This window comes from Micromonospora purpureochromogenes (assembly GCF_900091515.1).
In the GTDB taxonomy this organism is placed as follows: Bacteria; Actinomycetota; Actinomycetes; order Mycobacteriales; family Micromonosporaceae; genus Micromonospora; species Micromonospora purpureochromogenes.
In genome coordinates this window covers 2,765,375-2,823,045 of the sequence record NZ_LT607410.1, presented here as the reverse complement: position 1 = coordinate 2,823,045, position 57,671 = coordinate 2,765,375, and the positions used below count along the sequence as shown (strand labels likewise).

Below are 57,671 nucleotides of genomic sequence, written 5' to 3'. Positions count from 1 at the left end.
TGAGCGTGATCGCGAAGAGGAAGTCGTTCCAGCAGAAGATGAAGACCAGGATCGCCGTAGTGAACAGGCCGGGCGCGGCCAGCGGGGCGATCACCCGCCGGAACGCCTGGCCCTGGGTGGCGCCGTCCATCTTGGCCGCCTTCTCCAGGTCCCACGGGATCTGCTTGAAGAACGCCGACAGCGTGTAGATCGCCAGCGGCAGCGCGAAGGTGATGTACGGCAGGATCAGGCCCGGCCAGGTGTCGAAGAGGCCGAGCTGCCGCTCGATCTCGAACAGCGGCGACACCAGCGACACCTGCGGGAACATCGCGATCAGCAGGGAGACGCCGACCAGCAGCTTCTTGCCGGGGAAGTCCAGCCGCGAGATCGCGTACGCGGCCATCGCCCCGAGCACCACCGCGATCAGCGTGGCGATCAGCGCGATGCCGATCGAGTTCACCAGTGCCCGGACGAACTGGTCGGTGTCGAAGATCGTCCGGTAGTTGTCCAGCGTCCACTCGCGGGGGATGAACCTCCCGTCGGTGAGGGTGGCCGGGGTCTTGAACGACAGCGAGGCGATCCAGAGCACCGGGATCAGCGCGAAGACGACGACGATGACGTCCAGCAGACCCCAGCGCAGCTTCGCCCGGGTGGTGGTTTCGGCCATGTCAGCGCCTCTCCCCGTCGTCGCTGCCCGGAGCAGCGGTACCGAACAGCTTCACGAAGACGAAGGCGGTGATCGCCACGGTGAGGAAGATCAGCACCGACATCGTCGAACCGATGCCGAGGTTGAGGCCCCGGATCAGGTTGTTGTAGGCGAGCATCGACACCGAGGAGGTCTCGTTGCCGCCCGCCGTCAGCACGAAGATGTTGTCGAAGACCCGGAACGCGTCCAGGGTGCGGAACAGCAGCGCGACCAGGATCGCCGGCTTCATCACCGGCAGCATCACCTTGGTGAACCGCTGCCAGGCGGTCGCCCCGTCGGTGGAGGCGGCCTTGAGCAGGTCCTCCGGGACCAGCGCCAGCCCGGCCATCAGCAGCAGGGCCATGAACGGGGTGGTCTTCCAGATCTCGGCCAGCATGATGATCGCCAGCGAGCTGGCCCGCTCGGTCAGCGGCGCGCTGCCGTCGAAGAGGTTGGCCAGGTAGCCGGTGCCGGGCGTCCAGGCGTACCGCCAGGAGAAGGCGGCCACCACCGTGACTATGCCGTACGGGATCAGCGCGGCGGTGCGGACGATGCCCCGGCCGACCAGCGTCCGGTGCATGATCAGCGCCAGCCCCATGCCGAGCACCAGCTCGATCGCGACGGTGACCACCGTGATCAGCATGGTGACACCGAACGCGGTCCACCAGAACTCGTTGGTCAGCACGGTGCCGTAGTTCTCCAGCCCGATGAACTCGCGCTGGTCGGGGAAGCGCAGGTCGAAGCGCTGCAGCGACAGCCAGACCGAGTAGATGATCGGGTAGGCGGTCACCAGCAGCATGACCAGCGCGGCCGGGGCGCAGAGCAGCCAGCCCAGCCGGCGCTCGGCCTTCTTGTTCTCGCTCAACGGGGTCTTCGCCCGGCGGCCGGCCCGCTGGGCGGGCACCGCCGCGTGCCGGCCGGTGGGCCGCTCGGCCTCGGCCGCGACCTCCGCCCCGGTGGGAGTGGCGTTGATGCTCATGCCGTCACCTCCGGACGGTTGCCGCCACCGGTCGGCCGGCGGCGCTGGGTTCGGTTCGTCACGGCAGGACCCCCTTGGACTGGAGGGCGTCGGAGATCGCGTCGCGCAACTCGTCGGCCGTCCGGTCCGGCTGGATCCCCGACGGCGGCGACAGGATCGCCGACATCACCGTGGAGATGCTCTGGTACGCCGGGGTCAGCGGTCGGACCGCCGGCTCCTTGAGCTCGTCGAGGATGGTCTCCTTCATCGGGTACGCCTTGGCCATCTCCGGGTCGTCGTAGACCTTCTCAATGGTCGGCGGCACGCCGTCGTTGATGGCGGAGAACTTCTGGTTCTTCTCGTTGCGGATGCACCTGGCCGCCTCGAAGGACTCCGTCGGGTGCTTCGAGTAGGAACTGACCGCCATGTTCACCCCGCCGATGGTGACCTTGCTCGGGGTGTTCGCGTCGATGCCCGGCACCCGGGCCCACTTGACCTTCTTGGCCAGCTCCGGGTCCGCCTCCTGCAACGCCGGGTAGACGAAGGGCCAGTTGACCTGGAAGGCGCCGCCGCCGGCCTGGAACTCCAGCCGTACCGGGTCCTCGGTGGCGTTGGTGAACGACGGGGAGGCCACGCCCGACGTGGCGAAGCGCTTGAGCTGGTCCAGCGCCTTGACCGTCCCGGCGTCCATCACGGCCTGCTTGCCGTCGTCGCTGAGGATCTTCCCGCCGGCGCTCTCGGCCATGGTGTTGTAGAGGACGACCAGTCCCTCGTACTGGGCGCCCATGGTGAGCACCTGGTACGGCTTGCCCTGTCCCTTGAGGTCCTGGGCTGCCTTGATCATGTCGTCCCAGCTGGTCGGGGCCTGCGGCACCAGGTCACTGCGGTACCAGAGCAGCTGCACGTTGGTGTTCTTCGGGGCGGCGTAGAGCTTGCCCTCGTACCGGGCGGTCTCCAGCGGGCCGGTCAGCGTGCCCTGCTCCACCTCGGCCTTGTCCTGGCCGGTCCACTCGCGGATCCAGTCGGCGCTGGCGAACTCCTGGGTCCAGGTGACGTCGAGGCCGAGCACGTCCATCCCGGTGTCCTGCGCGGCCAGCCGACGGACCAGCTGCACCCGCTGGTCGTCGGCCTGCCGCGGCAGCACCCGGTAGGCGATCCGGTAACGCCCCTGTGCCTGGGCGTTGCAGTCGTCGACCACCTTCTGGAGGTTCTGCTCCGGCGGGTAGTACAGGTTGATCGTGGGCGTACCGCCGCCTGCGCCATCGGAGCCGCACGCCGCCAGTGGCGCGACCAGCGCCAGCGCGGCGGCCGCCGCCCCGAGCCGAACGCCCGGACGGCGCCGATGTCGGATCGCTTCGGGGTCTGTCGTCATCGCCCTCCCCCTTTCTTCGGCGAGAGACCGGGGGAAGGCCCGTGCCCCGGCGCACGGCGAGACGGCCCGGACAGTGGGCGGCGGAATCGCGCCAGGTCCGGGCGTTTCGTGCGCCCACAGTGCCCGACCCGCGACGCCCCGAAACCTCAGCGTGACGATGCGCATGTCCGGGCCGTGGGTGTGCGGGAGATCACCGCGGTGCGGGTCGGTCGGCCCCGCCGTAGGCTCGGCCGATGGATGCGACCTTCTTCTTCGACCCCGCCTGCCCGTGGACCTGGCGCACCTCGCGCTGGCTGGTGCGGGTCGCCGAGGCCCGCGGGCTCAGCGTCGGGTGGCGGGCGTTCAGCCTGGCGATCCTCAACGAGGGCAACGTCCCGCCGCAGTTCGCCGACGCGATGACCGCGTCGAGCCGGGCGTTGAGGCTGGTGGAGGCGCTGCGCGCCCAGGGCCGCCCCGAGGACGTCGCCCGCTTCTACACCGAGCTGGGCGCACGCAGTCACGACGCCGGCAACCCGCTCGCCGCGTCGATCGTGACCGCCGCCGTCGACGCGGCCGGGCTGGGCGAGGCGGCGCCGGCCCTCGACGACGAGCGCTGGGACGAGGCGGTACGCGAGTCGCACGCCGTGGCGTGCGCCTCGGCGGGCCCGGACGTCGGCTCGCCGGTGCTGATGGTGCCCGGCGCGGAGCGCGGCATCCACGGGCCGATCCTGAGCGAGGTGCCCGAGCTCGACGACGCGCTGACCATCTGGGACTCGCTGCTGCCACTGCTGCGGATGCCGGCCTTCCACGAGGTCAAGCGCGGCCGCCGCTGACCCTCCCCCGGCCCGCGGCGGGGCGGCGTGGTGTCGGGTGGGCGGGCATGATGACCCGATGATCGCGCGCTTCAAGGATCTCTGCATGGACGCCGCCGACCCCCGTTCGCTGGCCGGGTTCTGGGCCCGGATCCTCGGTGGCGAGGTGGTCGACACCGGTGACGGCGACTTCCGGGTCGACCCGCGGCCGGGCGGGGCCGGGCCGGAGTCGATCTGGGTCAACCGGGTGCCCGAGCCGCGTACCGGCAAGACCCGGGTGCACCTGGACCTGCGACTGGCCGACGCCGACCCGGCGGCGCTGCTGGCCGCGGGCGCCCGGCTGGTGCGGGAGCCCGACGCCGAGATCAGCTGGTGGGTGCTCGCCGACCCGGAGGGCAACCAGTTCTGCGCGTTCGCGGCGCGCGAGGGCAGGCGGCCCGGGCCGTTCGAGATGGTGGTGGACAGCGCCGACCCGACGGCCCAGGCCACCTGGTGGGCGGGCGTGGTGGGCGGTCGGGTGAAGACCTCGGCGGAGGGCCACGTCTCGGTGGTCGGCGCGGCCAACTTCCCCTGGGACTACTGGCTCTTCGACCCCGTGCCGGAGCGCAAGCGGGTCAAGAACCGGGTGCACTGGGACGTCGACCTGGCCGGCCCGGACGCCACCGCCCTGATCGCCGCCGGGGCGACCCTGCTGCGCGAGCCTGACGAAACGATCGGCTGGTGGGTGCTCGCCGACCCGGAGGGCAACGAGTTCTGCGCCTTCGCCCCGCGCCGGCCGGCCTGACCGGCGGTCGTTCCCAGCAGGTGGGCGCGGTGGGGCTACCCCGCGCCCGCCGGGTCGACTAGCGTCAGGTGAGCTTCACCAGCCAGCGCGTCGCCGTCGAAGTCGATACGCCTCCGGCCGACCCCAGCCCGCCCGATCGGTTGGTTCTCGCGCGAACTTCCCTCCGCCGGTCCACCGGTTGGGCAGGATCGTCCCCACGAGGAGGTGCCGTCGTGCAGGACACCCGCGCTCTCGCCCTGACGTTCGAGGTGAGCGGCCTGCCACCGGTCAAGACCGAGGCGCTGTCCATCTTCGCCGCCGGACACCGGCAGGCGACGAGGGTCCGCGCCCTGCTCCAGGCGGCCTGCGCCGCGGCCCAGCGCACCGGCTGGACGCCGCTGCCCGGGCCCGTCGAGGTCGACCTGATCCTGCGCTGCCCGCCGGGGCACCGCACCTCGGACGCCAGCACCCTGCTCGGCGGGGTGTGCGCGGTGCTCCAGGACAAGAAGCGGGTCGCCAACATCGGGCTGGCCCATCTCGGCGTCCTGGTCGACGTCGCGCTCTACGACGACGACCGGCAGATCCGGCGGCTGTCGTACGCGGAGGAGCCCGCAGAGGACTTCTCGTACCAGGTCCGGGTGGCCGCCGTACCGGCCGAGGTTTGACCGACGACCGCGGTGGGGTACCGCGGACGCCGACGAAGGGAGCGCCGATGTCGGAGCCACATGTCACGCTCGATCCGAGCGCGCTGGACCCTGTGCAGGAGAAGCTGCGCGGCGCGCTGGAGGATCAGCTGACCTCGGCCCTGCAGGCGGCCACCGAACGGGTCCGGGCCAGCTACGCGGGCGAGCCGGTCGAGCAGGTCTGCCAGCGGCTGCTGGACGAGACCCGCGCCGGCCTGCACCCCGACATCGCGGCCGGCTTCAACCCGGACATGGACGAGTTCTGCCGGGTGGCGGTGGCCATCGTGCGCGGCGGAGCCTCCTGAGGCCCCGTCACGCCGCCATCGGGCTCATCCGGCCGCCCGCCGTCAACGGTGTCGCCGCGAGTTCGGCCACGTAGTCGTCGACCAGTGCGGGCAGCCGGTACCCGGCCCGCTCGTCCCGGGACACGAGGTGCGCGTCCACCAGGTCCTCGAGCGCACGCCACACGCGCTCGGCCGAGACGCCGAGCCGCGCCGCCGTACGGTCGGGGGCGGCTGCCGCATCGGGCGTTTCCCCCAGCAGGGCGAGGATCCGGCCGGCCACCTCGTCCCCGGAGCGGACCGCGGCGACGCCAGCCGCCAGGCTCGCCCGCACCGACTGGTCGCCGAACGCCAGCAGGTCCAGCCGGGCCTGCGCGTCACGCGCCTGCCCGATCAGGACGCCGATCGCCAGCTTCGGGTGGCTCGCCAACCGCAACGCGGTGATTCGCAGGGCCAGCACCGAGCCGGCGCAGAGCCGGATCAGCCCGGCGGTGGCGGCGGGCTCCGCGTCCAGCCGGTCGGCCCCGACGTGCGCGGCGAGCAGCGCCCACGCGCCGGTGGCGGACAGCGGACGCAGCCCGACCGGAGTGACGCCGTCGAGCCCGTGCAGCCGCCGCTGGCCGACGACGATCAGAGCCGGGCCGGGCCCGGCCGGAATGAGCGGTCGCACCTGTTCGGCCCCGGTCACCCCGTCGACCACCAGCAGCATGCGCCGGCCGGCGACCCGGGAGCGGTACCACCCGGCCCTCTCGTCCACGTCTCCCGGCACCTCGGCGGCGGGCACCCCGAGTGCGCGCAGCACCCGGCCCAGTACCTCGCCGGCCGTCATCGACGGTCGGCGCCCGAGGTCGACGAAGACCTGACCGTCCGGGAACTCGGTGGCCACCGCGTGCGCCGCGCGTACCGCAAGCGCCGTCTTCCCACTGCCTGCCGGCCCACTCACGACCACGGCGGCCGGCGTCCTGCCACGCACGGCCGCGACCACGTCGGCCAACTCCTGGGTACGCCCGACGAAGGTGGTCAGGTTGGCCGGCAGTTCCCTGGGTACGAGGGGTGTGTTGCCGCGCCCCTCGCTCTCCGGCCCGGCCGAGGTGCCTGCGGTGTGCGTCGTTTCGAGGGAGCGGTCAAGCACAGCCCGGTGCAGCGCCGCGAGCTCCTCCCCCGGTTCGACGCCCAGGTGTTCGTCGAGCGCCGCGCGAGCCTCCCGATACGCGGTCAGACACGCCGGCACGTCCCCGCACAGGTAGAGGGCGAGCATCAACTGACCCCAGGCACGTTCGCGCAGCGGGTGCGCGGCGAGATGGCGGCGCAGGTCGCCGAGCAGGTCGCCATGGTCCCCGACGGCCAGACGCGCCTGCGCCCACTCCTCGAACACCTGGAGGCGCTGCTCCTCCAGGCTGGCCCAGTGACCGTCCAGAAGCGGCCCCGGCGGCAGACCGTCCCCGGCCGGTCCACGCCAAAGATCGAGTGCAGCGGTCAGCGTCGCGACCGCCGCACGGTGTTTCCCGGCCGCCAGGTCGGCCCGGCCCTTGCTGGCCAGCCGCTGGAACCGGTCGACGTCCAATTCCTCGCCGGCCAGGCACAGCTCGTAGGCGTTGGATCGGGCGAGCAACCGGTCACCCAGCACCCGGCGCAGCCCCATCGCGTGCGACCGCAGGTTGGCCACCGCGGACGGCGGGGGCACGTCGCCCCAGGCCACCTTGGACAGACGGTTCAGCGACACCGGCCGGTTGGCACCGAGCGCCAGGGCGGTGAGGACGGCCCGCCGCTTCGCCGCCCCCGGCGTGACGTCGGCACCCTCGACGAACAGTTGCATCCTGCCGAGTAGCCTGAGCTCCACCTGCATGTTGCCGCTCCCCCGTTGAGCCTTTGAGCGCGCTCAGGCTAAGTGCCTGTTGTGGACAGCAGCAAGACACATCGAGGGATGAAAATGGTGACGAGTCTCAATGCGTCACAACGGCGTGTCGATGTAACAAAGTTTCTGACTGGAGCGCTCCGCCGACCGGATTCGTTGAACGCCTCGCTCCCGAATTGAAAACTTACTACTTGTGAAGGAAGTGGCCGAGCCGAGCGCGCAGGTTCCGGCCAGGTGATCTCGCCATACTTCTGTTGAGCAGTGGCCGCCGAGGCGGAAACTCACCTCGGCGGCCACCCTTGACCCCGATGTCCGTCAGCGCCGGCTGAACAAACTCCGGCGGCCCGTCGAACCCGACACCCGATTGCTCGTCACGTCAGCATCATCGCCAACCTCGGATTCGATGCCGCTGATGCACGTGCATCAGTCCCACCACCACCAATCAAACAAGCGGCCCCCAATGGTCCCGGATTTACCCTCGGTATAGCCGCCCCCGACCCCGATGCCAACCCCACCGCTGACCGTATTTACTGGTTGGTTCCAAGCCCCGGGGCCAGCTGAATACTGGACATTCCCAACTTTCCCCAGGCTGCCCTGCCAGTAGTCAGATGAGCCAATTTGGTCGTGGATAGCTCCATCGGAAGCCACGCCGCTAATACCCACGCCGAAACCAGCATTAGGGCCAACATCCCCTTGCAGTGAGTAGGTCCAACCCACACCCTGGCCGTCACCCACGATGCAGGCCTGTTCCCCGGCGCCGAGAAAGCCCGCGACACTACCATTGACGCAGAGACCATACATACGGATGCCAGCGATGTCCGGATGTGGCTGCAGCGTCCAGGTCTCTCCCGGCGGCGTGTAGCCCGGGTTGTTTCGATCGGCTTCCAGCGCCATCAGGCAGCGGTCCGGCGGCATGTTCTTACAGAGGTTCCGCTTGTCCTGCTCATGCTGCTGCAACGTGACCAGGCACGAGTCGAGGCTCGCGTTTCCGCACATCTCCTTGGGGGACGGACCGTCATCTGGCAGCTCGTCCTCGTCGGGGATCTGTGACGCAGAACGAAGATCGACCACCTGCCCTGCTTCGTTCTCGTACAGCCGGCACGCATCGTCACCGCACGGACGGTGGCCGTCAACTTCGATCATGCTGATCGGGTTTCCGCCGCCGAAGGCGTAGCGGTTGCCGGTCCACGGGCTAAGGCCGAGGCTGAACTCGGCCATGGCACCGTTGTAGTTGTCCCGGGTGAGGAAGCGGTTGAGGCTGGGACTGTAGTCGCGGAAACCCATGTCGTACGAGTCGGAGGCCTGGTCCCACCGCTTCGCGTTGAACCGGTAGGCGTTGTACGGCTCCTTGGTCGGGTCCGCGGCGTCCGGCTTGTCGATACCGGTGAACTCGGCCTCGTTGTCCTTGCCGTACGCGGTGTAGCCGTACGTGGCCTTCGTGTTGCCGGTCTCGTCGGTCAGCTGCTCGACGTCGGTGTGCGGGTTGTACCCGTAGTACGCCTCCTCCTCGGTCCCATCGTCCTTGTGGGTGACCTGCGACAGCCGCTGGCCCCAGGGCGAGTACTGGTACGACTTGGTGAGCTCGTCGGCCACCTCCTCGTCCAGCACCTCTGACGACAGGCCCAGGTAGTTGAAGGTGGTCGTCTTCTCCTTCGTCCCGCCGGCGTCGGTCGTCTTCGTCGTCGTCCGGTCCAGCGGGTCGTAGGTGTACTCGGTGACGGTCGTGCCGGTGCCGCTCTTCTTGCGGTTCTCGAGGATGTGGTCGAAGCCGTCGTAGACGTTGCGCTCGATCACCTCGCCTGCGGCGGTCACCGTGTCCTGCCGACCGAACGGGTCGTAGTTGTACGAGGCCGTCGCCCCACCCGTCGTCGCGGTCAGCAGCCGGTTGCGGTCGTAGTTGAAGGTGGTCGTGGCATCCTTGATCGTCTGGCTGATGACGTTGTTGTTGGCGTCGTGCACATAGGTTTCCGTGTCGGCGCCGTCACCCGTCCTGACCAGCTGAGCGAGGCGGTCCCGAGGGTCGTAGGTGTAGTCGCTGGTGGTGTTGAGATACGCCGCGTTGTTGTCGGCGTTCATCTTTTTCGCCGCGTCCCGTGTGCGGTTGCCGTTCAGGTCGTAGGTGAAGGTGTGCTCGGACACCAACGTCCCGTTCGACTTCTTCTCAACCTGGTTCTTCAGCAGTCCGTCGAGGTAGTACGTGTAGTCGACGGTGTTGCCGTTGCCCTTGACCTCCTTCAGCTTTTCGGCCCGGTCGGTGTAGGTGAAGGTGGTGGTCTTCTTGTCCGGATCGTCGGCGGACTTGCCGTTGATCACCGTCGACACCAGGTCACGCTCGTCGTAGTCGTAGCTGGCGTACTGCCGCTCGTGGCTGGTGGTCCGCGGGGCGCTGTTCTCGTTGTAGGTGAAGGTGGTGGTGTTCGTCGGCGTCTCCGACTTGCTCTCGGTGACCGTCTGCACCTGGTTCAGTTCGGTGTAGTCGACCGAGTACGTGTCGACCCGGGCGTTGGGCGACGAGTCGGTGATCCTCTTGAGGTTGCCGTTCGGGTCGTAGCGGTAGGTGTAGTTGACCCTCTCGTCGTCGACCTCGCCGGTGTTGTCCCGGACCAGCTTCACCGCGTCGGCGACGACGGTGCCGTTGGCCTGGTCGGACAGCGACACCTTGTGGGTGTTGCCCTCGGTGAAGCTGTACGAGCCGAGGCTCACCCAGGTGCCGGTGTTGGTGGTCTGGTTGACCGTCTTCTCCGTGTCGCCGCCGCCGTGACTGACCGTGTACTTCGCGTTGGTCGCGGCACCGGAGACCTGCGGGTAGCGGGCGAACACCTCGTACGTGCCGGCCTGCGGCACGTTCAGCTTCCAGGTGAAGGTGTTCGTGCCGGTCCCCGCCGGCCGGGTGGCGTAGTTGGGGCCGACCTTCCCCGTCGCCGAGGTCGCGGCCGTCCAGGTCCCGGCAGTCGTGACGTTGTTGAAGTCGGAGTTGTCGACCAGCACCACGTGCCGTCCGACCGGCACCCCGCTGTCGGAGCGGGACGCCAGCTTGCCGTCGGGGAAGTACGACCACGTCATCGTCCGGTTGGACGACCCCCCGTCGGGATCCTCGCCGGCCGGGGTGAGCGTCCGCTCGGTCTGGGCGCCCAGCTTGTTGTAGTCGTAGGTGGTCAGGATGTCCCACGGGTCGCGGCTGGTCTTCGTCCAGCCGTTGTCGAAGTAGGTGTAGTGGGTGTCGTTGCGGACCGACTCGCCCGCCGACGGCGGCGAGCTGAGGATCTTCAGCCGGCCCACGTCGTCGTACTCGTAGGTCGTGACGTCCGCGGTCTTGTAACGGGCGTCCTGCTCGTCGTAGGCGGTGCGGGTCTCCTCTACCCGGTTCAGCTCGTCGTAGACGGTCACCGTGGCGAAGTCGTCCGGGTCGTCGGGCGTGTTCACGCCCCGCGGGCTGGTCACCTTGGTGCGGTTGCCGACCTCGTCGTACTGGTACTGCGTGATGCGGTAGGTGATGGTGCCGTTGTCGTTCTTGTGCGGCACCTTGACCTGCTCCGGCATGCCCCGCGGGTCGGGGATGGTCTCGGTGGTGTTGCCGAGCTGGTCGGTCGTGGTTCTCACGACACCATCGCGGTCGTACGTGGTGCTGGTGAACTTGCCCAGGGCGTCGGTGACCTTCTTGACCCGGTGGGCCTTGTCGTGCTCGTAGACGGTGGTGTAGTCGTCGGTCGCGCTGGTGGCGTTCTTGCGCGGGTCGACGACCTTCCGCACGTTGCCGACGTTGTCGTACTCGTACGAGATCGTTTGGCTCTTGGCGTTGACGACGCTGGTGAGCTGGTAGATCTCGTCGTAGTGGTTGGTGGTGACATAGTCCCCGGGCACCTCGGGCGTCAGGTTGCCCCACGGCTCGGTGACGGTCTTCAGGTTGCCGACCTTGTCGTAGGTGAACGAGGTCTTCCGCTGCGGGTCGCCCTCCTCGTCAACCGGTGCCAGCGTGAACTCCACCTGGTCGGCCGCGTCGTAGTGGGCTTCGGTGAAGGCGCCGTTCGGGGCGAAGGACTTCAGGACGTTGTCGTTGGCGTCGTACGTCGGTGCCGGGGTGACGATGAACTCGCCGGCGTTCTGGTCCTTCGGGACCCGGTTCTCCCGCGGACGTCCGAACGTGTCGTACGTCTGCGTGGTTTCCTTGCCGTACGCGTCGGTGACCTTGGTGACCTGGCCGCGCAGGTCGTAGACGAACGTCGTCTCCTTCGTCTTCGCGTCGATGATCTTCTGCGGGTAGCCGTTCGCGTCGAAGAGGTCGTTCCTGGTGGTGTTGCCGTTGGCGTCGGTCGCCGTCAGCATCTGCCCGAACGCGTCGTACGTGTAAGAGGTCTTGTAGTCCTCCGGGTCGGACGTGGTGTTGCCCTTCGGGTCGACCACCCAGGAGAGGTCACCGTCGTTCTCGTAGCCGAAGGTCCACTTCCGCCGTTCCGGGCTGAGTTTCTCGACCAGGTCGGCGACGTACCCGTTCAGCTGGAACTGGTACTTCAGCTCTGTACCCGGAGTGCCGTTGGCGACCGCCTCGGCGTCCTTGATCAGCGTCGGGTAGCCGGTCTTGGCGTCGTAGACCCAGGTCGATGTGGCGCCGTTGTCCTCGATGAGCGTGGTGACGTTGTGGTCGTCATCCCACCCCAGCGTGGTTTTCTGCTGCTTGGCGTTGGTCGTCTCGATCGGCCGGCCGAAGACGTCCATCAGGTACTTGGTTTCGCGGAGTTCGGCGTCCCTGACCGTGGTCAGGATGTTGTCCGTCGCGTCCGGGTCGGCGTACGTGAACGTGGTGAGGCGTTCGTCGGTGTGCCGGTCGTCGTAGGACTTCGTCCTCCAGTGCCACTTCGGGTCGTCGCCCGTCTGGGGGTAGTAGTACGCCAGCTTGGTGGAGTGATTCCGTGGGTCGGTGACCTGCACCAGCTTGACGTTCTTGTTCCCCTGCGTGGCGTCGTAGCGGAACTGGAACTTCTTCTCCAGGCCCAACTCGCCGCTGGAGCCGACGCCGTCGATGAGCTGGGCGAGCAGCCCCTTGTCGGTGTAGGCGAAGGTCAACTTCCGCCCGGAGATGTCAGTGATCTGTGAGACGTGGTCGATGATGTGCGGGTTGGTGAGGTTAGTCCCGGACCTCGGCAGCCAGTCCGTGTCGTCGATGTACGTGTAGTCCTGGCCCTTGGCGTAGTAGTCGATGGTCAGGGTGATCCGCCCGGCCGGGTCGGTGATGTACCGGAGGAACTTGGTCGGCTTGTTGTTCGACCGGCGCTCCTCGTAGGTGAACACCATCTCGTTCTCGTTGTTGTCCACCACGCTGGTGAGGAAACCCTCGCAGTCGTAGTAGAACTGCGTCCGGTCCGGCTTGGTCAGCCGCCAGGCCTTCGGCTCCTCGGTGTTGGGCTTGCAGTCGAGGCTGGTGACCTTCTCCAGGTAGAGGTGCACACCCTTCGGGCTGATCCACTCCCCCGTCGCGTCATTCAGCATGAACCGGTGGCTGGTGCCGTCACCGTCGGTGAAGGTGACCTTCCTCGGGTTCGGGTTGGGGTGGAAGTCCAGCGGCGTGCCCAGGCGCATCATCGACGACGCCTGCAGCGACCAGCCGTAGCCGGCCACCGAGTCGCTGGTGTCCAGCGAGTTGTACGCCAGCCGGACGAAGGTCGACAGGCCCCGCGACGGGTTGTTGAACGCGTTGTACGACCAGACGGTGTTGCCGGCGAACAGGTTGTTCATCAGCGTGCCGCCCGCGCCGGTGTTCTTGCCCGCGTAGGAGTAGTACTTCTCCAGGCCGAGCTGGTCGGAGGTGGGCTCTTCGACCGCGATGTCCTGGGGCAGCGGGGCGATCCCGGTCAGCTTGGTGCCGTCGGTCTTCTTGAGTTCCCAGTTGAGGGTGTAGTTGTTGCGCCGGTTGCCGTCGGCGCTAGTCGCCGGGGCCTTGACCTGGGCGGTGACGTCCACGCTGCTGATGCCGGTGGGCGAGCCGATCGGCGCGACGTCCACGGGCAGTGCCGTCTTCAGGGGCGTGCCGGCCGTGGGGACCGGGTCGCCGTTGGGCAGGGTCCAGCTGTACGTCAGCGCCCACTCGCTTTTGAGCCAGGGGGTGGCGGTCGGGTTGGCGAGGGTGACCGGGATGCTGTACGTGCCGTCGGAGGTCATCACCGACGGGGTGGACGGCGCGTAGTAGGTTTGCACCGCGTCCGGCTGGGTGTAGACGACCTGCAGCTGCGGGCGCAGCGCCTCGGTGCCCTCACTGGACGCGAAGAGGCTGTGCCCCTTGAGCCGGCCTGCCTCGTCGGTGTACTTGACCAGGAAGCCCTTGTTGGCGGTCGGGTTGGTGACCCAGTTCTGGACGGAGTCCTTGACCGCCCAGCGCCGCCACTGCGGCGCGTCGTCCACACCGAAGTTGGCCAGCGAGCTGGCGGCCGTGGCCGAGTAGTCACCGCCGGCGGTGGTCCAGTTGGTGGTGCTGTTGGCCTTCACCCAGGTCGCGGCCGTCGGGTCGAACGCCTTGTTGAGGGTGTGCACCGAGTAGGTCGACTGCTGCGAGGTGCCGATGACGGTGCTGAAGCCCCAGAGGTTCAGCGATCCGGACAGCACCTTCGCATTCGCCGGGATGGACGAGGTGTCGAAGCGCAGCAGCGACCGTGCGGAGTTGTAATCGACGGAGTTGTTGCCCGCCATCAGCTGCGTCTTGCCATCCAAGGTGTTGAGGTTGGTGGTCTGCTTGTCGGGGTGGGAGGAGAGGGTCACGTCGGCGGCGGCCTGGATGGTCTGCACCACCTGGCCGGATTTCGGCAGCTTGGCCGTCACCGCGGTGGACGGGACGACAGTTCCGCCGTTGGTCTTGACCGCCACCTGGTAGTAGTAGGTCTGCCCGTACGGGTCGGTGGAGCTGGCCCCGGTGGGGGTGGCGGTGGAGTCGGTGAACGACGTGACCGCCTTACTCACCGGGGCGACCAGGGTGGCCGCGGTCGGGGTGAAGTTCGGGGTGGTCGACCGGTGCACCTGGTACTCGGTGATGTCCGCGCCGCCGTACGCCGACCAGCGCAGCGCGGCGCCCGTCGGGTAGAGAGTGCGCGGGGTGTCGACGACCAGGCCGGGGTTGCCGTAGTTGATAATCAGCTTCGGGGCGTTCTCGGTCTCGCCGCCGTAGACGTTTTCCGCCGCCTGGTAGCGGGGGCCGCCGTGGCCGAGCCGGGCCTCGTCGACCGCCTTGACCATGAAGCCGTTGTTGCCGCCTGAGTTGACCCACTTTTGCACCAAGTTGGTCGCCGCGAAGGAGTGCCAGAGGTTGGCCTCCTTGGCCCGCATCAGGCCGCCGGACTTGGTCAGCCGCACCGCGTCGACGATGACCGAAGTGGTGCTGTTGGTGTTGGCGTCACTGAGCATGACCCGGCCGGTGGTGCCGGCCCTGAACGGGTACTGGCCGAGGCTGGCCCAATCGGCGTTGGCCGGCAGCTTCTGGTTGACCGGCTTGGGGGTGGTGACACCGCCGTCGTGGGTGACGGTGTACTGCGCCTTGTCGGTCCGGTCGTTGGCCGGAAGGTAGTGGGCCTCCACCGTGTACGTGCCGTCCTCCGGCACGGCCGGCACCCAGGTGTAGGTGTCCCCCGCAATGTCGTCCCTGTTGTACAGGTAAGTCTGCTTGACGGCGTCCTTGTTCAGGGTGCTGTTGGTCGATAGCGGCCAGACGCCCTTCGCCGCGACCTTGGCGGTGTCGGTGTCGTCGACCATCTCCACGGTCGCCGCGCCGGAGCCCATGGCGTCCTTGACCTGGGTCCAGTTGACCGTGGACTCGTCCCAGGCCGTGATGACCTCGCGGACTTCGATCGGCACGTCGTACGCGTTGGTGGTGTGCGTGGTGTCGTAGTACATCTGCAGCGAGGCGGAGTCGATCGTGGTGTTCGCCGGGATCGAGCTCAGGTTGAACTTGACCAGGCTGCGCGCCGCCGCCAGGTCGGTGGTGCCAACCGACAGGTTCCAGCCGGTGCCGTAGTTGGAGCTCGGACCGTCGGAGACGACCATCGCGTCCTGCCCAGCCTGGCTGTCCGGCTGGACCTTGATGGTCGGGTCGACGGTCACCGGGTAGACCCGCTTGGGGTCGCCCAGCCAGCCCTTGTCGGCCGCCACGTCGATCGCCCACCGGCCGCCGTCGGCCCGCAGGGTCTGCGTCACCTTGGTGCTGTAGGCGAAGCCGTACGGCGAGGACTTGTCGGCCTTGGCGTCGTACATGAACGGCGCCGGCATCACCAGCAGCACCCGGTTGTCCACCGGCGACCGGAACTCGATCGAACCGCCCTTGCCCTGCGCGACCTTCAGCTTGCCCGCGTCGAGCGTGAACGTCATCGCCGCCGCGGCGGACGGGGCGCGCAGCACCAGCCGCTCCTTCAGCGAGGTGGCGGTTACGTCGTACGCCAGGTCCACGCCCTCGGCGATGCCGGGGTAGGTGACGGTGTGGCCGTTCAGCACCGGCTTGAGCGCCCGCGGCGCGCCGGCCAGGCCGAGGGTGACCTGCTGACCGTCCAACTCGAACCGGGTCAGCGCCGTGGTCGAATCACCGAACCGGCTGGTGAAGGTGTTCGTGGTGTTCGCCGCCGCGAACCCGCCGGCCTTCGACGGCGAGACCGTCGAGTCGATCGGCTGCCAGGTGCCCTTGGCGTCCTGGTAGAACTGCGGCGTCGCCGACACCTCCGCCTGCAGGCTGCCGTCCGACATCTTGTACACCCGGGTGGTCGCCGACCGACGACCGGTCAACTCCTTCACCCGCTTCGCGGGCTTCTTCCGCACACCGGCCGGGAGCTTCTGCTCCACGTACAGGCCGGCACGGACCGCCTCCGCCGGGGCCTTCGCGGCCCCGCCGCCGACCAGGCCGCGGGCGGCCTTGCCGAGCCGGGTCAGGATGTCGTCGTCACCGGCCGAGGCAGTGGCCGCCGGGTCCGGTTGGTACTGGCGGAGCGTTTCCATCCCGCCCAGCGTGGCCACCAGGGCCAGCACCAAGGCCACGATCAGTGGCCCTCGTAGTCTCTGTCTCACCCGTAACCCTCCGAGGTCAGGTATTCACATGTGGGCAACAAGCTAGGGATGCGGCGTACATCGGCCGCTATCGTTGGGATACATCGCCGGCTGCGGCCGGCGGGCGCGGTGGGCGTCGGTTTCGACGTACTCGGGCAGGCCAAAGGAAGCGGTGGCGACCGGATCACCGGACGCCACCGAGACTTCGTTGGATCAGGACCTCAGCTCAGGCCGTGGTCTGACGGATCCAGTCGGCGAGCCAGTCGACCCGCTCGGTGGTCTCCTCACGGGAGTGCGGGCAGGCCGGGCCGTCGGACTCGACGGACACCAGCGTCTGGCTGCCGTCCACGTTCTCAGTGAAGTACGGCGCGCCGGAGTCCCACAGGCAGGCGCTGGTGGTGGTGCTCGGTGCATAGCCGACCACCATCACGGAGGCACCGGAGACCCGGTTGATCTTGAACTGGCCGGTCTGCAGCAGCGGGCTCGGGGCCGGGTTCACCGAACCGGTGGCACCCCAGCCGGTCATCCGCACAATGGTGCCGGTCTTCGGTGCCACGGCGCTCACCGGCAGTGGAGCGATGTCGGTGATGGGGGTGGCGAGCTTCGCGAGCGCCACGTCCTGGCGGCCCGCTTGGCGCACCTCGGTGACGTCGATGACGTACCCGGTGGTAGCGGCCAGGTCCGCGCGCCCGACGGTGGCGGTGGTCGCGTACGGAACCGCGCCGCTGACCCGGTTGCCGGACGTGTCGTGAAAGCAGTGTCCCGCCGTGATGATCCACTGCGGAGCGACGAGCGCGCCCGAGCAGGCACTGTCGTAGACGGTCCCGTCCGAACGCGGAATGTTGGTCATGGTGAGCTTGGTGGAGAAGGTGTACTGACCCTCGGCGACCGTAGTGCCGTTCGCGACGGCCTGGGCCGCGCCCGGAGTGCTCAGCAGAGTGGAGGCGCCGAGCACGGCGACCGCCGCGCCGAGCCGGGCGAGCCGGGAGAGACCTGACAAACGAATCATGCGGCCGAGGCTAGGAAGAGCGGATACCTCGGTTGCTATCGCCTAGCTACATCGCGGGTTTGAATGGCGGCTGGTCCCTTTCGGCGCAACACGACTCCGACCATGGCGGGAACCGGCAAGACGGGCTGGCGTGGCCGACGTGGCCGAGCTGCGGAAGGAGCCGGTGTGTCCGGACGCGGAACGGGTCAGGACCGAGTCCACAACTCTCCGGTCCTGACCCCCGTTGTCCGGCGGTGGTAGCGGAATTTCGCCGTCGAGAGCCCGCCCGGCGGGACACGCCGCACACGCCGGGCATCAGCGCGGCACACCTCGCCAGAGGTCTCGCCGTTCTCAGGCCGCCACGCCGTCAACAACGCTCATGGTCACCACAGCTAGTACCGGCCGAGGTTCTGCACCGGGCTGATGACGATGCGCGGCGAGCGGGCCGGGTCGAGCCAGGTCAGCACCGAGACCAGGTTGGCGTGGGACATGCTCACGCAGCCGGCGGTGGCGTTGCCGCCGGAGGTGCTGTACTCGTGCAGGAAGATCCCGCTGCCGGCGCCGGGGACGGGCGTGGCCACGTTCGGCGGCATGTTGTACGTGATCACCGCGAAGTGGGTGTACGCCGGCGTCTCGGTCCACAGCGCCTCGCTGTAGCCGCCCGGGTTGGTGGCGGTGTGCTGGAACGTGTTGTACGCCGGCGAGTTCGGGTTCTCGTTCCACCAGTCGTCCTGCACGACCTGGTGGTAGGGGTAGCGCACGCCGGGGTTGGCGCCGATGCCGTACATGGTCGGGCCGAACGAGTAGACCCCGGTGGGGGTGGTGGCGACGCCCTCCAGGTGGTTGTCGCTGAAGCCCTTGGCACCGATCCGGGCGGGCAGCGGCGCCGAGACCGCCACCCAGTGGCCGCCGACCTTGTGAAAGGTCTCCAGGGTGGCGTAGGTGGTGCTGTAGCTGTCACCGGTCACGACGACGACCTGGGTGGTCGCGGCGGGCAGGGTGGTCAACCGGGAGGCCCGGTTGGGCGGCGGGATCGGCTTCGCGCGGCCCGTCGTCGTCCCGACGGGGCCACCGGCGACTGGTGTCGTCTCCATTCGCCAGATGATCGCATCCCGGCCGACTTTCCGGGGTCCCGGAAATGGTGACGGATCTCGTCCGGCAATTTCGGCGGGTCCGTGTAACGCGCAGGACGCGGCCGGCGCTTTCATTTTCCGGTGGAGAAGAGGGAGCGGCGGGGTAAACAGTTCTGGTGGCGGGTCAGGACCGGGTCCGCAACTCCCCGGCCCTGACCACCAGCCGTCCGGTGTGGTAGCGGAATCGCCGATGCGAGCACGGCGGGCGGGGCACGCCGCCCACGCCGGGCCCAGCACGGCGAGCCGGCCCGCCTGCACTCAGCTCCACGGTGCCCAACTACCGGACTTCGGTGCGTTCCCGACTCACCCCGAAGAGCCGTGAACGCGCGCTCAGGTTAGGCATCCGGCCACCGTTCGGACAAGCATTCCGCGGCTCCGCCGAATGTGATTGGTACCAATCATGAAATGCGGCATGTCCGCGTAACGCGACTACCCGGGTTGACGCTGTTTTTCCTCGAAGCGACCCGTCCGGCCGGGGGGCGTGCGGCCGACCGGAAGCGCTCCCGCCGCGCCGGCGCCGGCGATGAGCGCGAGGGCCGCCAGGTGCAGCAGTCGGACCCCGGCGGGAGCGGGCACGGTGGCGGCCGGCAGCAGCGGCAGCACCGTCGCCCCGGCGGCGGTGACCGGCAGGGCCACTCCCCAGAAGACGGCGGGCCGCGCCGGCGGCGGAGGCGGTCGGACCCCCTGGAAGATCTCACCCCGGCGGGCCGCTCGCAACGCCAGGGCGACCACCACGACGCCGCCGACCGCGGTGCTGACCAGGTCCGAGAAGAACCACCAGTACATGCCGGTGTGCGCGTGGAAGTCCTCGATGCCGACCAGGCGCAGCCAGCGCTCGGTGTGCGTGGCCCGGTCCCAGAGCACGTGACTGGCCGCGCCGATCAGCGCCGAGCAGACCGTGACCTGCCAGGGGTGCCGGACCACGCCGAGGGCGGCGTGGTCCCGCCAGGCGAAGAGCCGGTCGCCGGGCAGGTGCACCGCGATCCCGGCCACCGTGCGGCGGACGATCCAGGCGTAGGCCAGCGCGACGGGCAGGCCCCACCAGAGCACCCCGCCCGCGGTGTGGGTGTGCACGCCCAGCTCGAGCCCGGTGCCGGTGAACAGGTAGGCGACGTCCGGCGACACCGCGCCGGTGGCCAGCGCGACCCCGTCGAACCAGCGCGGTCGCCACAGCTTGAGCGGCAGCACCGGCGCCAGGTGCGAGGGGAACGTCAGGGGCACCTACCGGACGTTACCGGCCGCGCGCGCTCAGAAGTACCGAAGCAGGTCGGTGAACTCCGTCAGGCGCAGCACGCCCTCGTCGGCCGGGTCCAGCTCGTCGTGCTCCAGTACCCAGGTGTTGTCGTTCGGGATGAACACCGCGTTCATGCCTGCGGCCCGGGCCGGCAGGATGTCGGACTTCGGGGAGTTGCCGATCATCCAGGCGCGGGCCGGGTCGAAGCCGTGCTCGCGGGCCAGCCAGCGGTACGTCTCGACGTCCTTCTCCAGCACGATGTGCGCGGCGTCGAAGTGGTGCAGCAGCCCGCAGGCGTCGAGCTTGCGCTGCTGCTCCTCGCGGTCGCCCTTGGTCAGCAGCAGCAGCTCGTACCGGCCGGCGAGGGCGTCCAGCGTGTCGGCGACGCCGGGCATCAGCTCCACCTGGTGGGCGACGAGCGCGGCGGCCAGCTCGTCGATCTCCCGGCGCTCCCGCTCGGTGGCGGGCCGCTCGCGCAGCCGCTCCAGGCACTCGCCGAGGCTGCGCAGGAAGACCTTGCTGCCGTACCCGTGGACCACCGCGTTGGCGCGTTCGATGTCGTCCAGCACCGCCCGGATCTGCGCCCGGTCCAGCGTCGGGTGCTCCAGCCAGTCCAGGAAGTCGTCGATCACCCGCTCGAAGACGACGTTGTTCTCCCAGAGCGTGTCGTCGGCGTCGAAGACGAGCACCGCCGCGTCCCGGCGCTGTTCCATCGGTTGCCCTCCCGGTCTGGCGTCCGGGACACGCTACTGCGCGCCGCCGCCGCAGGTCATCCGGGTTACGCCGCCGCGTGGCGCCCGACACGAAATCGACCCCGCCCGGTCAGGGCGCGGCGAACAGCCCGGCCGCGATCAACTCCTCCCGCTGCTCCTGCGTCTCCGGTCGCAGCCGGCCGCCCCGGGTCAGCATGACCGTGCCGTGCAGCAGGGCCCAGCCGATCTCGGCGAGCGTGTCGGGGTCGCGGCCGGCAGCCAGCGGCGCCAGCGCGGCGCGCAGTTCGGCGAAGGCGGCGCGGGGCGCGCCGGGCACCGGATCGCGGCCGAGGGTGAGGTCCGGGGTGTGGGCGAGCATGGCGTCGTACACCTCCGGGTTGGCGTACGCGAAGTCCAGGTACGTCGTCACCACCGCCGGCCAGGCGCCGTCGTCGCCGGCCGCTGCACGGGCGGCGGCGAGGGCGTCGGTCAGGTCGGCGAAGCCGCGCAGCGCCACGGCGGCCACCAGCGCGGCCGGATCGGGGAAGCGGCGGTACAGCGTCTCGATGTCGATCCCGGTCCGCTCGGCCAGCCGGCGGCGGGTCACCGCCGCCCACCCCTCGGCCTCGGCCAGCCGCCGGGCGGCCGCCACGACCCGGGCCGGCTCGGCCGGCTCGGCCGGCTCGTTCGACTCGGTCGGCTCGGCGTCCGGGCCGTCGGTGGGCGACACCCGGTCGATGCTAGCGACGGTCACCCGAGGTCACCGGCCGGTGACGGATTGGCGACTCTCCCCTGGTCGGTCAGCGCCGCAGGGTGAGGATGAGGTCCGCGACCAGCGCGGTCCACCCGGTCTGGTGCCAAGCCCCCAGGCCGGCGCCGTTGTCGCCGTGGAAGTACTCCGGGAAGCAGATCAGGTCCCGCCAGTCGGGGTGGGTCTGGAAGAGCTGGGCGGCGCCGTAGATCGGCCGCCGCCCCCAGTCGTCCCGGGTGAACAGCGAGATGAGCCGCGCCGACAGGTCGTCGGCGATCTCGTCGAGGGTGCACTTGCGCCCGGAGCGGGTCGGGTACTCCACCTGGAGGTCGTCGCCGAAGAACGCGGCGTAGTCACGCAGCGCGCTGATCAGCAGGAAGTTGGTCGGCATCCAGATCGGGCCCCGCCAGTTGGAGTTGCCGCCGAACAGGCCGCTGGTCGACTCGGCCGGCTCGTACCCGACGGCGAACTCCTGCCCGCCGAGGGTCACCGAGAAGGGCTTGTCCAGGTGGGCGCGGCTCAGCGTGCGCAGGCCGTAGTCGGAGAGGAACTCGTCGGGGTCCAGCATCCGGGCGAGCAGCCGGACCACCTGCTCCGGGCCGACCATGGAGAGCAGCCGCTGCTGGCGGCCGTCCGGGCCGAGCCGGCGGGCGCCGATCACGTCGGCGTACTCGGGGCGGTGGGTGAGGAACCAGCGCAGCCGGGCGCCCAGCTCGGGTAGGCGTTGCAGGGTGCGCGCGGTGAGCCGGGTGGTGGCGGCCAGCGGCAGCAGCCCGACCACCGAACGCACCCGCAGCGGCACCTGGCTGCCGTCGGCCAGCCGGAGCACGTCGTAGAAGAAGGCGTCCTCGTCGTCCCAGAGCCCCTGCGAGTACGCGGCCGCCGCGATGTACGCGAAGTGCTCGAAGAACTTGGTGGCGGTGTCGACGTAGGCGTGGTCGTGCTCGGCGAGCACGATGGCCATGTCCAGCAGGTTGAGCGCGTACATCGCCATCCAGCCGGTGCCGTCGGACTGCTCCAGCACCCCGGCCACCGGCAGCGCGGCGGACCGGTCGAACGGGCCGACGTTGTCCAGCCCGAGGAAGCCGCCCTCGAAGACGTTGTTGCCGCCGGTGTCCTTGCGGTTGACCCACCAGGTGAAGTTCAGCAGCAGCTTGTGCATCACCCGGGCCAGGAACTCGTGGTCGCGCCCGCCGTCGATCTCGAACACCTTCAGCGCCGCCCAGGCGTGCACCGGCGGGTTGACGTCGCCGAACGCCCACTCGTACGCCGGGATCTGCCCGTTGGGGTGCAGGTACCATTCGCGGAGCAGGAGCAGCAGCTGGTCCTTGGCGAAGCCCGGGTCGACCCGGGCGATGCTGACGCAGTGGAAGGCCAGGTCCCAGGCGGCGTACCAGGGGTACTCCCAGGGGTCGGGCATCGAGAACACGTCGAAGCTGTTCATGTGCCACCAGGCGCTGTTGCGCCCGTGCCGGCGACCGGCCGGCGGCGGCGCGGAGCCGGGATCGCCCTCCAGCCACCGCTTGACGTCGAAGTGGTAGAACTGCTTGCCCCACATCAGCCCGGCGATGGCCTGCCGGGCGACCAGGGTCTCGTCGGCGCTGGCCGCCGCCGGGATGACCCCGGCGAAGAACCGGTTGGCCTCGGCCCGACGGGCCCACAGCACCGCGTCGAAGCCGTCGCGCAGGTCCGCCGGGGGCGGCGGGGCGGTGCCGGGCGGCGGGGCGGTACGGGTCAGCCGCAGCCGGATCTGCCGCTGGCCGCCGGCGGGCACGTCGAGGACGTAGTGCAGCGCCCCCTTGGTCCCCTCCCGCGCCGGGTTGACCGTGGCGGCGCCGGTCACGACGTGGTCGTTGATGCCGTCCTTCGGGTACGGCGACCGCCCCGGCAGCCCCCAGAGCCGCTCGGCGTTGGTGTCGTTGTCGCAGAGCAGCGGGGTCGGCGCGCCGTCGCCCTCCAGCAGGACCTGGCCCAGCACCCAGTGCTCACCGACCAGCCGGGAGCCCTCGCCGACCAGCCGGGGCACCCGGTCGGCGCCGGGCAGCCCCCAGGCCCAGGTGTTGCGGAAGAACAGGTGCGGCAGCACGTGCAGGGTGGCCGCCGCGTCGCCCCGGTTGGCGACCGTGACGAGGATGCACATGTCGGTCGGGGACGCCTTGGCGTAGTCGACGGTCACCGCCCAGTACCGGTCGTCGTCGAAGATCCCGGTGTCGACCAGCTCGTACTCGGTCTCGTCCCGCGCGCGCAGCGCGTTGACCGCGACCAGCTCGTCGTACGGGAAGGCGGCCTGCGGGTAGTGGTAGCGCCAGCGCATCCAGGAGTGGGTGGGCGTGGAGTCCTCGTACCACCAGTACTCCTTGACGTCCTCGCCGTGGTTGCCGCCGTCGCCGCCGAGGCCGAACATCCGCTCCTTGAGGATCGGGTCGACGCCGTTCCAGAGCGCGAGGGAGAAGCAGAAGGTCTGCCGGTCGTCGCAGACGCCCGCCATGCCGTCCTCGTTCCACCGGTAGGCTCTGGACCGCGCGTGGTCGTGGGGGAAGTAGTCCCACGCCGTACCGTGTTCGCTGTAGTCCTCCCGTACCGTCCCCCACGCCCGCTCGGACAGATAGGGACCCCATGCGCGCCAGTCCTGCTCCCCGGCGTCGGCCTGGGCCAGCCGGAGCCGCTCAGGGTCGGGGGACGGTGCGTCGGAGGGCGAGGAGTCGGTGAACACGTGCACATCTTCGACGCCGCCCGGGTACTTCACCACAAGGGCCATTGTCGTCGTGGCGCGTCACACCTCGCGGCCGCAGGAGGAAAGTAGTTGATCGAGATCGGTTTCGGTCCGCAGGTCTGCGGCGAACTGGCCGGCGGGACGACCCGGGAGTGGCTGGTCGCCGACGGCCTGGGCGGGTACGCGATGGGCACGGTGAGCGGGCTGCGCACCCGGCGCTACCACGGCCTGCTGGTGGTGGCCGGCGAAACGCCGGCCTCCCGCCGGGTGGGACTGGTGAGCCTGGATCCGGCGGTGACCCTGCCCTCCGGGGCGCGGGTGCGACTCGGGGCGCACGAGTGGTCCTCGGGCGTGGTCGACCCGCGCGGCTTCGAGCTGCTGGAGCGCTTCGAGCTGGTCGACGGGCTGCCGCGCTGGCGCTGGCGGATCGGCGACGTGGTGATCGAGCGGGAGCTGGCGATGACCCACGGCCGCCCCGGCGTGGCGGTGGTGCACCGGCTGGTCGCCGGCGGCCCGGTCCGGCTGGAGCTCGCGGCGGCCTGCACCTGGCGGGACGCGCACGGCGAGCGCCGCGCGGACGGCCCGGCGCCCCGGATGGAGCCGGCCGACGGCGGCGCGGTGGTGGAGGGCTCGGTCCGGCTGGCCGGGCCGGACTGGACGCCGGAGGGGCAGTGGTGGCTCGGCGTGCACCACCGCGAGGAGGCCGCGCGCGGGCTGCACCCGGAGGAGGACCTCTGGTACGCGGGCCGCTTCGCCGGCGCGCTGGACCGCCCCGGGGACACGGTGTCGGTGCTGGCCTGGTCCGGCGACCTCGCCGACGAGCCGCCGCCGGCGACCGAGGTGGTCGCGGCGGCCCGGCGGCGGCACCGGGCGGTGGTGGCGGCAGCGAAGCCGGCCGACCCGGTCGAGGCCACCCTCGCCCTGGCCGCGGACGCGTTCGTGGTGCGCACGTCCGCCGGGCCCGACGTGGTGGCCGGCTACCCCTGGTTCGGGGCCTGGTCGCGGGACACGATGACCTCGTACGAGGGGCTGTTCCTGTGCACCGGGCGGGCCGAGGAGGGGCGGGCGCTGCTGCGGTCGTACGCGGCCACGCTGTCGGAGGGGATGCTGGCGAACACCGCCGACACCGGCCGGGTGGAGTACAACACCGTCGACGCGACGCTGTGGTTCCTGCACGCGGTGAGCCGGCACGTCACGCTCACCGGCGACACCGACCTGGGCGACGAGCTGCTGCCGGCGCTGCACGGGGTGGTCGAGGCGCACCTGGCCGGCACCCGGTACGGCATCGCGGTCGACCCGGCCGACGGCCTGCTCACCCAGGGCGGCATCCCGGGCACCGCGCTGACCTGGATGGACGCGCGGGTCTACGGAGTGCCGGTGACGCCGCGCACCGGCAAGCCGGTCGAGGTCAACGCGCTCTGGGTCAACGGCCTGGCCGGCCTGGCCGAGCTGACCGAGCTGGCCGGCCGGGACGCGGCCGAGCTGTGGCGGCTGCACGCCCGGGCCCGGGAGGCGTTCGGCAAGCGGTTCCCGTCGCCGGCCGGCTGGCTGCACGACGTGGTGGACGCGCCGGCGCCGGCCTATCCGCTGGGCGGGGCGGCGTACCACGACGACGACCTGCTGCGCCCCAACCAGCTGCTGGCCTGGTCCCTGCCGTACGCCCCGCTGGAACCGGACCCGGCGGTGCTGCGCCGGGTGGCGGCCGGGCTGTTCACCCCGCTCGGCCCGCGCAGCCTCTCCCCCGACTCCCCCGACTTCGCCGCCCGGCACCGGGGCGGGCCGGCCGAGCGGGACACCGCCTACCACCAGGGGACCGTCTGGCCGTGGCTGATCGGACCGTTCGTCGACGCGTACCGGAAGGCCGGTCTACCCACCGATGACCTTTTAGTCGGACTTGAAGGCCATTTGGGGGATTATGGCCTAGGATCGGTGAGTGAGACGGCCGACGGCACCCCGCCGTACGCCGCCACCGGCTGCCCGTTCCAGGCGTGGTCGGTGGCCGAACTGCTGCGCGTCCGCCGGCCCCGATAGGCACGCGTTACACACCGGCAACGACGGCGTCTCCGCTGGTTATCCAGCGGTCGGCAGGATGGGCCCCGACCCAGGCGAGACGGCGGGCACCCGGTGGGGGTGCCTTCCGCCGCACGTACGGGGGACAACTCAAAGGGGGCTTCATGTCACCTGACGCCGACGTGATCGACATCCACCCCGCCCGGCACCAACGGGTGCTGATCCTCTCCTGGGAATACCCGCCCGTGCTCGTCGGTGGACTCGGCCGGCACGTGCACGCGCTGTCGGTGGCCCTGGCCGCCGCCGGGCACGAGGTCACCGTCGTCACCCGGCACGCCGAGGGCGCGCCCCTGGAGGAGTACGCCGACGGCGTGCGCGTGCTGCGCGCCGCCGAGGACCCGGTGACCTTCCCGCTGGCCACCGGCTCCCTGCTGGCCTGGACGATGGCCTTCAACCACACCCTGACCCGCGCCGCGCTGCGCGCCGCCGAGTCCGGCGACTACGACGTGGTCCACGCCCACGACTGGCTCGTCGCGCACACCGCGATCACCCTCGCCGAGCACCTCGACCTGCCCCTGGTCACCACCATCCACGCCACCGAGGCCGGCCGGCACCAGGGCTGGCTGCCGGAGGAGATGAACCGCACCATCCACGGCGTCGAGCACTGGCTCAGCAACGCCTCCGCCCGGGTGATCGCCTGCTCGGGTTACATGCGCGACCAGGTCACCCGGCTCTTCGAGGTGCCGGCCGGACGGGTCGACGTGGTGCCCAACGGCGTCGACGACCGGGCCTGGCACGCCCGCCCCCGGGCGGTCGCCTCGGCCCGCGCCCGGTTCGCCGGGGACGGCCCGCTGGTCGGCTACGCCGGCCGACTGGTCTACGAGAAGGGCGTCCAGCACCTGGTGCACGCGGTGCCACACCTGCGCCGGCGACACCCCGGGCTGCGGGTGGTGATCGCCGGCGACGGGCCGTACCGGGAGGAACTGGTGGACCAGACGCAGCGGCTCGACCTGGGCGACACCGTCCGCTTCGCCGGCTTCATGGACGCCACCCAGCTCCCGGCGGTGCTGGCCGCCACCGACGCGACCGTGGTGCCCAGCCTCTACGAGCCGTTCGGCATGGTGGCCCTCGAGGCCGCGGCGGCCGGCGCGCCGCTGGCGGTGGCCAGCACCGGCGGGCTGGCCGAGATCGTCGAGCCCGGTGTCACCGGGGTGACCTTCCCGCACAGCGACCCGGACGCCCTCGCCGGCGCGGTGGACCAACTCCTCCGGGACGAGGTCTTCGCCCGCCGGGTGGCCCGCCGCGCCCGCACCATGGTCAGCCGGCGGTACGGCTGGGCGACCATCGCGGCCCGCACCGCGGACAGCTACGCCGCCGCCCGGCGCGAGCACTGCACCTTCCAGGCCCGGCGGGCCGGCACGCTGCTGGCCGGCGGGCGGCCCCGCATCGCCATCCCCGAGGGAAACCTGCTGGCGATGGACGGGGCGGCCTGCTGAACCGCCCGATCCCGACGACGGATAGGTCTCCCCCGATCCATTGGCTACGGTGTACGTCGGCCAACGGTGAGGAGAACCGTGCAGCAGCATGTGATCGCCGGCCGGTACCGCCTGCTGGAACTGGTGGGCCGGGGCGGGATGGGCCGGGTCTGGCGGTCCCGGGACGAGATCCTGCACCGCGAGGTGGCGGTCAAGGAGGTCGTCCCGCCGCACTGGCTGGCCGAGGCGGAGCGCGACGAGCTGCGGCTGCGGACGCTGCGCGAGGCGCGCACCGCGGCCCGGCTCAACCATCCCAACGTGGTCCGCGTCTACGACGTGGTCCAGGTCGACGACCGCCCGTGGATCGTGATGGAGTACGTCCCCTCCCGGACGTTGCAGGCCGTCCTGGAGGACACCGGCCCGGTCGACCCGGTGCGCGCGGCCGGCATCGGGCGGGCGCTGCTGGCCGCGCTGCGCGCCGCGCACGACGCCGGGGTGCTGCACCGCGACGTCAAGCCGCAGAACGTGCTGATGGCCCACGACGGGCGGGTGATGCTCACCGACTTCGGGCTGGCCACCTTTGACGGTGGCGACGGGTTGACGACCCGGCCCGGGATGGTCCTCGGCTCGCCGCAGTTCGTCGCCCCGGAACGCGCCGCCGAGGGGGTGTCCAGCGTGGAGGCCGACCTGTGGTCGCTCGGCGCCACCCTGCACGCCGCCGTCGAGGGGCGCTCGCCGTACGCCCGCAGCACCGCGATGGCGACCCTGGCGGCGCTGGCCACCGAGCCGCCCGACCCGGCGCCGCACGCCGGCCCGCTGGGGCCGGCGCTGGAAGGGCTGCTGCGCCGGGACCCGCGCCGGCGGATCCGCCACGACGAGGCCGACGGGCTGATCGCGGCCGCCGCACACCCGCCGGCCCCGCCCGCCACCGAGCGGCGCACCGTGCCGCGCTCCGTCGCCCGCTCGGCGGCCATGGTGACCCCACCGCCGCCCTGGCCCGGCGTGCCGGACCGGTCCGGAGCCGGCAGCGGCGGCACGGGATCCTCCGGTGGCCTGTCGTCGCCGTACGCCCCGCCGGACCGGTCCGGCGCCGCGCTGCCCGCCGCCGAGGAGAGTCCGGCCGGGTCCGGCGAAGCGGAGGGCGGTGCCACCCGCGCCGCCCGGGAGGCGGCGGCCGCCGACCCGACGGCCCGGGCGATCGACGGGACCGCGACCGGCTCCGGGGAGGCGGAGTGTCCCGCCACCCGCGCCGCCCGCACCGGCCAGGCCGCCGCCGCAGCGGGCGGCGACCGTCCGGCCGCGCGGGTCGACCTCAGCGCCGTGCTCGCGCGCCTCCTGGCCTGGCTGCGGCTCACCCCGCGCCGGGTGGCGCTGGTGGTGACCGCGCTGGGCGTGGCGGCGGCCACCGGGATCGGCACCGCCTTCGCCATCGTCGACGGCGAGCCGGCCGCCTCGCCGACCACGGCGCCGACCAGCGGATCCACCTCCACCGCGGACGGAGGGCCGGACCGACCGTACGGCCGGGACCCCGGCCGACCGCCGCCTCCGGACGGCGGCCCGCCGCCGAACCCCCCGCCCTTCCCCTGCCTGCGGCCGCACCCGGTCGGCGAGCCGATCGTCGCCCGGCCCGGCACCGCCGACGGCGGCTTCCGCCCGCCGGCCGGCTGGACCTGGTACGTGCAGGAGCGCTGGCGGGTCACCGTGCCCGTCGGCTGGCTCCGGTTCACCGAGAACGGCGTCGCCTGCTTCCGGGACCCGTCCAGTCCGCGCACGCTCAGCGTCGAGCCGGTCACCGCCGAGCACCCCGACCCGGTCGCCTGGCTGCGGTCGGAGGAGCGCCGGCTGGTCGACGCCCGCACGCTGCCGGAATACGCCAAGGTGCGGATCGGCGCGGCCGGCGGCCGGGGTGCGCAGTGGGAGTGCCGCTGGACGGCCCCGTTCGGCGAACGGCAGCACGCGCTGCGGCTGCTGCCCGGCGACGACGCCGGCGGGTGGCTGCTCGGCTGGAGCACGGCGGACGACGACTGGGCCGCGGCGACCGGGCAGTTCACCGTGGTGCGGCAGAGCTTCCGCGGCCGGGTCACCGAGGTGGTCTCGCCGACCTGACGGCGCCCCCGTACCGGACCGCGCTGTGGATGAGAAACCGCAGGCCGCTGGATATCGTGTATCGGGGGTAGCCGAGGGGGAGGCGTCGTGCAGCAACTGCTGGTCGCCGGGCGGTACCGGCTGCTCGAGCTGGTCGGCAGCGGCGGGATGGGCCGGGTCTGGCTGGCCCGCGACGAGATGCTGCACCGGGACGTCGCGGTCAAGGAGGTCGTCCCGCCCAACTGGCTCGACGAGGCCGAACGGGACGAGCTGCGACTGCGGACGCTGCGCGAGGCGCGGACCGCGGCCCGGCTGAACCACCCCAACGTGGTCCGGCTCTACGACGTGGTGCACGACCGGGACAGCCCGTGGATCGTGATGGAGTACGTGCCGTCCCGCTCGGTGCAGCAGATCCTTACCGCCGACGGACCGCTGCAGCCGGGGCGGGTCGCGGGGATCGGGCTGGCGGTGCTGGCCGCGCTGCGCGCCGCGCATGCCGCCGGGGTGCTGCACCGCGACGTCAAGCCGCACAACGTGCTGGTCGCCGACGACGGGCGGGTGATGCTCACCGACTTCGGGCTGGCCACCTTCGACGGTGGGGACGGCCTGATGACCGGCCCGGGCCTGGTGCTCGGCTCCCCGCAGTTCGTCGCCCCGGAACGGGCCCGCGACGGCGTTTCCGACCCGCGCACCGACCTGTGGTCGCTGGGCGCGACGTTGTACGCGGCCGTGGAGGGCCAGTCCCCGTACGCCCGGTCCACCGCGATGGCGACGCTGAGCGCGCTGGCCACCGAGCCGCCGGACCCGGTCCGCCGGGCCGGGCCGCTCCGGCCGGTGCTGGAAGGGCTGTTGCAGCGCGACCCGTGGCGACGGCTGACCGCGGTCGAGGCCGACCGGCTGCTGCGGGCGGCGCTCGCCGCCGCCGACGGCGGGTTGCCGCTGGCGGGCCGGCGCCCCGAGGCGATCGACCGGCCGGCGTCCCACGACACCCGTCCCACCACTCCGGATCCCCGGACGCGGCCGGGTGGCGTCCCGGCCGCGCTGCCCGCGTCGTGGGAGGCCGGCCGGCCGGCGGCGGGCGACGCATCGACGCCGACGGACGCCCCGAGGCCGACGGACGCGCCGGCCGGGGGCGGCGGCGAGCGGGCGGGCCCGCCGGCACCGGGGGACGCCGACGTGCCGCGGGCCGCCGCCGTACCCGCGCCGGTCGTCGCGCCGCGGCGGGGCGGCGCGCGCCGCCGCCGGCAGCGGCTGGTCGCGGTGGCCGTGGCGAGCACGCTGCTGGTCGGCGCCGGCGTCGCGGCCGCGCTGCGCGGCGGCGGCGACCGGGCGTCGCCCTCCCCCGGCGGCGGCGGGGGCGCGACCGCCGTCCGGCCCGTCGCCTTTCCCTGCGGCACGCCCGCCCCGGCGGGCGCCACCCCGGTCCCCTCCGTGCCACCGCCGGCCGGCGAGCCCGCGCTGGTTGCGGGGTGGACCTGGTACGAGGATGCGACCGGCTTCCGGATCGCCGCCCCGGCCCGCTGGCTGCGCTTCACCGACGGCACGGTGACCTGCTTCCGGGAGCCGGGCGGCCGACGGGTGCTCAGCGTGGCCCCCGGTGCCGCGCCGGCGGACCCGGTCGCCCACTGGCGGGCCGAGGAGCGACGGTTGACCGGCGACGGGGCGCTGCCCGGCTACCACCGGGTGGACATCTCCCGGCTGGACATGTTCCGGGGCGGGGCGCTGTGGGAGTGCTCCTGGCTCAACGCCGCCGACGTGCAGGTGCACACCGCCCGGTTGATCGTGGCGGTCGCGGCGGGCCGGGCCTACACCGTCTCATGGTTGACAGAAGAGTTCGACTGGCAGGTCAACGCGACATACTTCCTGATGATCCGGCAGAGCTTCCGGCCCGCCGCCTGACGCCCTCCCCTGTGGACCGTCCGGGTGATTGCCCCCTCGGCGGCGGCTCTGACACAGTGGCGTAGTTTTGTCGATCAAGAACCTGGGGAGGGCGACGCGACATGATGGGACCGTCCCACGCGCTGTCCGGCGCGGCGGTGTGGCTGACCGGCTCGTGGGCGCTGGACCAGTTCGCCGACTACCACCAGTCGCCGCTGGCGCTGGCCGTCGGCACCGCGGTCTGCGCCGGCGGGGCGCTCTTCCCCGACCTCGACCTCTCCGGCAAGGTCACCCGCAACCAGGGCGGCGCGACGGTGGCCCGCACCTTCGGGGTCTTCTCGCTCTTCATCGCCGAGGTGATGGAGAAGATCTCGCTGGGCGTCTACTACGCCACCAAGCTGAGCCGGGACCCGCGCCGCAACAACGGCCACCGGACGCTGACCCACACCCTGCCGTTCACCGCCCTCGTCGGCTGGGGCACCACCGCGCTCTGCGCGGCGTACGGCAAGTGGGCCGTGGTGAGCATCCTGTTCTTCATGATCGGTCTGGCCCTGCGCGGGCTCTTCGACGAGTGGGCCGAGCGCGCCGGCTGGGTCATCGTCACGCTGGCCTCGGCCGCCGCCGCCTGGTTCACCTTCGCCAACCTGCCCGGCGACCGGGGTTATCCGATGATCGGCCTGGCCGTCGGGGTGGGCTGCTTCGTGCACATCCTCGGCGACATGATCACCAAGGCCGGGGTGCCGATCCTGTGGCCCATCCCGATCAAACGGCGGATGTGGCTGATGGTCGGCCTGCCGAACGGCATCGCGCTGCGGACCGGCAGCAAGGCCGAGGTGATCGTGCTGCGCACCGCGCTGACCGTGCTCTCCGTGCTCGCCGCGGTCGGGCTGGTGGCGCCGTCGGTGCTGCACCGGTTCAATATTGAGGTGTGACCACCAGCGGGCCGGTGCCGGCCGACGACGACGAGGTCCCGGCGTTCTGCCGGCACCTGGGCATTCCCGGGTTGGCCGACGTGCACGTGCACTTCCTGCCGCCCCGGCTGCTGCGCCGGGTGTGGGCGTACTTCGACGCGGCCGGGCCGCTGGTGGGCACCGAGTGGCCGATCCGGTACCGGTGGAGCGACGACGACCGGGTGGCGCACCTGCGGCGGATGGGCGTACGGGCGTTCAGCGCGCTGGCGTACCCGCACCGGCCCGGGATGGCCGCGGAGCTGAACCGGTGGACGCTGGACTTCGCCCGGGCCACGCCGGGGTGCCTGCCCTCGGCGACCTTCTTCCCGGAGCCGGACGCGCCCCGGTACGTCGCCGAGGCGCTGGACGGCGGCGCCCGGGTGTTCAAGGTGCACGTCCAGGTCGGCGGGTTCGCACCGACCGACCCGGCGCTGGACAAGGTGTGGAGGCTGCTCGCCGACGCGGCCGTGCCGGTGGTGGTGCACGCCGGGCACGCCCCGGTCGGCACCACGCACACCGGGCCGGCGGGCTTCGCGGCCCTGCTGGCCCGGCATCCGCGGCTGAGCGCGATCGTGGCCCACCTGGGCGCGCCCGACTACGCCGCCTTCCTCGACCTCGCCGAGCGGTACGAGCGGGTGCGGCTCGACACCACCATGGCGTTCACCCCGTTCTTCGACCGGTTCGTGCCCTTCCCCGCCGGTGAGCTGCCCCGGCTGCGCGAGCTGGGGCTGGCCGGCAAGGTGCTGCTGGGCAGCGACTTCCCGAACATCCCCTACCCGTACGCCGAGCAACTGGCCGGGTTGGCCCGGCTCGACCTGGGCGACGACTGGTTGCGCGCGGTGTGCTGGGACGCCGCCGCCGCCCTGTTCGACCTGGACCGGTCGATGGTGCCACCCGTCGTGTGAGCCACTCCGGAGCGCCGAGGCGGCGCTTGTCGGGCGGGTGGGCCGGCGGGGCGCGGAGGCGTCAGCGCGTGGCGACCGGCGGCGGCTCGGTGCCGGCCGCCCCGGTCCGACGGAGCCGGGCCAGCAGTCGGGGCACCTCCCGGGCGCCCCGCACGATGCCGACGTGCGTGAGGGTGGGCGGGAGCACCAGCAGCACCCCCACCACGCAGGCGATCGCGAAGCCCAGCGGTGAGCCGCGGTCCACGAGTGCGACACCGACGACGGCGAGCACTGTGAGTGCGCCGGCCACACCGGCGGCGGCCAGCGTCCCGGCCAGACCGCCGCGACGGCGACCGGTCAGCTCGGCGACCACTCCGGCCGGCACGACGACCAGCGGCACCAGGACCAGGCCGGCCAGCGCGGCCACCAACACCATCACCGGCCCGGCCAGCGGGCCACCGGCGCCGGCGTCGGTCACCAGGGCGTAGCCGAGCAGCAGGAGGTAGCAGGCCAGACCTTCGACGGTGAACACGACCCAGGCGACCACCGCCCCGGCGATGTGCCGGCCCACCGCAGCGACCATCGACCGCACCTCCCCCGCGCCACGCACCCACCGCAGGGCGCCGCGTCGGCGAACCGTAGCGCAGCGGGCGGCGTGCCGGGTGCCGGGGACGACTCAGACGCCGACGCGCTGCGGCGGGACGGTCAGGCCGTAGAGCGCCATCAGCTCCGGCGTGTCGATCCGGCTGCCGTCGGCCACCGAGTCGCAGGCGATGTCGACGATCTGGTCCTTGTGCGCCAGCAGGTACGGCCGGGCGCCGACGTCGGCGCTGGCCAGGGTCGCGATGCCGGACCAGTGCCGCCGGCCGAAGAGCATCGGGTAGCCGCGCAGCCCGTCGTAGGTGGCGCAGACCAGCACGTCCGGGTACGGCAGTGCGGCCACCCGGCGTACCGCGGCGGGCGTGAGGCCCGGCATGTCCACCGGGACGACCACCACCGCCTCGACTCCCTCGTCGCTGAGCGCGGCCAGGCCGGCACGGATCGAGGAGCCGACCCCGGTGCCCCAGGCACGGTTGACCACCACCGTGACGCGGCTCAGGTCGGCGGTCTCCCGCACCTGGTCGGCGGCCGCGCCCAGGACCACCACGATCTGCTCGCAGCCCGCCTCGGTCATCGTGTCGATCATCTGGTTCACCAGGGGCGTGCCACCCTGGTGCAGCAGCGCCTCGGGTCCGCCGATCCGGCGTCCCCCGCCCGCTGCGATGATCATCCCTGCGATCCGGTTCAGCTGCGCCACCTCCGTCGTGAAGACGGACCGAGCAGAGCTGCCCGGCCCGTTGCGCACACCGGACCCAACGAGCGCCCCCGGCGCCGGGTAGCGGGGCAAATAGGAAAATTGTGCGCTATGCCGCGTCGGCGTAGCAGTCGACGATGGACAGATCCAGCGGGAACCGGACCGGAGTGTCCGCGAACAGCAGCGCCGAGGCTCGCTCGCCGGACCGGGCGACCGCCGCGGCGACCGCCTCGGCCTGCTCGGCCGGGCAGTGCACCATCACCTCGTCGTGCTGGAAGAACACCAGCTCGGCAGCGGTGCCCGCCAGCTCGCCGCGGAGCGTGGCGAGCAGCGTCGAGGCCCACTCGGCGGCGGTGGCCTGGATGACGAAGTTGCGGGTGAACCGCCCCCGGGACCGGGCCGCCCGGGCGCGCGGGGACTGCGGGTCGGCACCGGCGTCCGGATCGATGCCCGCGTCGTCGCCGTCGACGAACCCCGCCGTGCCGGGCGGGCAGGTGCGCCCGAGCCAGGAGCGGACCAGGCCGCCCGCCTCGCCCGTGCGGGCCGCCGCCTCCACGTAGCCGAACGCGGTCGGGTAGCTGCGCTTGAGCACCGCCAGCGCGGGCAGGGCCGACCCGCCGGTCTGGCCGTACATCGCGCCGAGCAGGGCCACCTTGGCCCGGGCCCGGTCACCGGCGAAGGCGTCCTGGGCCAGGGCCGCGTAGAGGTCGCCCGCCCCGCCGGCCGCGGCGAGCCGGGCGTCGCCGGAGACCGCCGCGAGCACCCGGGGCTCCAGCTGGCCGGCGTCGGCGACCACCAACCGCCAGCCCGGATCGGCCACCACCGCCCGCCGGATCACCTTGGGGATCTGCAACGCGCCGCCACCCCGGGTGGCCCACCGGCCGGAGACCACCCCGCCGGGGACGTACTCGGGCTGGAAACGGCCGTCGGAGACCCAGGCGTCCCGCCAGGCCCGGCCGTGGGCCGTCCAGATCCGGTAGAGCTCCTTGTATTCCAGGACCAGCGGCACCGCCGGATGGTCGACGCCGCGCAGCACCCAGGCCCGGGTGTTGGGCAGCTCCACCCCGGCCCGGGCGAACGCCCGCAGCAGCTCCGCCGGGGAGTCGGCGTGCACCTGACGTACGCCGAAGGCGTCGGCGATCCGGGCGGCCAGCTCGGCGAGCCGGCGGGGCGGCCCGCCGACCGGGGACGCCTCGCCGAGCAGCTCGTCGAGGATCGCGTCGTGCACGTCGACGCGCCAGGGCAGGCCGGCGGCGCCCATCTCCACCGCGATCAGCGCGCCGGCCGACTCGGCGGCGACCAGCAGCCGGAACCGGCCCGGGTGCTGCGTGGCCGCGATCCGGGCGAGCTGGTCGGCGTACACCTCGACCAGGGCGTCGATGCCCGGGCCCGGCGGCCCGGGGACGGCGTCGAAGAGCGCGCCCTGGCCGTGCCCGGGCGGCGCGGGCGGCCGGGGCGGCGGGTCGGGCGGCACGGCGGCCCCGGTGAGCCGGGCGTGCGCGGCGGCGAGCGAGCGCGGCTCGCCCCAGCGGCCGGCGTGGCCGAGCAGCAGAGCCTCGGTCAGCTCGACGTCGTGGCAGCGCTCCACCCGCACCCCGGCGCGCAACAGCGCCGGATAGAGCGCGACACCCGAGGCCCAGACCCAGCGCGGGTGCTCGGCGGCCTCCCGGGCGGCGACCGCGGCGGCGAGGTCGGTGACGGCGCCGGCCGCGCCGGCGGGACGCCCACGGGCGTCGAGGGGCTGGAGGACTCCCCCGCCCCGCTCGTCCGCCACCACCGCCACCAGCACGGATGCGATTCTGCCTCGCCCGTGCGACACCGACCGGTCCGCACGCCCGCACCGCCGCCCCCGGCCCTCGGCGAGCCCGTGCTCCGGCCGGCCGGAACGGGCCGGCGGTGCGGGGCAGGAAGCCGACGGACGGGTCGGTGGATCATCGCGCCGGTCGGTAGCGTGGGCGGGTGCCCCCGCAGATCCCCCATTCCGAGCCCGGCACTCCGGACACCAGGGGGCCGTTGCGCTACCTGTGGTGGCTGGTCCGCTGCCAGCCCTGGCGGGTGCTGCGCGGCAGCCTGCTCGGCACGGCCTGGATGATCGGACTGTCGGTGCGGCCCTGGCTGATCGCCCGCGCGGTCGACGACGGGTTGCGCGCCCACGACAACCGGGCGCTGTGGCTCTGGGTCGCGGCGATCGTCGTCGCGGGGGTGGGCCTGTCCTACCTGGGCATCATGCGGCACCGCACGATGACCTTCATCCGGGAGGACGCCAAGGCCCGCTCGGCCGCCGTCGTGCTGCGGCAGCTGTCCCGGATCGGCGCGGTGCTGCCGCGCCGGGTCGCCGCGGGCGAGGTGGCCACCGTCGGCGGCTCCGACATCGACTGGACGGCGCAGGTGCTGACGCTGACCGGCCCGGGGGTGGGCGCGGTCGTCGCCTACGCGGTCATCGCCGTGGTGCTCTGGTCGATCTCCCCCGTCCTCGCCCTCTGCGTGCTGGTGGGCGTGCCGGCGGTCGGGCTGGTGGTCGGGCCGCTGCTGCGCCGCCTCGACCGCGCGGAGTCCGTCTACCGGCAGCAGCAGGGCGGCCTCACCGCCCGCTCCGGCGACATCGTCGCCGGGCTGCGCGTCCTCGCCGGGGTCGGCGGCCGGGAGCTGTTCGCCCGCCGGTACGCCGCCCGGTCCCGGGACCTGCTCGCCGAGGGCTACCGGGTCGGCGCCGTCAACAGCTGGATCGACGCGGCCACCGTCGCCATCCCCGGGCTGTTCCTCGCGGTGGTGGTGTGGCTGTCGGCCCGGATGGCGGTCACCGGCGAGATCAGCATCGGAGAGCTGGTCGCCGTCTACGGCTACGTGGCGACCCTCGTCGTGCCGGTCTGGTTCCTGCTGGAGGGCAGCCACGAACTGATCCGCGGTCGGGTGGCCGCCCGCCGGATCGTCGCCCTGCTCGACCTGGTTCCCGACGACATCGGCGGTGCCCGGACCGCGCCCGGTGGGCGGGGTCGGGTGCCGGCGGCCCGCCGGGCGGAGGCGCTGCCCGCGCCCGGTGGTCCCGCCGACCTGCACGATCCGGTGACCGGGCTGACGGTCCACGCCGGGCGGCTGACCGGGGTGGCCGCGGACGATCCGGCCGAGGCGCTGGCGCTTGCCGACCGGCTCGGCCGGTACGTCGCCTCCGACGTCACCTGGGGTGGCGTGCCGCTGACCGGGATCGCGCTGGACGAGGTCCGGGCCCGGATCCTGGTCGCCGACCACGACTCGTACCTGTTCGCCGGGACGCTGCGCGACGTCCTGCGCCCCCGACCGGACGAGGACGACCGGGGCGGGCCGGGGACCGACGACGAGCCGCTGGTGGCGGCGCTGCGCGCCGCGTCCGCCGAGGACGTCGCCGAGGCGCTGCCGGACGGGCTCGACACCCCGCTCGACGCCCGGGCCCGTACGCTCTCCGGCGGCCAGCGCCAACGGGTGCGCCTGGCCCGGGCGCTGCTCGCCGAGCCGGAGGTGCTCATCCTCGTCGACCCGACGTCAGCCGTGGACGCGCACACCGAGGCGCGGATCGCCGAGCGGCTGCGGGCCGCGCGGGCCGGGCGGACCACCCTCGTGCTGGCCACGTCGCCGCTGCTGCTCGGTCGGGCCGACACTGTCGCCCACCTGCAGGGGGGCCGGATCGTCGGCACCGGCGGCCACGCCGACCTGCTCGACCGGGATCCCGGCTACCGGCGGCTGGTGGCCCGGGACAGCGCCGACCCGGACGTCGACCGGCCCGCCGACGCCGAGGAGGCCCTCCGGTGAGCCGACTGCCGGTGGCCGACCGCGGCGCCGTACGCCGGGCGCTGCGCGACCTGATCGGCCGGCACCGGCGCGCCGTCCTGGGTGTGCTGGCGCTGCACGGCGCCGCCGCGGTCGCCGGGCTCGCCCCGCCGTGGCTGCTGGGCCGCATCGTCGACCGGGTCACCGGAGGTGCCGGGGTGGCCACCGTCGACCGGCTGGCGCTGGCGATCGGCGGGGCGGTGCTGGTGCAGGCGGTGCTCTCCCGGTACGCCCAGTACGCGGGCCACCGGTTCGGGGAGCGGGCCGTGGCGGAGCTGCGCGAGGACTTCGTCCACCGCACGCTCGAGCTGCCCGTCTCCGTCGTCGAGCGGGCCGGCTCCGGGGAACTGGCCACCCGCAGCTCGGTCGACGTGTCCACCGTCGGCACCACCGTCCGCGACGTGGTGCCCACCATGGTCATCGCCTCGGTGCAACTGGCGCTGCTGTTCGGGGCGGTCTTCCTGCTGCACCCGCTGCTCGGCCTGGCGGCGCTGGCCGGGCTGCCGTCGATCGGCGCGGCGGCCCGCTGGTACCTGCGGCGGGCCAGCCCCGCGTACCTGGTCGAGGGGGCGGCCGCCGCGGCGCTGACCGAGACGCTGACCAGCACCGCCGAGGGCGCCCGCACCGTCGAGGCGTTCCGCCTCGCCGACCAGCGGATCGCCCGCGGCACCGCGCGGATCGCCCGGCTGTGGGCCGCGCGGCGGGCGACGCTCGGGCTGCGGACGGTCTTCTTCAGCGTGGTGGAGGCCAGCTATCCGCTGCCGGTCGCCGCGGCACTGCTCGTCGGCGGGTACCTGCTGTCCCGGGGGGACGTCTCGCTGGGTGCGGTGGTCGCCGCCGCGCTCTACCTGCAACAGGCCATCGAACCGCTGGACCGGCTGTTGCTCTGGATGGAGCAGGCGCAGCGGGGCTTCGCCTCGTTCGCCCGGGTGCTCGGTGTCGGCCTGGTGCCGCCGGAGGCGCCCGGCACCGCGCGCACACCCCGCGACGAGCGACTCGTCGTACGCGGGGCCCGCTTCTCCTACGCCGCCGGCCACGACGTGCTGCACGGCATCGACCTGGAGGTCCGGCCCGGGGAGCGGCTGGCCGTCGTCGGCCCGTCGGGGGCCGGGAAGTCCACCCTGGCCCGGCTGCTGGCCGGAATCGACGCGCCCCGCCACGGCGTGGTCAGCATCGGCGGCTGCCCGGTCACCGACCTCGACCCGGCCGAGCGCCGCCGCCGGATCGCCCTGGTGACCCAGGAACACCACGTGTTCATCGGCTCGGTACGCGACAACCTCGCCTTCGCCGCGCCGGACGCCACCGACGAGCAGATGCGCTCCGCGCTGCACGCCGTCGGCGCCGACTGGTACGGCGCGCTCCCCGACGGCCTGGACACCGCGCTCGGCGACGGGGCCCGGCAACTCGGCGCGGCCGAGGCCCAGCAGCTCGCCCTCGCGCGGCTGGTGCTCGCCGACCCGCACACGCTGATCCTCGACGAGGCGACCGCCGCCCTCGACCCGACCACCGCCCGGCGTACCGAGCGGGCCCTCGCGGCCGTGCTCACCGGGCGCACCGTCATCGCGATCGCGCACCGGCTCAACACCGCGCACGACGCCGACCGGGTCGCCGTCCTGGCCGACGGCCGGATCACCGAGATCGGCAGCCACCACGACCTGGTCCGCGCCGACGGCGCCTACGCCGCCCTCTGGCGCTCCTGGCACCCCTGACCCCACCCCATTCCCACCGAGCGCCCTCTTTCACGGAAAGAGTGGCTATTCCGCGTCGGATAGCCACTCTTTCCGTGAAAGTGCCGTCGACGGGGGGTGGGGGGGTGGGGGTGGGGTTACTTGCTGACGCCGGCGGTGAGGCCGGACTGGACCTGGCGCTGGAAGACGATGTAGACGATGAGCACCGGCAGCATCGCCATGGTGACGCCGGCGAACAGACCGGACCAGTCGGACTTGTAGCCCTGGTTGACCGAGAGCTCGATGAGCCCCTGGGCGATCACCTGGTGCTTCGGCTCGCCGGCGACCGATTGCATGAGCAGGGTCGGCAGGTACCACTGGTTCCACTGGCCGAGCACGTTGAAGATGCCGATGCTGATCAGGCCCGGCTTGGCCATCGGCAGCATGACGCTGAAGAAGGTCCGGGTGTGCGAGGCCCCGTCGACCTGGGCCGCCTCGGCGATCGAGTTGGGCAGCGTCCGGAAAAACGAATGCATGAAGAAGACGGTGAACGACAGCGACCAGGCCACATAGACCAGGATCAGCGTGAGGTGCTTGTTCGGGCCGAGCAGCGGGAACACCACGTTCATGTTGTAGACGCCCTTGAACAGTGGCACCGCGGCGAGGTAGATCGGCAGGGTCAGCCCGGACAGAAACATCCAGTAGATCAGCCGGTTGCCCCGGAACTCGTAGCGGGCCAGCGCGTACGCCGCCATCGAGCCCAGCAGCATCGTCAGGGTCACGCTGAAGACGAGCACCAGCAGCGTGTTCAGGAAGAAGCTGTCGATCCCGGCCGTCCAGGCCCGGGCGAAGTTGTCCCACTGCAGCGACTTGGGGAACAGCGACAGCGGCTCGCGGATCACCTCGGAGTCGGTCTTGAGTGCGGACATCACCACCCAGAGCAGTGGGTAGATCACCATGATCGCCCAGACCGCGAGGAACAGGTGCGAGAAGCCGTTGAATATCCGGCCGCCGACGCTCTTGGCGGCAGCTTCCGCCCGTCGGCTCGCTGCCGGACCGGCCGGCGGCACCGCATCAGGTCGTGGCTGGCCGGAGGTGTGGGTCACCGTGCTCATCGTCCAGGCCTCCTCAGAACTCGATCCGCTCACGGCGGGTAATCCTCAGCTGGAGGGCGGCCAGCAGGATGGTGAAGATGGCCAGCGCCACGGCGATCGCGCAGGCGTAGCCGAACTGGCCCTTCTGGAACGCGTTGAACTGGATCACGGAAGCGAAGATCTCGCTGGCGTGGTTCGGGCCGCCCTGGCTCGGCGTCATGACGAAGACCAGGGCGTACATGTCCAGGGCGATGAAGCCCAGGTAGACCCAGGCGACCGAGATGGTGTCCCGGAGCAGGGGCAGGGTGACCCGGAAGAAGGTGTGGAAGCGGCCGGCGCCGTCGAGGAGGGCCGCCTCGTAGATGTCCTTCGGGATCGACTGCATTGCCGCGGAGAAGAGCACCATGTAGAAGCCGGCACCGCTCCAGACCGCGATGAGCAGCAGCCACCAGAGCACCGCGGGGATGCCGAGGAACGGCTCCGGGTCGGCGGTGAAGGCGATCGGGTTCTGCGGGTCGACCAGGCCGACCTTGGTCAGCAGGCCGTTGATCAGGCCCTGCTGGTCGGACCGGTAGATCTGCTGCCACATGACGGCGATGACCACCAGCGACAGCACCTGGGGGAAGAAGAAGATGACTTTGTAGACGGCGGAGCCGAACACCCCCCGGATGCCGGCCCTGTCCTCGCGTCCGCCCACGTTGAGCAGGAACGCGAGGAACAGGGCCAGCGCGATGGTGAACAGCGGCACGGTGACCAGGAAGAAGACGTTGTGCCAGAACGCCTTCCGGATCAGCTCGTCGGAGAGCAGCCGGACGTAGTTGTCCAGCCCGACGAAGCGCTGCGAATCCGAATACCCGCCCCAGTCGGTCAGCGAGTATCCCGCCGCCTGCGCGAACGGCCACACCACGTAGAACAGGTACAGCGCGACGGGCAGGGCCAGGAAGCCCGTGACGAAACGCGCGACTCCGTGCCGCATTGGACTCAACTCTCTCCGTGAAATCAGGCGGTGCGGGTCTGCTTCTTGATCGACGAGTCCTTGGCGACCTTGTCGGCGGCCGCCTGCATCTTGTCGACGAACTGCTGCGCGGTGAGTCGGCCGGCCATGAGCTCCTCGGAGAGGTTCTGGCTCTCCTTGTCCAGGTCGGCGTAGAAGTCCTGGAACTTGACCGAGATCAGCTCGCTGCCACCGTTCTTCATCAGCGTGTTGGCGCTGGAGAGCGCGGTGTCCTGCACGTTGTCGCCGGAGCCCTTGGTGGAGGCCAGCGACTTGGTCAGCTCGGCGAACTTGGCGGAGCCGGCCTTCGACAGCATCGCCCGCAGGAACTCCTTGGCGGCCTCCTTGTTCGGGGCCTTGCTCGGCACGACGAAGCCCTCGCCCGACGCGGCGAACACGTCCTTCGGCGCCTTGTCGTCGGCGTTGTGCCAGTAGTCCGACAGGGTCATCTCGAAGCCCGGCGGGATGGTGGCGGACATCTCGTTCTTCAGCCAGGTGCCGACCTGGATGAACGCCGCCTTGCCGTCGAGCCAGGCCTGCTGCGACTGGGTGTGGTCGAGCTTGCCCGGCAGCAGCAGCCGGTCCTTGACCAGCTTCTCCCACGGCTCCAGCGCCTTGACCACGCCGTCGGCCTTCCAGGCGTTCTCCTTCAGGTTGTCGATGTCGATGACGACCTGCTTGCCGGCGGTCTTCCAGATGCTGGCCATGAGCGCCCAGCGCGGGTAGTAGCCGTGCACGGCGTCGTGCACGTACGGTGCCATGCCCTTGGCCTTGATCTTCGGGGCCAGGGCGAAGAACTCTTCCCAGGTGGTCGGCGCCTGCCAACCCTCCTTCTTGAACAGCGCCGCGTTGTACCAGTTGCCCCACACCGTGTACGCCACGTTCACGACGTAGAACTTGCCGTTCTGGGTGCCGTCGCCGACCGTGCCCGGCAGGAGCGAGTCCGCCACGGTGCCCTCGCTGTCCCAGGCGGGTGCGGTGAGCAGGTCGTCGAGCGGCTCGATGGCACCCTCGTTGATCAGCGTGCTGCGGTCCATCATGTCGGCACCCGAGTTCATGACCAGGTCACTCGGCTGCGTCGCCATCTTCGGCTGCTCTTCGGTCTTGATCTTCTGGGTGGAAGACATGTTGACCGTGATGTTCGGGTGCTTGGCGTTGAAGATGACCTTGTCTTCCTTGGCCCACTGGTCACCCAGGCCGCCGTTGAAGACGACCACCTTGACGGCGCTGCCGTCCTTCACACCGAACGGGTTGTCCTTGCTCTTGGTCGTGCCGCCGGTGTCGGACTTCTCCGGCTCGCTGCCGGCGCAGGCGCTGAGCAGGCCGGCGGCCGGGGTGACCAGAAGGCCCGCCGCGGCGGCCCGCCGCAGCAGGGTCCGGCGGCTGAGGTCGCCGAGGTTCTCGGGGGTAATCGACATCGTCGTCTCTCCTTGTGTGTCGGGTCAGGCGGTTCGCCGGAGACGCCCGGCGTACCGCGACTCGAGGGCGAGGTTGTGCTCGTCCCCACCGGGGACGTTGGCGGAGAGGTAGATAGGGGGAACCTCTCCGGCCTGGTGGAACCGTCGTACGACCTCCGCGGTCAACAGCTGCGCCAGCAGCGCGGTGGTGACCGAGGAGACCGCACAGACCGCGCCGCCGCCCTCGAGCGGCAGCAGTGCGTCGCCGTACGGCGCGCCGTTGTCCAGCACGACGTCGGCGAGATCGGCGAGCCGATGGCCGGACGGGTGGCGCGGGGCCACCCGTGCGGTGTGGGCGACCGAGGTGACCGCGATCAGGGGGTGGCCGCCCGACTTGACCAGCAGCGCCAGCTCGACGACCGAGCCGTTGATGCCGGACTGGGAGGCGACCACGAAGACGTCGGCCGGGTGCGGGTCGGCGAGGGCGTACAGCTGGTGGGCGACGGCCGGGTCGCGCTCCAGCTTCGGGTCGGCGAGCAGGTCGCGGGGCGCGTCGCCGTGCAGCACCAGGTCGTGCAGGGAGAGCCGGTTGGTGGGGACCAGCCCGCCGGCCCGGGCGACCAGCTCGGCGGCGAACGCCTCGGAGTGCCCGGCGCCGAAGGCCTGCAGCACCCCGCCGGCCCGCAGGCTGGCCACGATCAGGTCGGCGGCCCGTCCGATCGCCTCGGTCTGCGAGTCGACCACCCGGTCGAGCACCGGGCGGACGGCCTCGGCGTACCCCTGCGCGCTGATCATGAGGCGGCTCCCTCAGAGGCTGTCGGGAAACCTCGCGTCGGCTGCGGCGGGCCCAGCCGACGACCGGCCGCGTTGGAGATCGGTCCGGATACCACATCGGTATCCGGACCGATCTCCGCCTTGCCGGATCGCCGGCTGGACTCCGCCTCGCTCGCCCCGGGGTTTCCCGACAGCCTCTTGGCGGCCTTGTGCCCGTCGACGGCCTGGGCGGTACGCCGGAAGGCCGCGTGGGCGCGGTCGTGGGTGCGCTGCGCCACGGCGATGTAGAGCAGGTCGAGCACGACGAGCTGCGGGTGCCGGGCGGAGAGCGCGTCCGGCCGGAAGGTGGTGGCCTGGCTGGCGGTGACCAGCACGATGTCGGCCAGCTCGGCCAGCGGCGAGCGCGGGAAGCCGGTCAGCGCCACGGTGGTCGCGCCCCGGCTGCCGGCCTCGGCGAGCATCTCGATGGTCTCCCGGGTCTGCCCGGTGTGCGAGATGCCGAGCGCGACGTCGCCGACGCCGAGCAGCGCCGCGCTGGCCAGCCCCTCGTGCACGTCGCTCCAGGCCCAGGCGGCCACGCCGATGCGGTGCAGGCTGAACTGCATCTCCTCGCCGACCAGGGCGCTGCCGCTGGCGCCGAAGATGTTCACCCGGGACGCCCCGGCGATGGCCACCGCGGCCCGTTCCACCTCGGCGAGGTCGAGCAGCGTGGCGGTGTCGTGCATGGCGCGGGTGTCGGCGGCCATGATCTGGTCGAGCACCCGCTCCAGGGGGTCGCCGGGCTGGATCTCGCGTCCGATGTCGACGGTCCACCCGGCGGACCGGGCCCGCCCGGTCTCCGAGGCGATGCCGAGCCGCAGGTCGGCGTAGCCGTCGAAGCCCATGGCCCGGCAGAACCGCGTGATGGTGGCCGGCGAGGTGCCGCTGCGCTCGGCCAGCTCGACGATGGTGGCCCGGGCGGCCGCCTCCGGGTCGCTGAGCACGTGCTCGGCGACCCGGCGCAACGCCCCCGTCAGCTCTCCGGCGCCGGCCCGGACTCTGGCCAGCACCCCGTCGGCGCCCCACCGGTCGACCGTGTCGGCGTCGACCACCGCGGTCCCCGCGGAAGTGTCCACCTCATGATCCACCATCGGAGCGCCTTTCGGAAAAGAGTGTTTACTGTTAGTGGTAAAAGTTCTTACTGAAGGCCCCTCCGTGTCAATAGTGTGGGCGAAGTTTTCAAACTGTTATCTGGCGTACACCGGCCGCGCCGAGCACCGATCTTGCCTTGCGGCCCCGGGTCGGACCAGCATGAAGCCCACCCGTACCGCCGCACCGGGAGGCCCGTGAGCATGTCCGACACCGTCGTGGTCGGTCTCGACGTCGGAGGTACGTCCACCCGTGCGGCCGCGCTGACCCTGGCCGGCGAACGCCTGGGCACCGGCCGGGGCGGCGGCGGCAACCCGACCAGTCACGGCGCCGACCGCGCTGCCGCCGAGCTGCTGACCGCGCTGCGCGGCGCGCTCGCCGGGGTCGACCCGACCCGGGTACGCGCCGGCACGATCGGCCTGGCCGGCGCCGCCCGCCTGCTGGCCGACCCGGCGGGGCGGGCCGCCTTCGACCGGGCCTGGGCCGAGGCCGGCCTGCGCTGCCCGTACGCGGTGCACGGCGACGCCCTCGTCGCGTACGCCTCGGGCACCGCCGCCCCGGACGGCACCGTGCTGATCGCCGGCACCGGCGCGATCGCCGCCCAGGTACGCGACCTGCGGCTGGACCGGGTCGCCGACGGTCACGGCTGGCTGCTGGGCGACGCCGGCTCCGGCTTCTGGCTGGGCCGCGAGGCGGTCCGCCGGCTGCTGGCGACCCTGGACAGCGCCAAGGCGCCCAACCCGCTGGGCCGGCGGCTGCTCACCGAACTGCTCGGCACCGCCGAGGTGGCGGAGCGCTCCCGGAACACGGTCGACGCGCTCATCCAGGCGGTGACCCGGCGACCCCCGGTCGAGCTGGCCCGGCTCGCGCCGCTGGTGGTGGCCGCCGCCGTGGAGGGCGAGCCGGAGGCGGTCGCGCTGATCGAACGGGCCGCCGCGCACCTGGTCGACAGCGCCGGGCGGATCCGGCCGGACGGCGCGGTCACGCCGATCGTGCTCGGCGGTGGACTGCTCACCGGGGACACCCCGCTGGCGGCGGCGGTCCGCGCCGAGGCGCACCGGCACTGGCCGGACGCCCCGATGTGCCCGGCCGGCGACGGGGCGGCCGGGGCGGCCTGGCTCGCCGCCCGGGAACTGCCCGAGGTGACCGATCCCGTCGCCCTGCACGCCCTGCTGGTCCCGGCCACCGACTGAGCCCGCACACCTGGATCGACACGGGCCCGGCCCGCCACCTCAGATCGACACGGGCCCGGCCCGCCACCCCGGATCGACACGGGCCCGGCCCGCCACCCCGGATCGACACGGGCCCGGCCCGCCAGCTCCCATCGGCGTCGGCCGGGCCCGCACGACGGGCCGGGTCCGGCCCACGGGACCGGTCGGTCCGGAGGTTGGCCGGCCCGCCTCAGCAGGGCGGTCCCCCGCCCCGCGCGGCCGGAACCCACGCCCGTCAGTCGGCGGCCAGGATCTCCTCCAGGCGGCGCCAGACGTGCGAGCGCCAGCCGCCGCCGAGCAGGGTGGCCGTGCGCTGCTGGACCGGGTCGTCGGGATCGAAGCCGCTGTGCTGCAGGAAGAGCCGGGTGCCGCGCCCCTCCGGGGCGAGGGTCCAGCTCACCTCGGTGTCGAGCGACCCGCCGCGCCAGGCCCAGCGCAGCCGGCGCGGCGGGTCCACCTCCAGCACCTCGCAGTGCACCACGCCGTCGAAGCCCTGGGCCGGCCGCGGCTCGGTACGGAAGGTGAACCGGTGCCCGACGACCGGCACGAGGTCGTTCGGCATCAGCCAGCGGGCGAGCAGGTCGGGCTCGGTCAGCACCCGCCACACCTTTGCCGGCGGGTGCGGCAGGAACTCATCGACCTGGATCGTCGTGGTGGGCTCAGTCATCGGGCAGCCCGTCGAGGACGTCCCGCAGCTCGGCCAGCTTCGCCCGCCAGAACCGCTCGTACGGGCTGAGCCAGTCGGCCACCTCGCGCAGCGGCTCGGGGCGCAGCGCGTAGAGCCGCTGCCGGCCGACGGGTCGTTCGGTCACCAGGCCGGCGTCCTTGAGGACCCGCAGGTGCTCCGACAGGCTGGGCCGACGCATGTCGAAGTGGGTGGCGAGCCGCTGCACCGGCTGCTCACCGCGCTCGCGCAGCAGCCGGAGCACCTCCCGGCGGGTGGGGTTGGCCAGCGCCGCGAAGACGTCGGCCTCAGACACGGGTGGACTGGAGCACGAGGCCGTTGCCGTCCGGGTCGTGGAAGGTGGCGTAGCGCCCCCACGGGGCGACCTGGATGCCGTCCTCGGCGAAGACGACGCCCCGGTCGCGCAGGGCGGCCACGTCGCCGTCCAGGTCGTCGATCTCCAGCACCAGGCCCTTGAGCGAGCCGGGCGGCATGGTCGGGAACCAGGTGACCAGCGTGAGGGCGGTGGCGGCGCCCTTCGGGGCCACCTGCACCCAGCGCCCACCGGGGCCCATCGGGTTGTCCCACACCAGGTCGAAGCCGAGGACGCCGACGTAGAAGTCACGGGCCCGGTCCTGGTCGCTGACGGGCACGGAGAGCAGCTGCACATGGGTCACGGTCATGCGCCCACCATAGGTAGGATTTTTCCTACCGGTCAAGCCGGGGGTCGGGAGAGGGCGGCGGCGACCGCACCGCGCACCCCCCGCCGAGGGTGGCCGTTTCTCCATGATCGGTATCGGACAGGCGTCACTTGAGCTGACCGGCGGTCAGACCGGACTGGACCTGCCGCTGGAAGGCCACGTAGACGGCGAGCACGGGCAGCACCGCGATGGTGAGGCCGGCGAAGAGCCGGGCGTAGTCGCCGGCGTACCCCTGACTGACCGAGAGCGCGAAGAGTCCCTGGGCGAGCACCCACTTCGACTCGTCGCCCTGCATCAGCACCTGCGGCAGCAGGAACTGGTTCCAGTGGCTGAGGAAGTTGAAGATCGCCACGCTGATCAGTCCCGGACGGGCCATCGGGAGCATCACCCGGAAGAAGAGCCGGAAGTGGCCGCAGCCGTCGACCAGCGCCGCCTCTGCCACCGAGGTCGGCAGGGTGCGGAAGAAGGCGGTCATGAAGAAGACGGTGAACGGCAACGAGTACGCCGAGTACACCAGGATCAGGCCGGTCCAGGTGCCGAAGAGCCCGGCGTTGCGGACCACGAAGAAGAGCGGCACCAGGGCGAGGAAGACCGGGAACATCAGGCCGCCGACGAACAGGTAGTAGACGAACTGCCGACCCCGGAACTCGTACCGGGCGAAGACGTACGCGGCGGTGGCGCCCATCAGCATGGTCAGGCTGACCGAGCCGGCCACCACCACCAGGCTGTTGAGGAAGTACCGGCCGATGTGCGCGCCGGTCCAGGCCCGGGCCCAGTTGTCGAAGTGCAGCGTCTCGGGCAGCCCCCACGGGTCGGCGAGGATCTCGCCGTTGGTCTTGAACGAGCTGACGAACATCCACAGCAGCGGCAGGACCGTCAGCGCGGTCCAGACCAGCAGGAAGCCGTGCGAGAAGACGTTGGCGACGCCGAGTTCGCGGCGGACCGGGCGGTCGGCCGAGCGCGCGGTCGTCGCGGCGACCGGGGCGGCCTCGTCCAGGGTGGTCACGAGTACTCGATTCGGTCGCGTCGGCCGGCGCGCAGGGACAGCACCGCCACCGACAGGGTCAGGAAGAACATCACCACGCCGATCGCCGAGGCGTAGCCGAACTTGGTCTCGCTGCCGAACGCGGTGTCGTACATCCGCACGCCGATCACGTCGGTGGAGAAGTTGGGACCACCGTTGGTCATCAGCTGCACCAGGATGAACCCGTCGAGGGCGAAGATGGCCAGGTAGACCCAGGCGACCTGGACGGTGTCCCAGAGCAGCGGCAGGGTGACCCGGCGCAGGGTGGTCAGCCGGGACGCCCCGTCGAGCAGCACCGCCTCGTAGATCTCCTTCGGCACGGCCGACATCGCGGCGCCGAAGAGCACCACGTAGAAGCCGACGTTGCTCCAGACCATCACGGCCAGCACGCACCAGAAGGCGGTCCGCGGGTCGCCGAGCCAGGTGGGCGAGCCGAGTCCCATCGCGTGCAGCGCGCTGGTGAGCAGGCCCTTGTTGGGGTGGTAGACCTCCTTCCAGAGCAGCGCGATGATCACCACCGAGAGCACCTGGGGGAAGAAGTAGACGGTACGGTAGAGCGCGCTGCCGCGTACCCCGGTCACCCCGGCCCGGCCCTTGCGCCCGCCCATGTTGAGCATGGTGGCGAAGAAGAGCCCGAGGACGATCGTCAGCACCGGCACCAGGCCCAGCAGGATCGCGTTGTTCTTCAGCGCGTTCCAGACGTAGTCGTCGTGCCAGAGCGCGCGGAAGTTGGCCAGCCCGACGGAGTTGGCGTCGGCGGAGTAGCCGAGCCAGTCGGTGGTGGAGATCTGGAACGCCTGCAGGTACGGCGATACGACGAAGATGACGTAGAGCAGCACCGGCGGCACCAGGAAGGTGACGATCAGCGGGTACTTGCCATGTTTCACGGTGGGCCCCAACTCCCGGCGGTCGGCCGGTGGGGAACCTGGACGGTCCCCCACCGGCCGGGTTGTCACGCGGTGCGCTTGTACTTCTTGACCGAGCTGTCCTGGGCGATCGAGTCGGCGCCCTTCTGGCACTGGTCGAGGAACTCCGCCGGGCCGATCCGCCCGCTGAAGAACTCGCCGCACGCGGCGTCGACGAGGTTGCGCTCCAGCTTGCGGTAGTAGTTGTTGTAGACCCAGTTGAAACCGTTGGTGCCGGAGGCGTCCAGCGCCTTGACCACGGTGCTCAGCCCGTACGGCAGCTCGACGCCGTCGGTGGCGCCGGCGACCACGGTGAGGCTGGAGACCTTCCTGGTGAAGTCCTGGGCGCCCTTCTTGGACAGCATGGTCCGGAAGTACTCCAGGCCACCGGCGACGTTCTTCGCCTTCGCCGGCACCATGAACGGCTCGCCGGCGGTGCCCCGGATCGCCTCGAACGGCAGCTTGTCGCCGCTGCCCAGGCTGGGCGTCGGCTGGACGGTCATGTTGAACCCGGCCGGCGTGACGTCCTTCTGCTCGCTCTCCAGCCAGGAGCCGCAGGAGATGAAGGCGGCCTTGCCCTGGCACCAGGCGGTCTGCGACTGCTTGTGGTCCAGGCCGGGCGAGCCCTCCAGGATGTACTTGTCCTTGACGATCTGGTGCCAGGCGTCGGCCGCGGCCTTCATCGCGTCGGACTTCCAGGCGTTCGGCTCCAGGTTGTCGATCGCGGTGGCGACCGACGGTCCGCCGAACTTGATCGCGGTGGCGATCAGCGGCCAGCTCATGTAGCGCGGGTGCAGGCCGGCGTACGTCCAGGGGGCGATCCCGGCGGCCTTGATCTGCTTGCAGAGCGCGATGTGGTCGTCCCAGGTCTTCCCGTACGACCAGTTGCGCTCGCCGAACAGCTTGGTGGAGTGCCAGATTCCGTAGACGGTGTAGGTGTAGTTGAACACCAGGAACTTGCCGTCGTACGAGCCGACCTCCACCGCGCCGGGCAGCAGGGTGTCCTTGACGGTCTTGCCGGGGATGTCGAGGCTCGGGGCGGCGAGCAGCTCACCGAGGTCGGCGAGGGCGTTCTGCGAGACCAGGCCGTTGAAGTCGATCTGGCCGGCGCCGGAGTTGTTGACCACGTCCGGCGGGGTGCCGTCGACGAAGCGCGGCTGGAGGGTCTTGCCGATCTCCTGCGTGGCCGAGTGCTTGATCTCGGCCTTCGGGTACTTCTCCTTGTACATGGCCTCGTGGGCCTTGGCGTACTCCTCGCCGAAGCCGCCGTTGAAGATCACCACCTCGAGCGGCGCGTCCTCCTTGACCCCGAGGGGGTTCTGCTCGCTCTTGGTGCCCTGGTAGGTGCCGCCGTCGGCCTTGTCGTCGCCACCGCCGGTGGCGCAGCCGGCGAGCAGGCCCGCCGCGGGGGTGGCCAGCAGGCCGGCGGCGGCGGTACGCCGCAGGATCTCACGCCTGTTCATCAGCTCTCCTCGGTTCGGGTGGAGCGGATCGCCGATGACATCCGGTGGCGTCCGCCGGTCGAGGCACGTTGATTCTCTTCAGTCTGCCTGTTGTTGCTGAAGAATTTCTACGGCAGGAGCGCGTCGACTTCAAGACCCGGCGGCCGATCCGTTACACCACCGGGCCGCACCGGGCTGGCATAGCCTGAGCGCATGCGCCGCCTGGGCCAGCTCGCGGAGCGGACCCCGGCCGGGCGGGAACGCTACGTCGACCTGCTCCGCGCGCTCGCGATCACCATGGTCGTCGCCGGCCACTGGGGCGTCACCGTGATCGGCCGGGACCCGGCCGGTCGACCGACCGGGCACTCCGCGCTCGCCGACCTGCCGTGGGCGTACCCGCTGACCTGGCTGGCCCAGGTGATGCCGGTCTTCTTCCTGGTCGGCGGTTACGCCAACGCGGCGTCCCTGACCCGCCACCGGGCCCGCGGCGGCGACGGGGCCGGCTGGCTGCTGGACCGCAGCGCCCGGCTGGTCCGCCCCACCAGCGCGCTGCTGCTGGTGCTCACCGTCGCCGCGGCGCTGGGCCGGCTGCGCGGCACCGACCCCACCCACCTGCGCACGGTGATCTGGTTCGCCACCATCCCGCTGTGGTTCCTGGTCGCCTACCTGCTGGTCGTGGCCCTCACCCCGCCGATGTACGCGCTGCACCGCCGCTACGGGCTGGCCGTGCCGCTGGCGCTCGTCGCCCTGGTGGCGCTGGGTGACCTCGGCCGGCTGACCGGGCCGGCGACGCTGGCCGCCGGCAACTACCTGTTCGGCTGGCTGGCGGTGCACCAGCTCGGCTTCGCCTGGTACGACTCCCGCACCCCCGCGACCGGGCCACCGCCCGGGACCGCACCGCCCGGCCCGGCGGAGACGGCCGTGTCGCACCCACCGTCGGGGTCCGACCGGCGGGGCGTACGCCGGCGACGCCTGCCCACCTCCCGGCCGGCGGCGCTGGCGCTGCTGGCCGGCGGCCTGAGCGCGTTGATCCTGCTCACCGTCGTCGGGCCGTGGCCGGTGGCGATGCTGAACGTGCCCGGGGAGCGGCTGGACAACGCCTCGCCGCCGAGCCTGGCGCTGCTCGCCCTCGCCGCCGCCCAGCTCGGACTGATCCTGCTGCTGCGCGACCCGGCGCGACGCTGGCTGCACCGGCCCCGACCGTGGCGGGTGGTGATCGCGGTCAACCTGGTGGTGCTGACGGTCTTCCTCTGGCACCTGACCGCCGCGGTGCTGCTGATCGGGCTGCTCGACGCCGTCGGCCTGCTGCCCACTCCACGGGTCGGGTCGGCCGCCTGGTGGGGCTGGCGGGTGCCCTGGCTGCTGCTGCTCGCCGTGGTGCTGGCCGTGCTGGTCGCCGTCTTCGGCCCGATCGAGTCGCGCAGCGCCCGGCACCGCACCGGGCGACGCGGCGGCCGGGGCGGGCGGATCCGGGCAGCCCTGACCGTCGCCGGGTACGCCGCCGTCATCGGCGGGCTGATGGTCAACAGCGCCACGCCGAAGGACGCCCCGGAGCCGCTCGGCACGCCCGTCCCGGCGCTGGTGGCGTACCTGGCCGGGGCGGGCGTGCTGCGGTTGCTCAGGTCTGGGTGGGGAAGCCGAGGTTGACCCCGCCGTGGCGCGGGTCGAGCCAGCGACTGGTGACCACCTTGCCCCGGGTGAAGAAGCGCACCCCGTCCTCGCCGTGCGCGTGCAGGTCACCGAAGAGGGACGACTTCCACCCGCCGAACGAGTAGTACGCCATCGGCACCGGGATCGGCACGTTGATCCCGACCATGCCGACCTCCACCTCGTGCTGGTACCGGCGGGCGGCGCCGCCGTCGTTGGTGAAGATCGCCGTGCCGTTGCCGTACGGGTTGGCGTTGACCAGCTCGACCGCCTCGTCGTACGAGCCGACCCGGACGACGCCGAGCACCGGGCCGAAGATCTCGTCGGTGTAGATCGACATGTCCGGGGTGACCCGGTCGAACAGGGTCGGACCGAGCCAGAAGCCGCCGGACTCCCCGTCCGGGGTGACCTCCCGGCCGTCGACCACCGGCACCGCGCCGGCCGCCACGCCCGACTCCACGTAGGAGCGGACCCGTTCGGCGTGCGCGGCGGTGACCAGCGGACCCATGTCGCAGCCGCGCCGCCCGTCGCCGGTGCGCAGCCCGGACATCCGTTCGGCGATCTTCGCGACCAGGGCGTCGGCGACCGGCTCGACGGCGACCAGCGCCGAGATCGCCATGCACCGCTCCCCCGCCGAGCCGAAGCCGGCGTTGACCGCCGCGTCCGCGGCCAGGTCCAGGTCGGCGTCGGGCAGCACCACCATGTGGTTCTTCGCCCCGCCGAGCGCCTGCACCCGCTTGCCGGCCATCGACCCGCGCTGGTGCACGTACCGGGCGACCGGGGTGGAGCCGACGAACGACACCGCCCGCACCGCGGGATGGTCCAGCAGCGCGTCGACCGCCTCCTTGTCGCCGTTGACCACGTTGAGCACGCCGTCGGGCAGGCCCGCCTCGGCGAACCACTCGGCCAGCAGCAGCGCGGCGCTCGGGTCCTTCTCGCTCGGCTTGAGCACCACCGCGTTGCCGCAGGCCACCGCCACCGGCACGAACCACAGCGGCACCATCACCGGGAAGTTGAACGGCGAGATCACCGCCACCACGCCCACCGGCTGCCGGAGGCTGTACGAGTCGACCTCGGTGGAGACGTTCTCGCTGAAGCCGCCGCGCAGCGCCGACGGGATGCCGCAGGCGTACTCGATCACCTCCAGGCCGCGCTGCACCTCGCCGGCGGCGTCCGCGAGCACCTTGCCGTGCTCGGCGGTGATCACCTCGGCGAGCCGGTCGCGGCGGGCGTGCACCAGCTCCCGGAAGGCGAACAGCACCGCCGTGCGCTTCGCCAGCGACGCGTCCCGCCAGGCCCGCGCCGCGCGCTCGGCCGCCTCCACCGCGACCGCCACGTCCGCGGCCGAGGCCAGCTCCACCTCCCCGGTACGTCGGCCGGTGGCCGGGTCGAAGACGTCCCCGCGCCGCTGGGAGCCGCCGGAGACCCGCTTCCCGTCGACGAAGTGCCCGATGACCGTCACGTCGTCCACCCCACTCATGCCGCCACCTCCGCCGAGGCGCAGGAGCGGATGGCGTCGACGAGAATGGCCAGCCCCTCGCGGGCCTCGTCCTCGGTCAGCGTCAGCGGCGGGCCCATCCGCAGCACGTTGCCGTGCAGGCCGCCCTTGCCGGCGAGCAGCCCACCGGCCCGGCACGCCTCGAAGACGCGGGTGGTCAGCACCGGGTCCGGCTCGGTGCCGCCCGGCCGGACGAACTCGACGCCGAGCATCAGCCCCTTGCCGCGTACCTCGGCGACGCAGTCGAGACCGACCATGGCGGCGCGCAGGCCGTCGGCGAGGATCGCGCCGGTGCGGGCCGCGTTGGCCTGCAGGTCGTGGTCGCGCAGGTAGTCCAGGACGGCGTTGCCGGCGGCGGTCGAGATCGGGTTGCCGCCGAAGGTGGAGAAGCTGATCGCCGGCACCGACTCCAGCACGTCGGCCCGGCCGACCACGCCGGCGAGGGCGAAGCCGTTGCCGACGCCCTTGGCGAAGGTGAGCAGGTCCGGGGTGACGTCGTGTGCCTGGTAGCCCCAGAAGTGCTCGCCGGTACGCCCCCAGCCGGTCTGCACCTCGTCGGAGATCAGCAGGATGCCGTGCTCGTCGAGGACCTTCTTCCAGGCGGCGAAGAGCCCGTCCGGCGGGGCCACGAAACCGCCCACGCCCTGGATCGGCTCGGCGATCAGGCAGGCCACGTCGCCGGCGGTCTGGGTGGCCAGCACCTCGCGCAGATCCTCCACCGCCGCGTCGATCCGGTCGGACTCGTCGAGGCGGGCCAGCAGGCCGCGCAGCCGCTCGCCGGAGTGCAGCCAGGCCACCTGGAGCGGGTTGAGCGCGCTCGCCGACCAGCCGCGGTTGCCGGTGACGCCCATCGCCGCGTACGACCGGCCGTGGTAGCTGTTGCGGACCGCCAGGATCTGGTGGGAGCGGCGGTGGTTGGTGGCGACCAGCAGGGCGGCCTCGTTGGCCTCGGTGCCGGAGTTGGTGAAGAAGACCCGGGCGTCCGGGATGCCGGAGAGCCGGGCGATCTTCTCCGCCAGCTCCACCTGCTGGCGGATCAGGTAGAGAGTGGAGCTGTGCACGATGCCGGTGCGCAACTGGCGCTCCACCGCCTCCCGGATCTCCGGGATGTCGTAGCCGATCATGTTGGTCAGCACGCCGCCGAAGAAGTCCAGATAGGTCCGGCCCTGCGCGTCGGTCACCCGGCGACCCGAGCCGGACACCAGCTCGATCGGTTCGGCGTAGTAGAGCGGCATCCAGGACGGGAGCACGGCCCGGTGTCGGGCCAGCAGGTCGTCGGAGGTCATCGTCGCACCCTTCAGCGGCGGCGGATTTCGCGTTCCCCGCACGCTTCCACCACCCGGCGACAGGGACAACTGTCACTGTGTAGCGCAGCCGGGGTGGCGGCCTGACAGCGCGTCAACCCGCTCGGTGCGGTTTCCGGGGCCAACCGCCTCCTTCGCAATCCTTTCCGGTGGACAGCCGAGCGATCCGCGACTCATTCCGCAGGACGGCGGCCGGCTGGACCGCCCGCCCTACGCTGGGCCGGTCCCCCGGGTTGCAGGAGGTCCGACATGCGGCTGGCGCAGACCGTCGCGGAGCTGGAGCGGACGGCCGCGCGGGAGGTGGGCCGGGGCAGCGAGCGGCTGGCCGTACCGGCGGCCGGCGGCCTGCTCGCCGCCGCCCGCTCGCTCGCCGCGGCGCCCGACGCCGCGGTCCTCACCGGGTTCTACATCCCCGCCGCCGACCCGCCCGCGGCCGAGACCGACGGTCCGATCGGGGCGGTCCAGCTCGCCGCCGCGCTGCGGGCGCTCGGCGGCGAGGTCCGGCTGGTCACCGACGCGCCCTGCGCGCCGGTGGTCGCCGCCGCGCTCGGAGCCGCCGCACCGGACGTGCCGCTGGACGTGGCGCCGGTCCAGGGGTACGACGACTGGGCCGCCGCCGTCCTGCCCCGCTACGCCGCGCTGTCGCACCTGATCGCCTGCGAGCGGGTCGGCCCCGGCGTCGACGGCCGCCCGCGCAACATGCGGGGCGAGGACATCGGCGCCCACACCGCGCCACTGGACCGGCTCTACGCCGCCGGTTCCGCCTACCGGATCGGCATCGGCGACGGCGGCAACGAGCTCGGCATGGGCCGACTGCCGGCGGAGCTGGTCGGCCGGGTGGTGGACCGGGGCGAGCGGATCCACTGCGTGGTCGGCTGCGACGCGCTGCTCGTCGGCGGCACGTCCAACTGGGCCGCCGCGGCGCTGGTGGGCGCGCTGGCGCTGCTGCGCCCCGAGCTGCCCGCCCTGCGCGACCTGCTCCGCCCCGACTGGTCGTACGCCGTGCTGACCGAGATGGTGACCCGGGCGGGCGCGGTGGACGGCGTACGCCGGCGGGCCGAGGTCAGCGTCGACGGCCTGGACTGGCCCGCGTACGCCGAGCCGCTGACCCGGATCGCGGAGCTGGTCGCGGCGGCGGGTTGACCGGCGGGCGTCGGGCTCAGGTGGTCGCGCGGCGCTCGGCGGCGGTCGGACGCGGCCGGGGCCGGGCGCGCGGGGCGCCGGCCGTACCTTCCGGCGCGGGCCGGGCCGGCGGGTCCGGCGCGGGCCGGGTCGGCGGTACCGGGGCGGGGCCGGCCGACGGGTCCGGGAGGCCGCCGGCCGGGGCGGGCTCGGCGCGACGGCGGCGTGGCAGGTGCAGGGCGGTGGCCAGCAACGCGAAGGCGGCCCAGCCCCCGGCCAGGGCGACGACCGGCGACCCGTCCTGGAGATAGTGGTAGGCGGTGAGGAACCCGACCAGCGCGAGGCTGTTGCGGGCGAAGTGCCGGCTGAAGTCGACCAGTTGGCGCCGGGCCTCCACGGCGACCAGCACGCCGGAGTAGGGGAAGGTCACCACCATCCCGCGCAGCAGCTGGCCGAGCAGGCCGGTGAGCACCGCCCCGGCGAAGATCACCGCCAGCTTGGCCGGGGCGGGGAGGCTGTCCCGGCGGGCGTCGACCGGCCGCTCCGGCGCCGCGGCCACCGCCCGGGCGCGGCGACGCAGCACCACCATGGCGAGCAGCCAGAGCGCCACCGTGCCCGCCAGGGCCGGCCCGAACGGCACCGGGACCGCCAGCAGGCCGGCGCTCAACGCCACGTAGGCGGCGATCCCGGCCAGGTCGGCCACCAGGATCGGCCAGCGCAACCGGTGGTGGGTAAGCGCCACGGTGACGAAGAAGAGGTTGAGGCCGAGCACGCCGAGCAGCTGGGCGCCGTCGACCCGGTGGCCCGTGGTGACCAGGGCCAGCGTCATCGGCAG

At 72.1% G+C, this 57,671-nt stretch carries 42 protein-coding genes and 1 pseudogene (2 of these 43 running past the window's edge); 15 read left to right on the top strand and 28 right to left on the bottom strand.

Annotated elements, in window-relative coordinates:
* The 3 genes in view from GA0074696_RS13080 to GA0074696_RS13070 are tightly spaced (at most 58 nt apart) and all read right to left on the bottom strand, a layout consistent with a single transcriptional unit that may run on beyond the window.
* Positions 1 to 646: the 5' portion of a carbohydrate ABC transporter permease gene (locus tag GA0074696_RS13080; protein ID WP_088961370.1), read on the bottom strand. Its footprint begins 188 nt before the window's first position; 646 of the gene's 834 nt are visible here — the first part of the coding sequence; the start codon lies at positions 644 to 646; the stop codon falls past the left edge of the window.
* 1 nt (position 647) lies between these two features.
* Positions 648 to 1,643: a carbohydrate ABC transporter permease gene (locus GA0074696_RS13075; RefSeq protein WP_088961369.1), complete on the bottom strand. Its 996-nt coding sequence runs from the start codon at positions 1,641 to 1,643 to the stop codon at positions 648 to 650.
* Positions 1,644 to 1,701: 58 nt separating this feature from the next.
* Positions 1,702 to 2,994, bottom strand: a complete 1,293-nt coding sequence (locus GA0074696_RS13070) for an ABC transporter substrate-binding protein (protein WP_088961368.1) — start codon at positions 2,992 to 2,994, stop codon at positions 1,702 to 1,704.
* Between the two features lie 233 nt (positions 2,995 to 3,227).
* Between GA0074696_RS13070 and GA0074696_RS13065 the strand changes: the two genes are divergently transcribed.
* The 4 genes from GA0074696_RS13065 to GA0074696_RS13050 all read left to right on the top strand — a co-directional run bounded on the left by GA0074696_RS13065 (position 3,228) and on the right by GA0074696_RS13050 (position 5,536).
* Positions 3,228 to 3,806 carry a mycothiol-dependent nitroreductase Rv2466c family protein gene (locus tag GA0074696_RS13065; protein ID WP_088961367.1) on the top strand — a complete coding sequence of 193 codons (579 nt, stop codon included), beginning with the start codon at positions 3,228 to 3,230 and terminating at the stop codon, positions 3,804 to 3,806.
* A gap of 58 nt (positions 3,807 to 3,864) precedes the next feature.
* Positions 3,865 to 4,569, top strand: coding sequence for a VOC family protein (locus GA0074696_RS13060; protein ID WP_088961366.1), 705 nt, complete (start codon positions 3,865 to 3,867; stop codon positions 4,567 to 4,569).
* A gap of 212 nt (positions 4,570 to 4,781) precedes the next feature.
* The gene (locus GA0074696_RS13055; RefSeq protein ID WP_088961365.1) at positions 4,782 to 5,213 is read left to right on the top strand and encodes a RusA family crossover junction endodeoxyribonuclease; all 432 of its coding nucleotides are present in this window, start codon (positions 4,782 to 4,784) and stop codon (positions 5,211 to 5,213) included.
* A 47-nt stretch (positions 5,214 to 5,260) separates the two neighbouring features.
* A complete protein-coding gene (locus GA0074696_RS13050) occupies positions 5,261 to 5,536 on the top strand; it encodes a hypothetical protein (RefSeq protein WP_088961364.1) in 276 nt (91 codons plus the stop codon).
* Positions 5,537 to 5,543: 7 nt separating this feature from the next.
* Here GA0074696_RS13050 and GA0074696_RS13045 read toward each other — a convergent pair whose 3' ends face one another.
* The 8 genes from GA0074696_RS13045 to GA0074696_RS13010 all read right to left on the bottom strand — a co-directional run bounded on the left by GA0074696_RS13045 (position 5,544) and on the right by GA0074696_RS13010 (position 23,932).
* Positions 5,544 to 7,358, bottom strand: coding sequence for an AfsR/SARP family transcriptional regulator (locus GA0074696_RS13045; protein WP_088961363.1), 1,815 nt, complete (start codon positions 7,356 to 7,358; stop codon positions 5,544 to 5,546).
* Between the two features lie 432 nt (positions 7,359 to 7,790).
* Entirely contained in the window at positions 7,791 to 16,358 is an 8,568-nt protein-coding gene (locus tag GA0074696_RS13040) for a golvesin C-terminal-like domain-containing protein (RefSeq protein WP_157745880.1), read from the bottom strand.
* Between the two features lie 244 nt (positions 16,359 to 16,602).
* A complete protein-coding gene (locus tag GA0074696_RS13035) occupies positions 16,603 to 17,385 on the bottom strand; it encodes a S1 family peptidase (protein ID WP_088961361.1) in 783 nt (260 codons plus the stop codon).
* A gap of 371 nt (positions 17,386 to 17,756) precedes the next feature.
* Positions 17,757 to 18,458 (bottom strand): L,D-transpeptidase family protein, encoded by a 702-nt coding sequence (locus GA0074696_RS13030; protein ID WP_157745879.1) that lies wholly within the window; start codon positions 18,456 to 18,458, stop codon positions 17,757 to 17,759.
* 468 nt (positions 18,459 to 18,926) lie between these two features.
* Positions 18,927 to 19,718, bottom strand: coding sequence for a DUF4184 family protein (locus tag GA0074696_RS13025; protein WP_088961359.1), 792 nt, complete (start codon positions 19,716 to 19,718; stop codon positions 18,927 to 18,929).
* A 27-nt stretch (positions 19,719 to 19,745) separates the two neighbouring features.
* Complete coding sequence (locus GA0074696_RS13020; RefSeq protein WP_088961358.1) at positions 19,746 to 20,444, bottom strand: HAD family hydrolase; 699 nt, start codon at positions 20,442 to 20,444, stop codon at positions 19,746 to 19,748.
* A gap of 109 nt (positions 20,445 to 20,553) precedes the next feature.
* Positions 20,554 to 21,153, bottom strand: a complete 600-nt coding sequence (locus GA0074696_RS13015; protein WP_088964533.1) for a TetR/AcrR family transcriptional regulator — start codon at positions 21,151 to 21,153, stop codon at positions 20,554 to 20,556.
* 70 nt (positions 21,154 to 21,223) lie between these two features.
* The gene (locus GA0074696_RS13010) at positions 21,224 to 23,932 is read right to left on the bottom strand and encodes an MGH1-like glycoside hydrolase domain-containing protein (RefSeq protein ID WP_088961357.1); all 2,709 of its coding nucleotides are present in this window, start codon (positions 23,930 to 23,932) and stop codon (positions 21,224 to 21,226) included.
* 45 nt (positions 23,933 to 23,977) lie between these two features.
* On the opposite strand from GA0074696_RS13010, the gene GA0074696_RS13005 reads away from it, so the two are divergent.
* The 6 genes from GA0074696_RS13005 (at position 23,978) to GA0074696_RS12980 (ending at position 33,190) form a co-directional block, all read left to right on the top strand.
* Positions 23,978 to 25,918, top strand: coding sequence for an amylo-alpha-1,6-glucosidase (locus GA0074696_RS13005; protein ID WP_088961356.1), 1,941 nt, complete (start codon positions 23,978 to 23,980; stop codon positions 25,916 to 25,918).
* A 143-nt stretch (positions 25,919 to 26,061) separates the two neighbouring features.
* Positions 26,062 to 27,393 (top strand): glycosyltransferase family 4 protein, encoded by a 1,332-nt coding sequence (locus tag GA0074696_RS13000; protein ID WP_088961355.1) that lies wholly within the window; start codon positions 26,062 to 26,064, stop codon positions 27,391 to 27,393.
* Between the two features lie 78 nt (positions 27,394 to 27,471).
* Positions 27,472 to 29,478: a serine/threonine-protein kinase gene (locus GA0074696_RS12995; protein WP_231925350.1), complete on the top strand. Its 2,007-nt coding sequence runs from the start codon at positions 27,472 to 27,474 to the stop codon at positions 29,476 to 29,478.
* An 87-nt stretch (positions 29,479 to 29,565) separates the two neighbouring features.
* Entirely contained in the window at positions 29,566 to 31,356 is a 1,791-nt protein-coding gene (locus tag GA0074696_RS12990) for a serine/threonine-protein kinase (protein WP_231925349.1), read from the top strand.
* A gap of 101 nt (positions 31,357 to 31,457) precedes the next feature.
* Entirely contained in the window at positions 31,458 to 32,267 is an 810-nt protein-coding gene (locus GA0074696_RS12985; RefSeq protein ID WP_088961354.1) for a metal-dependent hydrolase, read from the top strand.
* Positions 32,264 to 33,190, top strand: a complete 927-nt coding sequence (locus GA0074696_RS12980; RefSeq protein WP_088961353.1) for an amidohydrolase family protein — start codon at positions 32,264 to 32,266, stop codon at positions 33,188 to 33,190. Before GA0074696_RS12985 ends, GA0074696_RS12980 begins: the two co-directional genes overlap by 4 nt.
* Positions 33,191 to 33,251: 61 nt before the next feature.
* Here GA0074696_RS12980 and GA0074696_RS12975 read toward each other — a convergent pair whose 3' ends face one another.
* The 3 genes from GA0074696_RS12975 to GA0074696_RS12965 form a co-directional block, all read right to left on the bottom strand.
* A complete protein-coding gene (locus GA0074696_RS12975) occupies positions 33,252 to 33,752 on the bottom strand; it encodes a hypothetical protein (protein WP_088961352.1) in 501 nt (166 codons plus the stop codon).
* A 93-nt stretch (positions 33,753 to 33,845) separates the two neighbouring features.
* Positions 33,846 to 34,439, bottom strand: coding sequence for a nucleotidyltransferase family protein (locus tag GA0074696_RS12970; RefSeq protein WP_088964530.1), 594 nt, complete (start codon positions 34,437 to 34,439; stop codon positions 33,846 to 33,848).
* A gap of 133 nt (positions 34,440 to 34,572) precedes the next feature.
* The gene (locus GA0074696_RS12965) at positions 34,573 to 36,282 is read right to left on the bottom strand and encodes a bifunctional 3'-5' exonuclease/DNA polymerase (protein ID WP_088961351.1); all 1,710 of its coding nucleotides are present in this window, start codon (positions 36,280 to 36,282) and stop codon (positions 34,573 to 34,575) included.
* Positions 36,283 to 36,518: 236 nt separating this feature from the next.
* Between GA0074696_RS12965 and GA0074696_RS12960 the strand changes: the two genes are divergently transcribed.
* A complete protein-coding gene (locus tag GA0074696_RS12960; protein ID WP_197700864.1) occupies positions 36,519 to 38,246 on the top strand; it encodes an ABC transporter ATP-binding protein in 1,728 nt (575 codons plus the stop codon).
* Positions 38,243 to 39,973: an ABC transporter ATP-binding protein gene (locus tag GA0074696_RS12955; RefSeq protein WP_088961349.1), complete on the top strand. Its 1,731-nt coding sequence runs from the start codon at positions 38,243 to 38,245 to the stop codon at positions 39,971 to 39,973. The genes GA0074696_RS12960 and GA0074696_RS12955 overlap by 4 nt, the downstream gene beginning before the upstream one ends.
* A gap of 116 nt (positions 39,974 to 40,089) precedes the next feature.
* Here GA0074696_RS12955 and GA0074696_RS12950 read toward each other — a convergent pair whose 3' ends face one another.
* The 5 genes and pseudogenes from GA0074696_RS12950 to GA0074696_RS12930 all read right to left on the bottom strand — a co-directional run.
* The gene (locus GA0074696_RS12950) at positions 40,090 to 41,046 is read right to left on the bottom strand and encodes a carbohydrate ABC transporter permease (RefSeq protein WP_088961348.1); all 957 of its coding nucleotides are present in this window, start codon (positions 41,044 to 41,046) and stop codon (positions 40,090 to 40,092) included.
* 13 nt (positions 41,047 to 41,059) lie between these two features.
* A complete protein-coding gene (locus tag GA0074696_RS12945) occupies positions 41,060 to 42,001 on the bottom strand; it encodes a carbohydrate ABC transporter permease (protein WP_088961347.1) in 942 nt (313 codons plus the stop codon).
* Between the two features lie 23 nt (positions 42,002 to 42,024).
* On the bottom strand, positions 42,025 to 43,437 hold the full coding sequence (gene ngcE, locus GA0074696_RS12940) for an N-acetylglucosamine/diacetylchitobiose ABC transporter substrate-binding protein (protein WP_088961346.1): 1,413 nt from the start codon (positions 43,435 to 43,437) through the stop codon (positions 42,025 to 42,027).
* Between the two features lie 24 nt (positions 43,438 to 43,461).
* Complete coding sequence (locus tag GA0074696_RS12935; protein WP_088961345.1) at positions 43,462 to 44,211, bottom strand: sugar isomerase domain-containing protein; 750 nt, start codon at positions 44,209 to 44,211, stop codon at positions 43,462 to 43,464.
* A gap of 176 nt (positions 44,212 to 44,387) precedes the next feature.
* Positions 44,388 to 45,320: pseudogene (locus GA0074696_RS12930) on the bottom strand (MurR/RpiR family transcriptional regulator); the annotation flags it as partial.
* Between the two features lie 201 nt (positions 45,321 to 45,521).
* Here GA0074696_RS12930 and GA0074696_RS12925 point away from each other — a divergent pair.
* Positions 45,522 to 46,511 (top strand): N-acetylglucosamine kinase, encoded by a 990-nt coding sequence (locus GA0074696_RS12925; protein WP_088961344.1) that lies wholly within the window; start codon positions 45,522 to 45,524, stop codon positions 46,509 to 46,511.
* 253 nt (positions 46,512 to 46,764) lie between these two features.
* On the opposite strand, the gene GA0074696_RS12920 is transcribed toward GA0074696_RS12925, so the two are convergent.
* The 6 genes from GA0074696_RS12920 to ngcE (GA0074696_RS12895) all read right to left on the bottom strand — a co-directional run bounded on the left by GA0074696_RS12920 (position 46,765) and on the right by ngcE (GA0074696_RS12895) (position 51,286).
* Positions 46,765 to 47,196: an SRPBCC family protein gene (locus GA0074696_RS12920; RefSeq protein ID WP_088961343.1), complete on the bottom strand. Its 432-nt coding sequence runs from the start codon at positions 47,194 to 47,196 to the stop codon at positions 46,765 to 46,767.
* Positions 47,189 to 47,509, bottom strand: coding sequence for an ArsR/SmtB family transcription factor (locus GA0074696_RS12915; RefSeq protein WP_088961342.1), 321 nt, complete (start codon positions 47,507 to 47,509; stop codon positions 47,189 to 47,191). The genes GA0074696_RS12920 and GA0074696_RS12915 overlap by 8 nt, the downstream gene beginning before the upstream one ends.
* A complete protein-coding gene (locus GA0074696_RS12910; RefSeq protein WP_088961341.1) occupies positions 47,502 to 47,876 on the bottom strand; it encodes a VOC family protein in 375 nt (124 codons plus the stop codon). The genes GA0074696_RS12915 and GA0074696_RS12910 overlap by 8 nt, the downstream gene beginning before the upstream one ends.
* A gap of 124 nt (positions 47,877 to 48,000) precedes the next feature.
* Entirely contained in the window at positions 48,001 to 48,900 is a 900-nt protein-coding gene (locus GA0074696_RS12905; RefSeq protein WP_088961340.1) for a carbohydrate ABC transporter permease, read from the bottom strand.
* Positions 48,897 to 49,805 carry a carbohydrate ABC transporter permease gene (locus GA0074696_RS12900; RefSeq protein ID WP_088961339.1) on the bottom strand — a complete coding sequence of 303 codons (909 nt, stop codon included), beginning with the start codon at positions 49,803 to 49,805 and terminating at the stop codon, positions 48,897 to 48,899. The genes GA0074696_RS12905 and GA0074696_RS12900 overlap by 4 nt, the downstream gene beginning before the upstream one ends.
* A 65-nt stretch (positions 49,806 to 49,870) precedes the next feature.
* Positions 49,871 to 51,286: an N-acetylglucosamine/diacetylchitobiose ABC transporter substrate-binding protein gene (gene ngcE / locus GA0074696_RS12895; protein ID WP_088961338.1), complete on the bottom strand. Its 1,416-nt coding sequence runs from the start codon at positions 51,284 to 51,286 to the stop codon at positions 49,871 to 49,873.
* Positions 51,287 to 51,478: 192 nt separating this feature from the next.
* On the opposite strand from ngcE (GA0074696_RS12895), the gene GA0074696_RS12890 reads away from it, so the two are divergent.
* Complete coding sequence (locus tag GA0074696_RS12890; protein ID WP_088961337.1) at positions 51,479 to 52,912, top strand: acyltransferase family protein; 1,434 nt, start codon at positions 51,479 to 51,481, stop codon at positions 52,910 to 52,912.
* Here the strand turns inward: GA0074696_RS12890 and GA0074696_RS12885 are convergent.
* Both GA0074696_RS12885 and GA0074696_RS12880 read right to left on the bottom strand, forming a co-directional pair.
* Positions 52,884 to 54,374, bottom strand: a complete 1,491-nt coding sequence (locus tag GA0074696_RS12885; protein ID WP_088964529.1) for a CoA-acylating methylmalonate-semialdehyde dehydrogenase — start codon at positions 54,372 to 54,374, stop codon at positions 52,884 to 52,886. The two genes, GA0074696_RS12890 and GA0074696_RS12885, sit on opposite strands and share 29 nt — an antisense overlap.
* Positions 54,375 to 54,388: 14 nt before the next feature.
* Positions 54,389 to 55,696 carry an aspartate aminotransferase family protein gene (locus tag GA0074696_RS12880; protein ID WP_088961336.1) on the bottom strand — a complete coding sequence of 436 codons (1,308 nt, stop codon included), beginning with the start codon at positions 55,694 to 55,696 and terminating at the stop codon, positions 54,389 to 54,391.
* Positions 55,697 to 55,963: 267 nt separating this feature from the next.
* On the opposite strand from GA0074696_RS12880, the gene GA0074696_RS12875 reads away from it, so the two are divergent.
* Positions 55,964 to 56,857 carry a glutamate cyclase domain-containing protein gene (locus GA0074696_RS12875; RefSeq protein WP_088961335.1) on the top strand — a complete coding sequence of 298 codons (894 nt, stop codon included), beginning with the start codon at positions 55,964 to 55,966 and terminating at the stop codon, positions 56,855 to 56,857.
* Positions 56,858 to 56,873: 16 nt separating this feature from the next.
* Here the strand turns inward: GA0074696_RS12875 and GA0074696_RS12870 are convergent, their stop codons facing one another.
* Positions 56,874 to 57,671 carry the 3' portion of a hypothetical protein gene (locus GA0074696_RS12870; RefSeq protein WP_157745878.1) on the bottom strand. Its footprint extends 96 nt past the window's final position, so only the last 798 of its 894 coding nucleotides appear in the window; the start codon falls outside the window, past its right edge; its stop codon occupies positions 56,874 to 56,876.

Excerpts from the sequence above, each read along its gene's own strand:
- GA0074696_RS13075 (WP_088961369.1), bottom strand. The coding sequence starts at position 1,643 with ATGAGCATCAACGCCACTCCCACCGGGGCGGAGGTCGCGGCCGAGGCC.
- GA0074696_RS13070 (WP_088961368.1), bottom strand. The coding sequence starts at position 2,994 with ATGACGACAGACCCCGAAGCGATCCGACATCGGCGCCGTCCGGGCGTT.
- GA0074696_RS13050 (WP_088961364.1), top strand. The coding sequence starts at position 5,261 with ATGTCGGAGCCACATGTCACGCTCGATCCGAGCGCGCTGGACCCTGTG.
- GA0074696_RS12875 (WP_088961335.1), top strand. The coding sequence starts at position 55,964 with ATGCGGCTGGCGCAGACCGTCGCGGAGCTGGAGCGGACGGCCGCGCGG.
- GA0074696_RS13045 (WP_088961363.1), bottom strand. The coding sequence starts at position 7,358 with ATGCAGGTGGAGCTCAGGCTACTCGGCAGGATGCAACTGTTCGTCGAG.
- GA0074696_RS13000 (WP_088961355.1), top strand. The coding sequence starts at position 26,062 with ATGTCACCTGACGCCGACGTGATCGACATCCACCCCGCCCGGCACCAA.
- GA0074696_RS12945 (WP_088961347.1), bottom strand. The coding sequence starts at position 42,001 with ATGCGGCACGGAGTCGCGCGTTTCGTCACGGGCTTCCTGGCCCTGCCC.
- GA0074696_RS12920 (WP_088961343.1), bottom strand. The coding sequence starts at position 47,196 with ATGACTGAGCCCACCACGACGATCCAGGTCGATGAGTTCCTGCCGCAC.
- ngcE (WP_088961338.1), bottom strand. The coding sequence starts at position 51,286 with ATGAACAGGCGTGAGATCCTGCGGCGTACCGCCGCCGCCGGCCTGCTG.
- GA0074696_RS12970 (WP_088964530.1), bottom strand. The coding sequence starts at position 34,439 with ATGATCATCGCAGCGGGCGGGGGACGCCGGATCGGCGGACCCGAGGCG.
- GA0074696_RS13020 (WP_088961358.1), bottom strand. The coding sequence starts at position 20,444 with ATGGAACAGCGCCGGGACGCGGCGGTGCTCGTCTTCGACGCCGACGAC.
- GA0074696_RS12935 (WP_088961345.1), bottom strand. The coding sequence starts at position 44,211 with ATGATCAGCGCGCAGGGGTACGCCGAGGCCGTCCGCCCGGTGCTCGAC.
- GA0074696_RS13030 (WP_157745879.1), bottom strand. The coding sequence starts at position 18,458 with ATGGAGACGACACCAGTCGCCGGTGGCCCCGTCGGGACGACGACGGGC.
- GA0074696_RS13065 (WP_088961367.1), top strand. The coding sequence starts at position 3,228 with ATGGATGCGACCTTCTTCTTCGACCCCGCCTGCCCGTGGACCTGGCGC.
- GA0074696_RS12910 (WP_088961341.1), bottom strand. The coding sequence starts at position 47,876 with ATGACCGTGACCCATGTGCAGCTGCTCTCCGTGCCCGTCAGCGACCAG.
- GA0074696_RS12880 (WP_088961336.1), bottom strand. The coding sequence starts at position 55,696 with ATGACCTCCGACGACCTGCTGGCCCGACACCGGGCCGTGCTCCCGTCC.
- ngcE (WP_088961346.1), bottom strand. The coding sequence starts at position 43,437 with ATGTCGATTACCCCCGAGAACCTCGGCGACCTCAGCCGCCGGACCCTG.
- GA0074696_RS13010 (WP_088961357.1), bottom strand. The coding sequence starts at position 23,932 with ATGGCCCTTGTGGTGAAGTACCCGGGCGGCGTCGAAGATGTGCACGTG.
- GA0074696_RS12925 (WP_088961344.1), top strand. The coding sequence starts at position 45,522 with ATGTCCGACACCGTCGTGGTCGGTCTCGACGTCGGAGGTACGTCCACC.
- GA0074696_RS13060 (WP_088961366.1), top strand. The coding sequence starts at position 3,865 with ATGATCGCGCGCTTCAAGGATCTCTGCATGGACGCCGCCGACCCCCGT.
- GA0074696_RS12890 (WP_088961337.1), top strand. The coding sequence starts at position 51,479 with ATGCGCCGCCTGGGCCAGCTCGCGGAGCGGACCCCGGCCGGGCGGGAA.
- GA0074696_RS12950 (WP_088961348.1), bottom strand. The coding sequence starts at position 41,046 with ATGAGCACGGTGACCCACACCTCCGGCCAGCCACGACCTGATGCGGTG.
- GA0074696_RS12985 (WP_088961354.1), top strand. The coding sequence starts at position 31,458 with ATGATGGGACCGTCCCACGCGCTGTCCGGCGCGGCGGTGTGGCTGACC.
- GA0074696_RS13035 (WP_088961361.1), bottom strand. The coding sequence starts at position 17,385 with ATGATTCGTTTGTCAGGTCTCTCCCGGCTCGCCCGGCTCGGCGCGGCG.
- GA0074696_RS12975 (WP_088961352.1), bottom strand. The coding sequence starts at position 33,752 with ATGGTCGCTGCGGTGGGCCGGCACATCGCCGGGGCGGTGGTCGCCTGG.